The sequence below is a fragment of the Bacillus sp. Root131 genome (assembly GCF_001429475.1).
Classification (GTDB): Bacteria; Bacillota; Bacilli; order Bacillales; family Bacillaceae_G; genus Bacillus_A; species Bacillus_A thuringiensis_S.
Map to the genome: position 1 here is coordinate 27993 of NZ_LMJQ01000003.1, position 57671 is coordinate 85663.

Genomic DNA, 57671 nt, shown 5'->3' on the forward strand with positions numbered 1-57671 from the left:
AAGTGACTATTTGATCGAGTTATTTAATGAAACTTCGAACGTTCGTAAAAGAAATTTAAAAATAAAAATGGATTAGATTGAAGTAATAACAAAAGAGGTTTCTACTCTAAAAGTGAGTTGAAGAAGTTGAATGTCTTTGAAATGATTTACTTTTAATAATCATCATATTCCCGAAAAATTCAGGATATTTCCGGGAGATGTCATACATTATCTATAATGAACCTTAACAGAAACTTTTTATTTGATTTTCAGTGATCCCTTTAATTAATCCTAGTTCACTAATCAAAAATTCATGTGCGTTATCCAACATTTTTTTGTCGCTTGTATTCAGTGCTTTTTCTTTCTTCATACGCATTAAATCACGTACAACTTCAGCACCTTCTTGTATTTCACCCGTTTTTATTTTGTCCGTGTTCACTTTATGCCTTTGTTTCCACGGCAATAATCTATCTGATTCTCCATGCTGGAAAATGTGTATAATGTGTTTTAATGCAAGTATATCAGTAACTGGTCGTATACTCGAACTCAATATTTTTCCCGTAGGAATCATGACTTGCATATTACGGATTGACATTTTTATCACATAATACTGTTGTTTTTTCCCTGAGAATTCTTTTTCTTCTATGGCTTCAATTATACCTGCTCCGTGCATTGGATAAACAATGTTATCGCCAATTTGAAACATATAATCCACCTCCATNCCCTGAGAATTCTTTTTCTTCTATGGCTTCAATTATACCTGCTCCGTGCATTGGATAAACAATGTTATCGCCAATTTGAAACATATAATCCACCTCCATATATGGTAACCTTCTTAACCTTAACATACATTCGATTTTTTATCAAATATTTTATAATATCATAAAATCATTTTTATCGTCAATAACATTTTTAACAAAAATTAAATTAAGTAGAAAACACCCCAAAACAATAGGGAGTGTGTCAGATTTCCCATAAAGGGCATGGGCATTTCCTCGCTTAAATTCTGAAATCTCTACTCATTAACGTAGATCAGCTTTCCCTTGAAAACGACCAAATCGATCCCGTATTTTTTTCAATCTTGTGTGGTATTCCAAAATCTCAATTCTTGCTTTTTCAGCTAAAGGTGCAATTGGTCGTAAGTCTTTTAACCCCCAATAATCAACCACTACATCAAGTACTTGATCAAAATATTGTAGTGGTCCATAATTCGCTTCTTTTGCAATCACAGCCATTCTATTTTCAAAATCAGGCATGACGGCACCTGGCATTTTAAAATTCTTAATCACATTGGCAATATAATAGCAATAATTAGGTTCCAATTCTAAATGTGTTCGAATGACGTCTCGATAAAACGCATATTGAAGAGTTTCCTCTTTTGCAAGACGGCTTAATAATGTAGCAAGATCTCGATCATGCTTACTTGCAATCTTAGCAACATTATTGTAAAATACCACCGTTGCAAGTTCTTGTAGCGTCGTTATACGTCATCGCTTCGATTGGTGTATGAAAATCAGGCTAAAATCCACCCTCAACGACTGACTTTCTTAATTCATGTGATCGTTTAGAGTTCACACTGCGAGTGAGTAGTAAATATATCATAAATTCGAATGTTACTCCTCTTCTGAAGTCTAAGTATGTATAAAATCTGTAATATCAGAAAGAGACCCTTTAAAAGTCTCAGATAGTTAGAGAAAAAAGAGTATAGATATCTACACTCTTTTTTTATTTACATTCCTATATAGAGTATCAAGACAAGTTGTCTTAATGCTCTATATCAAGGGTGTTGCCAAGCCAAACAGACCAAAAACGAGGATTTTGGGAAGAGTTCCCCAGTGGTTGTATATACAGTTTAAAAGTAATTAAAAACAGAAGGATGATTAATAAAGTGGAATTGTTGTAAAAATGGTAGGATATATACTTTGAGGTGTATATTCTATAGAGGGATGATATTGTATGGTTTCATAATAAGGTATAGCGGGATGTTGATAGTATGGCATATGCTGCATTGCATGATATACTGCATGCATTGTTGATTGAGCTCCATGGGTTGTATAGACTGAGCCTATTGCCCTGTTTTTAATACAGTAAGGATTTATCATAATAATTCACCTCAGTTAATAATTAAATAAACATTTATATAATATGTCTAAAAACTAAACCGTGTCACATCAGGATTAAGCAGATTTATAACGATAATGAGATAAACCTATTCATACCAAGCATTATGAATAGGATATACGCTATTAATAATATAGCAAGTTGTTTATTTTAAATACTTTAGAAGCTCTCAAATTGACTTATCAAAATTAAAATATAGGATTTAATTCCAGATTCCCCCCTGAAATCCATAATTGTTTCCGTACCCCTTTTATGCTAAAAAGCCTTCTTTACAAAAGTTACCTTTAGTCTAAGTACATTAACTTAACCAGTGCATAGGATAATTTTATAAAATCGTGAAGGGTTGATAAAAATGTACTATATTCCTTTTATGTATCCATGTCCTTATTATGTTAATGTACCGTATAACTATGGAAGACCGCCTGTCTACTGGACTTTCCCCAATGAGATAGAGTATGCAAACAGATTTGATTCTTTTAGTTTTTCCGACGGTGTTGGAAGTATTTCGTTAACAGATTATGGATCAGAACCATTTGTTGTTAATATAAATGAAGCAACAAAACAAAACAATAAGTATCGTACTGCTTTATGGACAGGTAAACATTTACAAGTTACCTTAATGAGCATCAATATTGGCGAAGATATTGGCTTGGAAATACATCCTAATGTCGATCAATTTTTACGTATTGAACAAGGTCAGGGGATTGTTCAAATGGGCAAGAGTAAAGATAATTTAAACTTTAAAAGAAATGTCTATGATGATTTTGCAATAATGATACCTGCGGGAACATGGCATAATGTAACTAATACAGGTAATATTCCGTTAAAACTTTACTCGATATACGCTCCTCCAAATCATCCATTTGGTACCGTTCATGTTACTAAAGCAGATGCATTGGCTATGGAAGAAAGTTATAGTCATAGCAATAAGAATACAGTTAGTTATTAATCAAGCTTTATTATAAAAAAGAATGCACATTTTAATTTGTGTGCATTCTTTTTTTATTAATCTATACATAAAGACTTTGCAAGAAAATCTAATACAGTTGTGTTCCCAAAAGTAATGATCTTATTTTTTCGAAATTACATCGATATTCAATCTCTACTTCTTCTGACGGTTTCTTATACTTTATAAAAAACCAAAACATGTCACCTACCTCTGCAAGGTTATAGCTGTGTGAAAAAACTTGATTCTTAATATAGAATGTACACGTTTCTTAATAAAGTGATGCTCTTGTGCTACAATGTTATTCAACTATTTGAGTGGCCTTGTTTGGGGTCATAGTAACATATTAAACTTCTAAATTACATCTATACGGTATCAAATCAACATAAGCCAATAACAACTAGTTAATGGCAGGTTAGGCGGCTCTAAAATTACTGCTGTATTATACCCCACAATAAAGCTAGGTGGAATGGTTGCAGAAGCCCACCCTGGAGTGAAAGATTGATTTGCAATTGTATTACCCGAACTAAAAATCGGTGTTTGACCGATAGAACTCGAGTCAATTCCGATAATTCCCTTTCCGGCAGTATTTTGAATACTGTTACCATTAACTTCTATGAATTTAAATATAGTAAAGTCCGCGTTAAACAATAAAACAGGTACATTTCCTTCATTTACTGTTGTATTGTTTAAAAGAAACAAACCAAAATTTGTACCAACAAATTCCTCGATATCTAACAGGTGTCTTAATGTAGCGGGAGATAAGTTGTCTTGTGTATTATTGCTTATTACTAAATTCCCTTGAAGTGTGCCTGAATTAACGGTTATATTGGTTATGATGATAAATCTGCATCTCGTGTTACCTGAGTCAGACACAAAGGTGTTACCGTCAATAATACTTTGCCCTGAAGTAGAGGAAATAATGATATAGAAGTATCCGTTGTTAGGTGAAGCAGCGGGTGCATAGGTAAAATTGCAATTTGTTATTTGGAATTCAGTTGCTTTAATCGCGATACCGAGTTCGCATACTGAAATTTCACAACTATCAACATATATTCCTGTTGCTAACAAATTATTAATTGAAATAACAGACTCTACACTCAAAATAGAAGGGAAATTTTGGATGATTGACATGTCACGAAAAATAACGTTAGATACTGTAACATTAAACATAGAGATTACAGTATTCAAGGTAGTAATGACGGTAGTTGCCCCTATTCCTTGACCCTCAATCGTTATCGATTTATTAACAGTAACAGTGGATGTAATTATAAAAGTCTCAGCGTCAAGTAATAATCTGTCACCATTATTAGCGACAGCTAAAGCTGCATCAATTGTAGTATAAGTCTGGGTTGAACCCACAGGAATTGTGGCACCGGTAGGAGCTGGAATAGCTCTGACCATTGGAGGAACTGGCTGAGAGAGCTTATAATATGTTCTCCCTGTGGATAGGTCAATGTAAATATCTCCTAAATTTCCAATAGCGCATGTTGGATCTCCAACTCCTGTTAAAACCATGGTACCTGTTTCTCCTGTAGGTCCTGTTACTCCTGTAGGTCCTGTTACTCCAGTTGGTCCGGTTTCTCCAGTTGACCCGGTTTCTCCAGTTGGTCCGGTTTCTCCAGTTGGTCCGGTTTCTCCAGTTGGTCCGGTTTCTCCAGTTGGTCCGGTTGGTCCGGTTTCTCCAGTTGGTCCGGTTGGTCCGGTTTCTCCAGTTGGTCCGGTTGGTCCAGTTGGGAAAGTAAAGGAAGGAATGGCTGGAAACGTTGGCCCCACCAAATTAGAATCCAAAGCTCCAACCTGAATCCCTTCCCATTTCCTATGTTCATTTTGATTATCAAACATATTAACACCTCCAAACAGAATATGCTCATTCCTTAGATGCGGAAACCGATTTTACATCTATAGTATTTTATGTGAGGAGATTCGCCAATTTACCTATATTATGAAAAAGCGAAAAATAAAAGGCTCTGTTCGGTCCTGTTGCGAAGCATCTTAAACTAAGTTACAACCTAAAAAACAGACACAAAAAATGAGTGAATATAAAGCAAAATTGTATGGTAAACAAGTTGTTATGTTATCTAAAACATTTGCTTCTAATCAACTATGTACCAATTATGAATACAAAAACAAAGACTTTAAAAATCTAGCAATTCGTGAGAGGTATCACCCTTCTTGTGGCATACATCACGATAACTTAAAGGAAATCAGAAATATTAGCCAACAGCTACTAAAATAATATTTTTTTGAATTGTTTCCCTTTAAATTATCTCATGTCTGATCCCCCTAGATTCTGTTTTTTAGAATGTATCTTCATGTGGCAAACTTTGCAACAAAACCTTTTGTCCACCCTTTATTCTAAAACGTTCTTCAATTGCTATATATTATTTCCCATCCTTTTTAAATTTAACGAGAATTTTAGTGTCTTTAATTTAGCTGGATTAGAACATAGTAATTTAACTACTTTTTTATACAAAATTTTATACTACTACAAAACATCCGTAAGCCTGAAAAACCCCATAATATATAAAAAACTGTATAATACAATAAAAAACAAACCCAATCACAATTATGGTTTATGCTTTTTATTTGCTACCGATAAGTCAGGTTATACTAGCTGGATTTGTATACAATATTCATCATATATTTTATTTGGCAAATGTGGACAAGTGTATTAGCAAAATAACTAGATTTGAATATGAATAATTATAGTAGGGGTACAAACAACGTACAATTATAAAATCCACTCTAAATTGATATAGCATTTTATTACAGCCAAATTGGCTAAATAAAGGCGAACACTTATTGAAACCAAAGTAGTAACAAAAGCGTTTATTTGGGCTACAACCCTTTGCGTAAAAAAATAAAATTTCTAACTAATAATTGTATTAATGTGAATTTGATCGTTGGGACTCCTAGTAAGTTTCGAAATAAAGGAGATGAATTATTTTGAACTCATATTTTCCAAACCCATTTATATTTCCTAAACAGAAGAAAAACTGTCGTAGAATTTTTCCTGCTTTCCCAGTTACTTTCCCACCTATTGTAAGGGATAGATTTCTTTATGTAGCAAATCAAAACAAAAACATGATAGAAATTTATAATATCTCCAATCCTATATTCCCTGTACATGTAGGAGAATTTAATGGAGAAAATTTAAATATTCCTTCCGGATTGGCTACTACAGGTAACATTCTTTATGTAGCAAATGCTGGCGATAATACTATAGAAATTTATAATATTTCTAATCCTATGGATCCTATACGCATAAGAGGGTTTAATGAAGGAAATTTAAATGCTCCTGCTGTATTAGCTATTACAGGTACTACCCTTTATGTAGCAAATGCCTTCGGCAACAATGTAGAAATTTATGATATTTCTAATCCTATAATTCCTGTACATGCAGGGGCATTTGATGGGACAAATTTAAATTTCCCTAATGGATTGGCTGTTTTTACATTATTCAGCTGGTGAGTTCTGGTTTAATCACACAACTCCTCATAACATTGAATTCCGATAATAAGGTGCTATGCTTACTTCACATATATAGGATATTCCCTATATAAACTCATTAAAAAAGCATTTTATTATGTTTAATAATTGTCTTATTAAATTTCATATTCGTGGTCACTGGATATGCGCATCAATTCACCGGAAACAAACATTCCTTGCAAAGTTTACAAAAAACATAAACAGCTTGGTAAAAAAGAACAACTTTTAGGGATTAACTAGTAATGGTTGAAGTTCATGGTACCTTGAAAAGGCGGAGCTGTTTTGAAGACTTCGCCTTTGTTTATTAAGGGGTATGAATGGTCTTAATAACTTTTATCTTACATGAAGCGTGAAAAAAATTAAAAATTCTGCTAATTTAACAACACGTCTCTTAATATGCCTATTATCCTGTTCTCTAGAATGTATTTTCATGCGGCGAACCTTCCTAAAAACCATAAAATTCCAATTGTATATAATATTTAAATTGTATATGCTACTAAAAATAATTAATAAAACGATATCGGTGTAAAGCCCATAGGATATATACTTTGATGTGTATATCCTGCATGAGGATAATGGTGTATAATTTGATGTTGCACAACAGAATATTGATGATCATGTGGCATATGTTGCATCGCATGATGCACAGCATGCATCGTTGCTTGAGCTCCATGCGTTGCACAGACTGAACCTATTACTCTGTTATTATTACAATACATATTTATCATAACATGTCACCTCAGTTAATAACTAAAATAAATCTTTACATAATATGTCTAAAAGTCAAATAAGGTACTTTAAACAAATGCTAAACTTATTTGAGCATTTTTCTCAGAAACAAATAGACATATATTTCGACTCGAGAGTAATTCTTCAGAAAAAATAATTACCTGTTTATCCTTTAGCAAAACCATTTATGAACATAGCCTAAATAAATTATCCTTTATCTTAATTAAATGAAACCACAGTTCCTTTTTTATTTCGTAATTGCTTAAGTTCTAAATCCATATCATTTATTTTTTTTACAAGTTCGGCACGTTCCAAGCCCAATAATTGATTTTTTTCGGCAAGTCGATGGACCTCAGCTTGCAAGTATTCATTATTTACTTTCAAATTATTAAATTCTATTTGATCTATAATGGATTTATCAATAAAGCTTTCAAGTTCTGACATTCGTTCCTGAGTTTTTCTTTCTTTATTTTTTGATAATAAATCTTGCTTTTCAATATCATCAATGCGTTTTTCAATATATAAACGCAATGTATTCGGATTGTTATAAACGGTACTTTTGGAAATGCTTATTGCCTTACATATCCCACGAATATTTAAGTTTATCGACTTAATTTCTTTAAGCGTTTTGTTAATTCGTTCTTCCATTTCGAAGAAATATTGTTCAATCGTGATAAATTGCTCTCGAGTGCTTTCCTTATAAAGACTTAAATCACCTAAATTAAACTGTTTTAAATATTCCTGGGTTGCAACTATAATGTTTTCGCGCTCCATTTTTTCACTTCCTTTTCGATATCATCAATGCTCTCTACAATACTTTCTAATTCAGGATATTTGTCACAAATCCCTCCAGACCTTATTTCATCTTTTAGTAACATTAACTCGGGATTCAATTTTCGTTCAATATACTTTTTGATACCTTTTAATTCTCTTTCAAGTTCATTACGATACTTTTGGTTTTTCTCGTACAATTTTTCATTATATGCAACGATACTCGCTTTTTCTTGGAATCGCTTTAACGAGAATGGTAATTCTTCTAACGAATGAATCTGAACACCAAGATAATAAGCATCATTAATACTTGATATATATTGATTACGTTCACATAATTTATTGAAGGACTTCGCACATATACCTAATTCTGTATCCGCAATCGGGGTGTCAGTTCTTGAAAGTTTAGATACGATTTCTTCTATATCTGTGAAAATATTCAGTTTGTTTTTTTTCAAAAATTTATTTATTTGATTATACACTTCTTGATATTCTTCAGTTCGAAGTTCTTCTACTATATATTTATCAGAGATGTCATTTATATTTGTGTTCAGTGTCAAACCATCCTTTGTGGACCTCTTTTTCAATGTTTCAATCGCATTTATCTCTATTTTTTTCATCTCGTTAAATCTAATATAATGTTGAGTCATTTCTTCAGTTAAATGGTTCATATGTTGACGAATAAAGTCTAGATGATAACCTTTATTGTATAAAATTGTAGCTAATACAACTCGATATTGATGGAAAGTAACATAGTATATATCTTTATCCATTTCATCATCTGGCACAAACTTTAGCGATTTGTAGTTTCTCTTTCGCGTCACAGAGAATTGACTTACATCGTAATCGATAATTTTATCGAGCTGTAATTGATTTTGATGTCGATAAAAAAATTGCACTAGACGCATACGTAATAAAGTTTTTGACACTTCTATACCCTTATCGTTTACAAATAAATATTGTGTTTTCCTTCTTTCTTTGTATATCTCCGTTAGTGTTCTATATGCTAGCAAAGCATTTTCTGTTATAAAACTTCTAGTCCATTTATATTTTTTTCTTTTACTGTTTTGTAAGTCTTAAAGTTAAGATAATAAAAGACTTCATACTCACCTTTAACCCCTATTTCATCTAATCTACCTATTTCTAAAATTCTGAATTCACCGATACGCATTCCAGTGTCGGCTAATAAAACAATCATACACGCAGCTGCACGTTGAGTAATGAGTAAATCTTCATTTCTTAAATCTTGAATAGCAAGAGAAATTATTTTGTTGTGTATATCCAGCGGAACAAATTTATGTTTCCCTTGTTCTCTCTCAATTTTAATTTTCCTACTGTCATGTTTATTAAGATATTTATAACAATCCGAAAAATTAACATCAGGTACTCTAAGTTCTATCTCCAACAAAAACGTCTTAATAGCCTGTTTTTTATCTGCTAAATTCCGTTCAGATGGTGCATTAGCTAAAAATCCTTTAAGAAAAGAAGCATCAATAAGATTAGGATAGTACATATAATGATTAGATAAATGATAAATGAAATCTCTAACATAATAGAATCTTTTCTTTACAGTTGTAAAACGAAGGTTTCTATTAAATAACTCTCTTAAAATCATATATTTAGCATAATTTTTATATGTTGTATCTAATTGGGTAAAATCATAATGATATGCCCAATTCTCATTTGAAAACCTTTTAAATTCATTAAATTCCCATATATCATTTGTAAAATTTATATTAGGAGTTACAGAAAAATCCACAATTTTTTTTAGATTTAAATTGATAAGTTCTGCTCGTACATTTTTATAAGTTGGTAATTCTTCTAAAGATTTAAGCTTTTGCTCCATCTTGTCCACCCCCAATTTTTTCAAGTAGTTTTACATAATAGGCTGTATATAATTTAAGTTGTGCTTCGATCATACCTCGTTCTTGGCTATTTAATGTACTTTCTTTTAGTGTTTTTAGCATTGTTATGTGTTTCTTAAATAATGGTATTCTATTGGCGGTAGTAGCAAAATGAGGACAAATGAGACATTCGTATTGTTCCTCTTCAATTACACAACCTCTTTGATTACATCCACCAAGTCCATCTTCTACTGGATTAAGATCTTCAACATCTTTTTCTTCCAAGATGTTCCCATATACATCAACTGATGAAACCGTAACTCCTGCAAAAATTTCAGCATATGTTTGAACTTCCGTAGCTTTAAGATAATACTTCTTAGCTGTATGAATACTATTTCCAGACATTTGAACGATCACAGAAGTTGGTATTTTATCATTTATACCTTCGGTATATATATTATTTATAAAAGTAGATCGAAGATCATAAGGACGATATTTACCATCAAGCTGTCCTTCCAATTCTTTTTGATTCTTAGAAAAAACATTCCAAAATTGCCAAGTAAAATCTATGATCCTCCCTTTTACTTGGTCATCTTCTTTCACAAATATATATTTTTTAATATCTGTACTAGCTTGACTATATGCATTTTCCGTGAGACTTATGGCCTTTTCAATAAGATTAATTTTTTCAATTGTTAGAGTCAATTTAATCTTTTGATTACCAGTTCCCTTTGAATAGTATTGAATTACACCAGCTTGCTCATATTTCTCTAAAATACAGTCTCTTTCTAAATTAAATATTTCCCCCAAACGAATTTTAGTAGTAGTGGCCAAATTAAAAATTATATAACAAAGTTCCCCCATAATACTCTGTGACCTTTTTTCTTGAAACTTTTTAGAAAATGAATTGATATCATGTTTAGTCATTGGATTTCCACCATCATAATCTTGAGGTTTTTGCTTAAGCATATCGATTAACAAGATCGGAATTTGATATTTATTTTTATAAAATTTCAAAAAGCTCCTACATGCCTTTACATAAGTATTTACTGTATGTGTATTTGTTTCTTTACCACCTATATAGAAACACCATTGTTCCAGCAAATCCGCATTCACATAAACATTCTCATCAACTTTGTTTAATTGTTTATAGCTAGAGATAAAATTCAAAAATTCAATGAGCGTATAAATATTTCTTGCCATCGTTCTGACCGACATACTAGTTTGTTTCCAAGCATAAGCTTTTAAGTCTTCACGAAGAGACTTATCTTTAATTTGTAAAAAATCAATACCGCACGGCCTATTTTTAGAAGTATTTGCATAACCATCAGAAGGTATTAGTTGCCATCTATTTTCAAACGGTACCTCTTCAAAAGGATTATAATGAATTAACTTATATCCTCTTTCATAGTAAACAGAGAAACAATTTTTCCCTAAAACGTGTTCGTTGTATAGCGTTCCCTCGAAAATATTGTGTTGAATATCTTGCTCTTTTATAACCTTGCAAAGGTATATATAAAATCGAACAAGGTATCGAGAAAGTGTATAACTTTGTTCATGAAATAAAAGAGTTAACTCATTAAGCCTTCGATTTTGATAAAATCGATACTGTTTTTTAAAAACTTCGAACGTAAAATCAGCAATAGAATACGGCTCCTTATTCATCGACATTAAACTATAACGAAACAAGTATAAAAAATACCTTAGTAAAAGAGGTTGTTGTTCTTCACTTTGATAAAACCCTATAAGTAAGGATTTTATTTGATTGTTAGAAATATTTAAGTTAAGTATGTTGGCTTTACTACTCTTATTATCTCTCGTTATCATTTGACCTTCCGGAATAAAGTGCAGCTGGTCTAGTGAACTATCCAGAGGAAAGTTAGTGCTAATTCGATCTAAGAAATACTCTTTTTTTCCTAAGGTGGTCCTTCGTTCTTCCTGAATCAGAAATTCTTTATTTTCCTTTAGTTCATTAAAATCTACCGTATTTAAATGTCTATTTTCTATAGTGTAAAGGTATAAATCGGACAACATTATTCTTGCTATCCTCTTGGTTTTATCACTCCAAGTCTTGTATTCTCGAATACACTTCATACTCACACAATATTGTTTCCAAGAAAAATGCTGGATAGTGTAATTTCTCAATATACTGTATAAGAATCTTTCCAAATTGTAACGAATTGAATTACGAACATATAAAGAAAAACATTGATTTAAATAACTATCCTCAAAAAATTTCCAAAACAAAGATTTAAACTCTTCATTTTTTAGATGATTTTCTACATACTGTTTAAATGTCTTACTTAATTTAATTGGGAATTTATCAAATTTCAATGACTTCGTTGCTGTTGTCATAGCCTTAAACCTCTCTTAGTTAGCTTATCTTGCTTACTAGCAAAAACAATTAAGTCATCTTCTGTTGGATTAAAATATGCGCTCACACTGTTAGTATTTGAATGACGCATAACATAAGCTAACTTAATCTCATCAAAGCCTTCATGTAACACCTTAAACATTGCAAAACCATGACGAAAACGATGGTTAAGATTATCAGTTTTCTTTCCTCTATCAATTTGGATCCCAACTTGTTGAAAAATGTTTTTCATAATCCTATTCCAAGCTCCGCCAGCTATTGGTGTGTAATTTTTACTAAGAAAGACGTATGCATTTCTATCAATATCCATTTCACTAACTTTATCGGCTATATTTTTTTCCAAGTAATTTTTATACGCTTTATCACTCAGGGAAAAAGGAGAAGTAGTTTCATCAATATATTCTTGAATTAAATTAAATGTTTTAGATGAAATATTAATAATTTGAAAACCACCACCCTCTGTATTATAAATCTCATTAGTGTAATTATTGCGTGATATAATCTTCAAACAACCTTTTGCGTATTGCCAAGGCTTATCTGTAAAACGATTCCTTAATATTAATCGGCACCTACCTTTTTGTTTTGTTATATAGTCTCCTTGAATGTCCTCTAAAGTTAAACCTAAAACCTCACCAATTCTAAGCCCATATTCATACATTAATTTGACTATAATCTTCTCTCGAAGTGTATATTTATCCTCAATTAAACTCATCAATTCTGAATATTCGGTGTATTTTATATATTTAGGGACTATAGTTGTTTTAACTTCCTTTAAGTTCATTGAATATTTGTGTACTTCTATTGCATTAGCTTTAGAGTTAAAAGCACTACCACTACCTATAATTTTTTTTATCCCACTTTGTTCTTCAAATACGTTGCCTTTTATCCCTAAATAACGAAAAAATTTTCTATAAACTCCTAAATAAGAATTAACGGTATCATTCTTCCGTACAGTCATAAAATCATACGATATGTATTGTCCAATACCTTGACCGCCTTGTAGAAAAGTTACAAATTTTTTCTTGTCATCCACATCTAAATATCTTATTTCTGTATTAAACAGCTCAATGTATGAATAAAGTAACTTTAAAGCGCGAAGTGCTAATTCTCTTTTGCTAAATCCCTCATTTCCTAGTTCTTCATTTAGGTATTTATAAGTATCAAAATAAACTTTTCCATTTGTACCCATAACCATCATGTATAAAAAATCATTATGTCTTTTGGTGATACCAGCTACCATTACTTCATATAATACATTTCCTCTAATTCTCTTATAACTATTTCCCCAATACCCCTTATATTCAGTGATTCTATCCATATTTCTCCTCCTCTCTAAAACTACCCTATAACTTCCAAAAATAACCTTAATTAACATATTACCATACTGGACATTTTTTAAGATAGGTTAATTTTTTGGGGCAAAAAAAATACACATCACTGTGTTTTTTAATTCCTTTTTAACTTAGTGTAGTGGACAATTTAATAAGGTAGGATAACAGCCCCACCAAATCCCCCAGCCAGCAATCGTATCTGTTACGGTATGACCGATAAGTCCGATTAAGAGTCCTGCCACTGGACCAAATAATGCTCCAAAAACAGTTAATATAGCTAATGCTGGTTTAATAAATGTATTCGGTGCAATAGAAAATCCCCAAAGTCCTAATATCCCGTATAAGGCTGCTCCAATCCCGATTGCTACTACTAACTTTGTTGATAATTTATTCATTACAATTCCCCTGTCATATTGGTCAACTTTTATTATTCTATATTTATTTTAATAATGAATTATGCATCGACACTTCCTTTCTATACAACAAAAAAATGACCTCTTACATAAGAGGTCATTTTCTTTCACGTTCAAGAATCCTCTTATCTTTCAAAAAACACATCGTGTCCTCTGCGGAATTAGCACCTTCCTATAAAATTGCATAGGGGTTGCTGAGGTTTCTTAGGGCCGTTCCCTCCACCTCTCTGGATAAGTATTAATTTGTAATTCGTATTATGGCACTAAAAAGCATAAATTTCAATACTTTTCTAACTATTTTTATTTTTCTTTAAATAGTACATTTAAATCATTGTATTCTTATCGGAATTATGAAATAATAAATTCAAAATCGTTTCGGGAGGAATGCATTATGAAAGTTATTGGTTTAATTGGGGGATTAAGTTGGGAATCTACATCATTATACTATAAACATATTAATACACTTACACTCTCTCAATACGATCAAAATGCGAAGCTAGTTTTATATAGTATGGACTTTGGAGAAGTAACTACTTTATTACAAAACCATCAATATGAAGAAGTAAAAAATGAACTAGTCACGGTTGCAAAGAAGGTTGAAAAATCTGGGGCTGACTGTTTATTAATGTGTTCAAATACTGTACATCTATTTGCCGAAGAAGTAGAACAAGCAATCTCTATCCCGCTTCTTCACATTGGCGATGTAAGTGCTAAAGAAATGGTAAAACAAAATATAAAACGTATCGGACTATTAGGAACAAAACAAACGATGGAGCAAGATTTCTATAAATCACGATTAGCGAAATATAACATTGAGACAATTATCCCAAATGAAGAGGAAAGAACAGTTATCCATCATGTCATATTAGATGAATTAAGTAAAGGGATCATTTCAGAAGCATCTAAAGAAAAGCTATTACAAATTACAAAGTCATTAATTCAAAACGGCGCTGAAGGTATACTATTAGGCTGTACTGAAATACCTTTACTCATCTCCCAAAATGATCTTACTGTTCCCGTTTTTGATACTGCTTTTTTACATGCAAATACTGCTGTGCAATTTGCTGGATAAGAATATACAAGCATAAAGGTACGAACCTCTATGCTTGTATATAGTTACGACTATTTCCCCCGCTATTTACGGGCAGTAAAACCCCCAACGATTAAAGTTTCACTTTATTTAAAAGAGATTCAATAACTGCAATTACTTCTTTTGAACCACCACATTCTAAAAAGCTATCATTAAGTTTTCGTATACCATGCTTATACTTTTCGTTTGAAAGAACATCTGTTACAGCCTCTTTTAAAGTGTGCACATTAACATGTTCTTTCAATAGTCTACGCGCTGCTTCCAGTTCAGTTAATCTTTGCGCTATCATAGGCTGATCTTTATCATGCGGTATTATTACAAATGGGACATTATAATGAATGGCATCGTGTACGCTATTCATGCCGCCATGTGTAATAAAAACATCCGCTTCATTTAATATTTCTGATTGAGGTACGTATGGAGCAATTATAAAATTATCTGGTGCTTTCTTAATTTTAGAAATATCATTTCTATCACCAATTGCCATTACAACTATCCCATCAAAATCTGAAAAAGTATCAATACAAGTATTAAAGAATGGTTCGAGTCCTTCAAGCAGTGTTCCCATTGAAATATAAATAACTTTCTTCTCTTTAAGTGATTCCAGTGGAAACTTTATATTTGTTTTACGCTTTGAAATACTCGGTCCAATAAAAATGTTATTTTCTCCGAACGATTCGCTATTAGGTTGGAAATAACGACTTGTGTATACGAGACAAACATCACCCTTATTATTCATAAATTGAAGATTATTCTTTGGTTTTACTCCAAATTCATGTTCCATCTGGTTTAGTAATTTTTCAGAGATCTCCTCTGGTTGGAATGGTATATCTGCATTTGGATGAAAAGGTAATGTCTTCAAAAACTCTGAAGGAATTAAAAATATAGGCGAGGACACTACACCTGGAACTTGTAAATACTCCTTTACTAACTCTCCCGCACCAAATATATCATAAATTACGAAATCAAAATTTATGCTTTCACTTAATTGTTTCGTAATTTCTAATATATATAAAGAAGTTTGAACATGCACATGAAAGAAAGCATTTAACCCAGATGAGGTTTCAGCATCAATAGAAATCTCCTTTAATAGATCCGGATGTGTATGTACAGTAGCTCCTAAATCTTCAATCCTATCTTTAAAGTTTGCAGTTGTAATATAATGTACGTTATCCCCTCGTTCAGTAAAGGCTTTCACTAAATTTAATGTAGGGTTTACATGTCCCTCTGCTGGAAAATTAACTACTAAAATATTTAGCACTTATTCCTCACTCCTTACATTTCACTGTTTTAATTAAAGCATACTGTTATTTGTACATGTAATCGTCCCCTAATAGTCCTAAAATGCTTGCTACATTATGTTGATAAATAATTTTCAGTCATCAACATAAAAAAAGCATCTACCTATGTAGATGCCTAACCGTGATAAGGAGTGTTCTGTGAGGTTAGAACAAGCTTCTCTGCTTGTCCTATGCTATCAATATATGATTTATTTTATAAAACGTGAATAGTTAATAGAATTATTTTATCCATTTTATATGATCAAATGGATAAAATACCATTTCTACTTTACCTATTATATTTGACTCATCAATAAGTCCAAGTGTATTCCTACTATCTTTACTATGATTACGATTATCCCCTAACACAAATAATTTATGCGTAGGAACTTTTATTTCTCTCAAATTTGAAAAACGATTGGATACTTGTGACATATCTAAATGTATATACGATTCATCACGCTTTTTACCGTTAATAAATACCTCATCCTCTTTTAGTTGTATGTTATCCCCCGATAATCCAATAATTCGTTTCACATAGTAAGTAGGCTCGTCTTCTTTTTTTATAATGACAACATCTCCATGATGAAAAGACGATAAACAGACGTTTACCTTATTAACAAGTATATAATCTTTTTCATTCAAAGTAGGTTGCATCGAAATTCCTTCTACCATACAAAATAAAAATGACTTATTAATAAAAATAACCCCTATTATAATTAAGATGTAGCTACATATGTTCCTCCAATATTTTAGAATAAACGGCTTCATATATACCTCATTTCTAATCTATTCCCAGATAAAAACGCCTCTAGTTCACATGAATGCTAGAGACGTTTCGTCCATTTTAATTCTCTTTAGAGGCATCTGTTTTTGGCGCTTCACCAGTTAATCGCTTATTTTTCAAATCAAAATAAGCATCTAAAACTTCTTTTCCAATATCGGAGTTAATGCCCGATTTATCATTTTCAACCCACGGTACTACAACAGAAAATGCTACTTCTGGATCATCATATGGCGCATATCCAGCTAATGTTAAGTTATAACATTCTCTACGATCGCCTTTCGCATTTCGCCCAATTTCATTTTCTCCACCATATACAGTTTGTGCGGTTCCTGTTTTACCAGCTGGTTTATATGGTGCTTTTTGGAACGCTCTTACTCCCGTTCCATCTCCTTCTTGAAATACTTTTCTAAATCCTTCTTTTACTTGATTAATATATTCTTGTTTCATATCGATTCTATTTAAAACAACGGGTTCTATTGATTGTACTACTTTACCAACCTCATCTTTTTGAACGGTTTGTTCTCTAATCTCTTGAACAATTTGTGGTTTCATTCGATACCCTCCATTTGCGATAGTCGAAATATATTGTGCAAGCTGAAGTGGTGTATATGTATCATATTGTCCAATAGAATAATCTAATAAGAAACCAGGCTGATTATCTTTTCTTCCAATTTGTCCTGCAGTTTCATTCGGTAAATCAATACCAGTTTGTACGCCTAGTCCAAATTGCCTGAAATAATATCTCATTTTATCAAAATATTCTTGTTTAATATCTAGTGAACTATTTTTCACATAATCCACACCAGCAATTTTTAATGCTATATTAAACATATAAACGTTTGAAGAAACTTGTAACGCTCTTAGATCGTCTATATCACCAAAATTTTTCCAAGACTTCTTTTCCTTAGTTCCTTTAAACTTCATAGGTGCATCATAAAAATGTGTTCCAGGAGTTATTGCATTTGTTTCAAACCCTGTTAACACTGTCGCACCTTTAACCGTTGATCCAAGCTCATATGAACTTGTCAGCGTGCCTAAAGCATAATCTTCTACTTCCATTTTCCCATCTTTTTCTACAAGCCTTTTCCCAGCCATTGATAATACTTGGCCATTTTTAGGATTCATCATCACTACGAAAGCACGGTCTAACATTGATTCTGATCCTTTATATTGTTTTAATATTTTTTCTATACTCTCCTCTACTTTTTTTTGCAATTCCATATCTATGGTTAAAGTTAAATTTTTACCGCTTTTTCCTTCCGAAACCGTTTCCGTTCTCATTGTATTGCCTTGTTTATCAGCAATGCTTCTTACTTCTTTTTTCGTACCATGAAGTACATCTTCGTATTGCTGTTCGATATAACTTTTGCCGACCCTATCATTTCGGCTATAATCACGCACTAAATAATAATCTAATCTTTCACGTGGCAATCCTTCATCAGCATTTGAAACGTTACCAAGAACGGAACGGAATAGACCATCATTTACATAGATTCTCTCCCAATCAACTGATGCGTCTACCCCTGGAAGTTTCGCTAAATTTTCACTAATCACCGCATATTCCTGTTCACTAACGTCCTTTTTAATAATTTGAGGTGCCATCTGAAAACCTGAGGTCATTTTACTTTTAATAGCTAACACTTCTATATCTTTAGCCGTTAGTTCTTGAAGATTTTTATCTGTAACGCGCTTCCTTTTTAAATCTTCTATTTTTTTGTCTAGCTCTTTTCCGGTAATATCCTTATCTCGGAACTTATCTATTTCTTTTTTTGATACTAAGTCTTGAGTAAGTTCTGGATTTAATTGCATCCAAAAGTCTTTCTTATCAGTCTCAGTTAACTTATCTATATCTTCTTGCGGCATTTCAATAATGTCTGCAAGTTGTCTTGCTGATTTTAATATTTCTTCTTGTTTTACACCTTTCACCTTTGTATATGTAATCGTACGTAAAGATTTATTATCAACTACTGGATTTCCTTCACGATCAAATATTTTCCCACGTGGTACAGAAAGGCCCACGGTTGCATTTTCTCTCTTCTCTACTTCATTTTTATATGTTTCTCCATCAAAGATTTGCACTTTTCCTAACTGAATAATGATGCCAGAAAATAATAAAAAAACACAAAGGAATAAAATATTTAACCGGAGAGGTACTACTCTACCACTCTTCTTCTCTTGTTTTTTCACCTTGTCATAATCTCCTCCTTACAATATTCCAAATAATAATCACTTTTCTATATTAAAAGTAATGTACAATTTTTATACATTGCTTTGTACAAATATTAATATAATGTTTAAAACTTAATAGAAATTAAAACAAATGTAAAGAAAAGATAAAGTTTACTAAATTAAATATAAAAAATACCCAATAACAAAAAGATTAGCTTTCACTAATCGCTTTGTTATTGGGTATTAATTGATTTAAGAATTACTACTAGTGCGTATTGCTATACATTTATCGTCACAATTAGAAAAAGATTGTTTACTTTGTACTTTCGGTAAGTAAATTGTTACTGTTGTCCCGACACCAACCTCGCTCATGATACTAATTGTCCCTTGATGACTTTCAATAATTTTATAACTTAACATTAATCCAATACCAGTCCCTTTTTCTTTCGTACTATAAAAAGGTTCACCTAATCTCTTAATTCTTTCTTCAGGTATTCCTATTCCTTCATCTATTACATGAATGATGACACCATCATCATTTATTTCTTTTATGTGAATTGAAATTTCCCCACCATTTGGCATAGCTTCGATTGAATTTTGCAAAATATTAATAAATACTTGTTTCAATTGATTTTCCGAGCATTCAATAATTATATCTTTGTCATCCGTAAATAGTTCAACTTGAATATTTGTCATAATTGCTTTTGTATTCATTAACGATACGACATTTTTAAAAATTTGATAAATATTTTTCTTTTCTGTATTTATCTCATCTGTTTTAGCAATTGACAAAAATTCTTGCAGGATCGCTTCTATCCTTTCAATTTCAGAAAGCATAAGATCAAAATATCTTTCTTGATCTTCTTTATTAATTTGGAATAACTGTATAAAACCTTTAATTACAGTTAAGGGATTTCTTACTTCATGAGCTACCCCAGCTGCTAATTGACCAATTGCTGCAAGCGTATCTGATTTGTTTAGCAATTCTTCTGTCTTTTTTCGCTCTTTAATGTCACGTACAATAATCATAATTTTATCATGTAATAATGGTAAGCACCTAGCTTCAAAGAAATCAATACTTCCATTAAGTGTGAGTGGATATTCTACAATTACATTCGTTCCTTTTTCCTTCACTTGATTAATGGCTTCCTGAAACTGCTGTGCTACTGAAGATGGTAATACTTCGTAAAACTTTTTTCCCATAAAAGCTTCTGCGGGTACGTAAAACTTTGTAGGAGATCCTGCTTTGTAATCTATAATTGTGCCATCATCTTCTGTTAAGAAACATAAATCTGGTAAAGCTTTAAATATTAATTCCAGTTCAGATGTTTGTTGTTTTAACTGCTCTTCTATCGCTTTTAAATGTGTAATATCTACACCAACAGCCCAATAACTATATCCTGTTACAGGAAACTGTTCTGATATATTAGACCACATTATTGTTTTGATTTCACCATTTTTACATGTTAAGTGCATTTCCCAATCTCTGAAATTTTTTCCACAAGTTAAAAATTTCTTTTGTATTTGCTGGCGATAACTATGATCAGGATATAATAATTGAAGTGCATTTGGATTTCCAATTATTTCTTCAGCGGTATAACCTGTTACAATTTCACATTCTCGGTTCCACAAAACAAAATCTCCATTATAATCAAGCGCATCGACCATAACAGGCATGTTTTGTAAAATCGTATGTAGTTCCTCCTCTTTCTGAGAAAGCAACGTTGTTTTTTTACTTTGAATTACTTTTATTGCGCCATCTAAAATTAAACTTGAGAGCATTTCAAAGTATTTTTGACAACTGAAAATTTCGCTTTTTTTGGACCATACAACAAAAGATCCTAAATGTTGATTGTATAAGAAAATGGGGATTTCAATCTTTGGAAGTTTACTCTTAATTATCTCATTCATTCCGAATGAAAAAATACACTCTTTTTCAGCATCAAGAAGTTGATGTGATATGTTAGTTAATTTATAAAATTGTTCTGCCATGGTTTCTATTGTACTCACATCAATAAGTTCCATTAGCCGCGAATTCATTCCTTTTTCACCTCAATATGTAAAATTAATACAAATCTAAAATTCATACTTCTCCATTATACGAAGAAAGCTAGTGTAGGTATATAGCTGTAGAATAATTATTCGCACAAATTTTATTTTTCAATTAAAATAAGAAAAGAATGTATATACTGAATATACCTTTAATTAGTAGATATTTCGTTCATTCCTCCTTACATTCACTGAATTTTTCCTTGAGGGTCATACGCGTCACTAATAACGGTATAAAAATGCAACAAGTATAAAATTCATAAAATATTCACAAATTTCATGAAAAATATAAACATTTATTCCAATATATTCTATATAATGAAATGTAATAAGGCTTCTATGAATCTCATAGAATACCTTACCCCTAATAAAAAAGAAAAAAGAATCCCTTTGGATTCTTTTTTCTTTTTTAATTACATTACATATTTATATAAAGCATGTGCCACACCATGTTCTTCATTTGATAACGTTTCGTATTTACAGATTGTTTTTATTTCTTCAACTGCATTACCCATCGCAATTGATATGTTCGCTTTTTCCATCATAGAAACGTCGTTTAGCCCATCACCTATCGCTACAGTGTTTTCAACTGGAATATTAAGATATTCTGCTAAAGTATATAATCCATTCCCTTTTTGAGCATCTCTATGATTAATCTCTAAATTGTGCCAATATGAAGATGTAATTGCTAAATCTGTATTATGAATAAATGTTTCTTTTAGTTTTTTTAATTTCTCAATATCATAAGAAAATGGTAATAGTTTATGCACATGTATATCTGTTTCTACAATTGGCTTACAACTTTCCGCACTATGAAACGCTGTATGCTCAAGATATAATGCTGCGATTGTTTTTAACTCTTTCAAGTCGAAATTTTCTTTTGAATTCTTCACATACTCAATTTCATTACGTACACTCTCTACTCCATAATCCGGTACATACACACCTTTATCAGTATAAAGCTGATAATATAAACCATTCTCTTCAAGATATTCCACAATTTCAAGTGCCTGCATATTTTGAATTGGATATCTCTTCATCATTTTCTTATCTTTATATATAATCGCACCATTTTCCGCAATGATTGGACACTCTAAATCAACTTCTAACAATAATCGTTCAATATCAACAATAGAACGTCCAGTACAAATTGCTACAACATGGCCAGCTTCTTGACATGTTCGAATTGCTTCTGCATTTTCTTTACTAATCATTTTATTCCCCGAAAGAAGAGTTCCATCTAAATCAATTGCGATTAATTTCATTATTTCTTCACCACTTTCTATAAATACACGAGTTCTAATTAATTATTAGGTATCGTTTTCATACAATCCTCGTGAGGTACTTCTTATTTATAATTTATGAAAAGCGTTTCAGGTCAAGAAATAATTAAAAATAAAATCCCAAGCTTTTCTTTTTAAAAAGCTTGGGATTTCAAACTATGAATTATAACTAATGTATTTTGTCTCACACATGTACACATTTTTGTCTTCAGTTGGGATATATACTTTAAACTTTTCTAACCGTTTTCCATAGATATGAATTGTGATAACGCTTTCCTTTTTGCTAATTTCAAGAATATGACAATCCGCAGGTGGAATGACTTTATCGGTTTCTCCTTCTCCCAAATAAAGATTTCCTGTATGTGTTAAATACACAAGTGAATTTCCAAGTTGTTTCGTTTGTATAAAGTTCTGCACCATTATCCTTCCTGAAAAGACGCCTTCTACCCCCCATGTGCCGTCATGATCATGTAAAGGTGTAGATTGTCCATCTTTCCATACGAGAGCTAGTACTTCAAAACGTTTGAGCGGATCCTCATACAATAAATGTCGTGCATATTGAGTCGAATTCGCCTTCTGTTTATCTAACGGAAGCCATGTTTTCTTTTCTAAAAGTTCTTCTAGTAACTTTTCAATGCCACACACTATTTCTTCTTCAAATAAACCGTTTTCCATAAGATCTGTAACACCTTTAATAAACTTTTGAAATGATTTACTTCCATTACAAGTCAACATAGGAATCCTCCTCTACGTTTTATACAACTCCATATTAAGGTAATTACCTGAAACTCACAATTGAGAAACAAAAAACAAGATGCAAATGTATGCACCTTGTTGAGATTTTTATTTGGCTTTCAATCGAATAGGTAAGTATTTTAATGTTTGTTCATTTTCCAATATACATTTTTCTAAACAGAAAGATGGAGATAGCTCTATTTTTTCAAAAGCATTTATAAAGGTAGTTAATGCAATCTCAGCTTCTAAACGTGCAAGTGGTGCTCCTAAGCAAAAGTGAGGACCTTTCCCAAAGGTTAAATGCTTTTCATTTCCTATTCGATGTACATTAAATTGAGAGGGGTGTGAAAATTTTTTCTCATCTAAATTCGCTGCACTAACCCACGCAACAATCATCTGATCCTTTTTCATTAAAGGGCCAAATATATTTGTATCCTCTGTAATCCTCCGGGCCAATGTAACAGGAAAGCGATAGCGTAATACTTCCTCAATCGCTTTTGAAATTAAGCTAGGTTTTTTTCTTAAATCTTCATAAATTCCAGGTGAATCTACTAAAAAGCAATAAAAGCTATTAATAATTAAATTTGTAGTGGTTTCATTCCCAGCCGCTAGTAAACCTAATGAAAAGGTTACAATTTCTTCATCGGTTAATCTTTCTCCTTCATATTCAGCTCGAATTAAATCGGAAATGATATCATCAGTTAAATGATATCTCTTTTCCTGAACGATCGGTAGAAGATATGCCTTGAATTCATTTAATGCTATCCCTTTCTCAGCATCCAGATCATTAAACTTTTCTTTACTATACGGCATAAATAAAATATCAGACCATTCTTTAATTTTTTTACGATCTGTTGTTGGGACTCCTAATAAATCAGAAATAACGGTAACAGGTAAAGGGGCAGCAAACTGTTCAACGATATTAACTTCACTATATTTTTCGATATGCTGTACAAGTTCATCTGCGATAGCCTGTATTCGAGGTTTCCACTGTTCTAGACTTCTTGGAGTAAATGCCTTAGAAACAATGGAACGTGCATTGCGATGTTCTGGTGGATCTGTAGAGTTTATATTTATTCTAGTTTCTAATGGAGGGATTGAGAATTGTCTGCGCTCCCTTCTACTTGAAAATAAGCGATAATCTGATAAAACACGATTTACATCATCATATAAAAAAACATTCCATACATCCTGCTCTTCATCATAATGAACTGGGTGATTATCCCTCATCAAACGATACCATTCATATGGATTCCATAATTCTTCTTTTGTTTTCAGCTTTGAAATTTCATGAACTAAAATAACATTTTCAGGTGAAGCCATAGTTCTTTCCTCCCTTTTCTTTTACAATAAAAGTGATAGGTCGGCAGTTCAAAGTTGTATAAACTATCATATGTTATTTTAACATATACTAAAGGAGATTTTTCATTAGAGGACTTGAGAAATATATAAGGGGGATTTTTATGTACGTTGACATTTTACTACTAGCAGAATTAACGACAGGACCAAAACATGGATATGAAATCAAAAAAAATGTTCAAAATCGTTTAGGTGAGAATTTTGAATTAAATCACAACATGCTTTACCCTGCCCTTCGGCGCTTTGAAAATATGGGTGCTATAACGAAAAAAATACATAAACAAGTCGGAAAACCAAACCGAAATATGTACGATATAACAGAAACAGGAGAAGAAATTTTTTCTGAAATGTTACGAGATTTTCCCGAAAAACTTGCGACAAACAATGCAGAATTCCTTGTTCGTATCGCACTATTTGAAAAACTTGACTATGAGGCTAGAAAAGAGATTTTAACTATACGCCAAAACGTACTACATAATCAGCTTACTGCTATTCAGTCTCTAGAGGTTACCTCATCTTTTATTACTGAAGTCATTGAATTTAGTAAATCACGAATTGAACATGAGTTGACTTGGATTACATCACTTATGAAAAAAATATGAAAAAATAACAAGAAAATTTAAAAACAATGAATGAAAATGATATTTATTATCAATACTATAATTAATAAAAGGGCAACCACGATTTGGCTACCCTTAAACAATTTACACTTCTGGATCGAAAGTTTTGCAATCTGTTTCTTCCGTTGTAGATGCATGTTTACCCTTATGACTTACTACGTAAATTGCCTCTGCACTACATTTATTACCATTCGCCCAAAATTTACAGTTGTTTACTTCACATAAAACGTCTTGTGCCATAGTATCACACCTCCTTGTTCTATTATCATTAACAAAATTCGGAGGTATGATACTCTTTGTCATGCATTTTTTATTACCTTTTTAGTTTTCTTAATGATTCAATATCTCCTCGTACAATCACATCTATATTTTCAGTTATTTTTTCAATGTCAAAATGCCACCATTGAATTTGCAATAATTCTTGAATTGTTTCATTTGAAAATCTCTCTTTTATTTTATTTGCAGGGTTTCCACCAACAATTGTATATGGTGCGACGTCTCTAGTCACAACAGATTTAGCTGCAATGATTGCACCATCCCCTATTTTTATTCCGGGCATAATTGTTGTATCCATACCAATCCAAACGTCATTTCCTATAACTGTATCACCTTTGTAAGGTAAATCAGACAAACTAGGTGTATACTTCTCCCACCCATTTCCAAATATATTAAATGGATATGCCGAAAATCCATCCATCCGATGATTGGCTCCGTTCATAATAAAGTTAACTCCAGATGCAATACAACAAAACTTTCCAATAATAAGGCGATCTCCAAGAAATTCATAATGATGTAATACTCGATTTTCAAATTTTTCTCCATCTTTCGCATCATAATAAGAATACTCACCAACAAGTATATTAGATTTTGTTATTGTATTTTTTATAAATTGAACGTTTTGATTTCCTTCAATAGGGTATTTAATATTTGGATTAGGATTCATTCTGTACAGCACTTCCTTTACCACTTATTTCACTTTCTATCGCTATTACTGGCTTTAAATTGTATATAGGTATAATAAACAATAATCCAATTATAAAAAGTAAAGCCGTCCCTTCATACATCATACTTAATGAAAACATCTCTTTTAATGAGCCAGCTATACTCATCGTTACTACCATTGAACCGGTAAATAGCGGACTTAAAATACCATTTACACGACCTATAAAATCGGTATCGCTATTTTGAATAATAAGCGTATTAATACCAATTTGGATACAAGGAAGAGCTAAACCACTAAAAAGCTGCGCTGTAAGTGTAACCCATAAATTTGTAGAATACCCTATAATGCTAATACCAATTGCTTGACCAAGCATACCGATAATTAACATCTTTTGCGGAGCAACGTTTTTCGCAAATACCATCGCTAATGCCCCGCCAACAATCATTCCCGCACCATTTACTGTTAGTAGCCACTGTAAACTCTCTTTTGATAATCCTAACTGCTCAGTCACAATAAATATACCTAATGGCTGAATTAATCCTATACCTAGTCCTGCAGCCATAAAACAAAGCCCCAGCAAAGTTAATGCTTTTTTCTTTTTGACATACTTAATACCGTCCTTCATCTCCTGCAACAGAGTGATATCTTTCTTTTCTACGTCGTTTTCAAGATCTTTCGGAAGAAATAACAATACAACTGCCGCAAGTACAAACGAGATGCCTGTTATGATGATTGAAATATAAATTCCAAAACTATGAAAGATAAATGTCCCTAGGATTGGTCCTAATACCATAAATATTGCAAATATCGTTTGATATATAGACATTGCTAATTGAATTTGTTCCGTTGATAAATGTTGTTTAAACAACTTCATTCCAGATGGTTGTGAAAACTGTGAAAGGATTGCAGAGATGAGTGTCACAAAAAACACAATTTTCCACGTTCCAAACATAAGCGTAATTAATACAGCGAATACTGAAATGGAACTTAACGTCTCACACCATATCATTGTCTTCTTTGGCTTCCACCTATCAGCAAAAGTACCGCCAATAAATGAAAAAATAAAAATTGGAGCGAATTCAGCAACTGAAATCATCGAAATAGCAAAAGCATCACCTTTTGTCATTTCCATTACATATAGTAATACCGCAAAGTTTCGAACCCATATTCCTATTTGTAAAAATAATGCTGATGCTAAAATCCCTTGAACAAACCGATTTTTTAATACTTGTGATACCCCATTGTTTTGTTTCGTTACTACATTTGTCGACATAAAAAAGCCTCCTATTTCATGTTCTGAACAGGAGGCAGCACAAATCATATAAAAAGACTATATATTCGCAGAGCGAAATACATCCCTTTTCTATAAATGTACAGACTAACCCTATTCAGAAGAATATTTCGTTTTTTAACGAAGATCTCTTACAAATAGAATTAGTTGATCATTGGGATGTCTTCACCCTTCCGTTTCGAATTTAAATAACACATACATACTCTATGTAAATCATTTTCGATGTATGCATGTCTCCTTTTACTATTCTAGAAAGTTAAAGGCAATTCCTCTAAAGAACGCATTAAATAGTTACCTTGCCATTTAATTTCTTCACGATTCCCTTTTATTTGTAGTTCAGGCATTCGATTAAACAAAGTAGTAATAGCAATCTTTGCTTCCAACCTAGCAAGTGGAGCGCCTAAGCAGAAATGGCTCCCATGACCAAAGGCAATATGACGATTATTTTCCCGAGTAATATCGAATACTTCTGGGTTTTCAAATACAGTTTCATCACGGTTTGCAGAAGCTAAGGCAATGACAACCATATCTCCTTTTTCGATTGTTTGGTCGTGAATTTGAAAAGGTTCATCTGCCCATCTTGAAGTTGTAACCTCAACTGGAGAATAATATCGTAGTCCTTCCTCAATAGCGGCATCAATTAATTTTGGATTTTCTTTTAATAACTGTAATTGATCTGGATTTTCGAGGAGCGCTAATACCGTATTTGTTATTAAATTTACCGTTGTCTCGTGTCCCGCCACAATTAGTAACATTATCATTGAATATAGTTCCCGAGCGCTAAGTTTATGCCCTTCACTCTCTGCAAGTATTAAAGCACTCACCAAGTCTTCTTTTGGCTCTTTTCGTTTAATATCAACTAAATATTGAAGATATGTAATAAACTCAGATAGTTGCTTTTCAGTTTCTTTTATTTCTTCTGGTGTTTCTGGGTAAGCAATGACAGCATGAGACCAAATTCTAAATTTCGCTTGATCTTCTTTTGGAATGCCAAGCATTTCACTTATTACAATAATCGGTAAAGGGAACGAATAATCATCAACAAGATTTAATGAACCCTTTCGCTCGACTTCATTTAACAAATCACCTGCAATATCCTGTATTCTTCCTTCCAATTGCGTGATCATCTTCGGTGTAAAAGCTTTTTGTACGAGTGATCGTAAACGATTATGGTTAGGTGGATCTGAATTTAACATATGAGTAGTTAAATAATCACTATTGTCAACAGTAAGAAACACATTCAATGTATCTTGAGAAAATACATTGGCTGGATCTTTTTTTAAGCGACTATCTTTTAAAAGTGGCAAAGCATCTTCATATCTTGTGATAAGCCATTCCGCACCTAGTTCAGTTTTATTCACAAATAAGATAGGTTGCATTTTTCTAGATTCTTTATAAATTTCATACGCATCTTCTTTAAATTGAGCTGAAGCTAAATTAATGCCCTCCTCTATTTTTAGTCCAACCTTGTTTTTCATTGACATTGTATTCCCTCACTCTCATTTGTTTTTGAAAACCAACCCAACATATGCATTATACTCTAATAAAAACGTGAAAATTGTAAATTTTTAACCAAAATCTTACTTCGTATATTGAAAAATAAAAAAGTGAGAGAGTAAAATCGTTTCACTCTCCCACTACTCTTTATGCGAAGCACATAAAATTACTAATTTGTTGATAGCGATAACTTACTTTACGACGACGACCACCTTGCCAAGTGTAACCTGATACTCCGTTTCTTCTCACTTCAGTCGGAAAGAACCATAAGTCCCTTCCGAAAGGACCAGGACGATGTAAACGTAAATAGCCCCATCTTCCTAGACAATTACACATCCATGATTTCATATTGCCCGCTTGAGATGGAGACGCAAAGGTAGACGGTAACGACGGAGCTTGCGACGGCGGTGGTGACGTTGGAGCATCTTCCGCATCATCTGGTCTGTAATCTTCTTGTTCCATATCTCTCGCTTCATCTACAGATTCATACCCGTAGTTTTGTGGATTATAATACATCGCTTGATCATATGGATAATTTTGTTGGTTATACATATTAACAAATCACCTACTTTTCATTCATTACCTTTAACATTTATATGTGATATGCCCTCTCTGGGAAGCTTATGTTATAGCCCAAATTCAACTTAAAAAGCTCGTATTATTAAAAATACGAGCCTTTCAAAAATAGAAGGTGTTTATTATTTCCTTAACTTCACACTATAAAAACGCATTTCATCTAACGAACCTTCAAATTCAAATACTTCTTGTTTAATTAATTGTTTCAAGCGATATTCTAAGAAAGTATCTCCAACCAATTGTTCAACAAGACCAAGTGCTTCACCAATTACTCTAGGAGCTTTGAGGAATTCTCGATCAGCACCCACACTTTTCGCGCATTCAATTATAAATTGATCAAAATAATCTTCTTGTACAGAATATACTTCATTTTCTTTCCACACTCTTAAACATTCTACGCTTCCCGATATTCTATCCCATTCATGTTCAAACTTCATTCGCTTCTCTTCAGTTAAATACGGTAACTTTGCAAAACTTTTTTGGAATAGAGCTAAACTTTCAGGTGGTAATTCTCCAGTTCCACGAATATCATACTCTTGTTTTAATATTTCTCGACTTGCTTCAGATGTATTAATAACTCGAATGTTTTTCTTATCCTTTAATTGTGCCATTACAAAACTTAGGCCTACATGTTCATGTGCATTATCAGCCTTCCAAATTGTAATAGGCGTTTCAACAGGAATAGTATGTAGTTCTTCTATAGTTGCTATAAATCTTGATAAATATTCTTCTTCAAAATAACTATCATAAGCAGTTAAATTATTTATTAACCACTTCTGTCTTGCTAGTTGCCCCCCATTCGTATGCAACTTATATATCGGTCCAATTGAAAAGAATTCAGAAAAAGCAACAACACTCTCTTCAGATAATTCTTCTTGACTTAACATATATGTTAAGCAACCAGCCGTTGAATCATCAAAAGCAATATGTACGTGCGTACTTTCTTTTACATTTCTTTTATAAGTAGGATTACTCGTTAATTGTTTCGGAATATCCATCAAATTTTTAATTGTATCTTCACTATAGTTTTCTTCTAATAAGTTTAACTGTATGAGAATACTTTGAAGTAAATCTTTAACCTCATCCTCGTACATATCCTCTACAGCATTTTTAATTTTATCTATCACACAAATCCCTCTATTCATTTCAAAAATAACGTAGATTATAGTGTATCATTTTAGTATAGTTCTTTAAAGTCAAATCCAGATTGCTAGAGCAATCTGGATTTTCAACAAATACTTTCCTTATATTTTTGAATTGCTAAATATTTTTACTTTGAAAATCCTTGTATCTAAATGTATAATTATATAAAAACAAAAATATAGGAGCTACATTTATGGAGAAAGTACTTACTAATTATAGACATTACTTAAAAAATTGGAGATTTATATTTATTTGCATACTACCTGTTATCGCCTTATTCGTTACTTTCTATGTCATCTTCGAACTACTGTTTCATCAAGATTTCTACTTATCTAACTTAATTTCTGCTATCATATTATTTTTAATATTTACTAATGTTAAAGATAAATTTAAAATTAAAGGCTAAAGAACATTATTTAAAAATAGCCCTTTATTCTTGCATCCTACTATAAAATAAGCCTTGCAGTAAATTTTTACAAAAATAAGAGCACCCTGCAATTGGATGCTCTTATGTGATTAGAGGTTTTTTCTGAGTATTAAGTAGGACACGAAGATCTTGTCCTACTACATAATATATGCTTGTACTTATTATTTCGTGCATATATTAAGCACCATGTTCAGGTACTTAATATATGCATAGTCATTGCTAAAAAAATCTACTCAAATATTCACTATACAATTTCATATTTATAAATTAAAAAACATCCATTGGGGATGTTTTTTATCTAACGATTTTAAGCTTCCATAAACTTAGCCGGTACACCAATTTTTTCAACTACAGAAGATATATTAGTAGGATTAATCATTACATTTTCAATACATACTAATTTATTTTCTAATATCCCATTCTCTGTAGTAATAAGTTCTTCAAACCGATCTAAAGTCATTGAAAATTTGTGTTCACTTCCACCATTCATACTAACTTTTACATACTTCATAGTGTCACCGCCTTTCATAATAATTTACATTTCGACAAGAAGGCGCTTACACCCTTTTTTTATTTACTCTTGGATTTCTCACGTTTACATATATTTTGAAAAAAGAAACTACTATTATTTACTCACAAAATTATTACTAATAAGAAAGATAAAGATAAAAATGCACAAAGTGGAATATATAAACCAGTATCCATTCTAGCGAAGTGCGTATCTTTTTGTCGTTTAAAGATACCAAAATAATTAAACTCACCAATTACTCTAATAGAAAAGACGATCATACAAATCCAGGAACCGACTTGAATAATAACATTAGGAACTGCAAAATGAACAATATTTGCTTGTTGCAACAAAATTATCGCTGCCATACTTAATAATAATGCAATGAACAATGTCATTCCGGCACGAGGTGTAAACGCCTTTTCCCCTGATTTAGTTGGTATAACACTATTTGTCCCCCAATTACCTCCGAAACCCCAATATACATGTAAAAAGCTAACTAAGAATAATATACAAGCAGATATATATGTAATGATAAGCATTTTATCCTCCCCTTATTTTATTTAACTTCTCACCTATAAAATATGCTATCCCCCCCTCATTAGCAACCTTTATTTAATTACATAAAAAAACCGTAATGATTTATCAATATTAAGATAAGTCATTACGGGGTTATTAAACTTCATTATGCATTAAACCTATTTCTTCGGCGTTCCATCCTTGTTTGACCTTGAACTTCATTTTCTTTGTATGGATCTATTTTCTCTGTCATTTTATATGTTGCAACTGGTTCTTCGTACTTATGCTCATGTATCTTTTCTGGAATTTTACTTTTAGATTCTTTCCCACCAAACTTAAATAGTTTCATCTTTAATTTCGGTAATCTCGGAAGACGAATCTTAAATGATAATCTTTTGCGTTTCTTTTTTGGTCCAAGTAGATTTATATTTTCTTTATTATTATCTTTCTCTTTGCGGTGAATGAACATCGCAAGTAATCCTCCTAATACAAGTCCTCCAATTAATAGTAATATATATACATAATGGCTTGTCATTAAACTCGTCATGCGTTCAAGTATGACTAACGACTGTACTTCTTTTATATCCCATAGTAAAGCGGCCCATAATGAGAATAATCCCAAAGTAAGTCCATATGTACGAAAACGAAATAAACATGGAATTAACGCGACACATGCAGCAATTTTCGCATTTGCTATGATTGAGCTTGTTGTAATATCCTGATGCCAAATAACTAACAGTAATGTTATAAATGGCGCATACGCTATCCAGCTGCATATACGTGAATACATCTTTTTAGCAAAATAACTACCGAAACTAGTAAAAAATAAAAGCCCTCCAATATATACAGATTGTTCTAGAGGGATTTGCTTTGTAAGTCCTGCAATTGGAAAGAGGACGCTCAGTAGCATTAAGAGCACATCTAATTTCTTCACCATTCCCCATTCCTTTCAAATTTTTTCAATTAATAAAAATCGCTTTTCCATTTGGTATAGTTTTTGTATTTCTAAAAAACATATTAATCCTGTCTGCACATAAAGTAAATATGTAAACGAAAAGATACTTGACAAATGATATCCTTATTTGCATAAAAAAATGACAAATCCTGATCGATATAACGAGCAGGATTTGTTTACTAGTATTTAAAGTAGAATAATTGAATCTTTCTTTTCTACTTTTACTACATCTACATCCAATTCATCATCAAATTCTTTAAATTCTCTTGCATCTATGTCAGTAATATAACTCTTTATTACTTTTTCCATATGTACGGAATATGTCATGTGTACATTCTTTTTCGAAAGCATTCTAGAATTACAGCACATGTAATGTATCATTTTAGCGATATAATCCCTTTCTAAAGGTTTTACACCTAATGGTAGAATTTCAATTATATATCGCTGAAAAACTTCACTACAATTAAGTGAATATTCACCAGTGCTATAATACATCCCTTTTTGATCTGCATATAAGCCTATTCTATCTAGAGCATCATCACATTCTATTACACCGTAGCTTGGTACATCAAAACCTGTATTTATTCTAATAATATTTAAGTTGGGAACCTTTAATACCTCTGGAACAATATCAGGTAAAATATCTGTATTAATTTCTTTATTTTGTAACTCTTTTATCCAATATTTTCTCAAATTTGCATCTACAATGAAGTAAACTTGTTCATTTTGTTCTTTTGCATATTGTACAATTTCCATTAATGTTTCGAAAACATATTGTTTAAAAAGAGCCCCCATATCATTTCTCTTTGATGGTTGTGATAAAAATGCATTATGTTTATTTATATTTAATAATACGCAATCAATCTTTTGCCACTCTGTATTCCCATATAATTTATATAAAATTTCTTTTCCTTTTATTTTTGAAAGAATAGGTAAGAAATCAAATTTCGATATTCGTTCAATTGATAAATTAACATATGTACAAGGTAAATTTATCTTATTCCAACTACGCTTCAAAAATCCTTTTTGTTCTAATAGACTAAAAACACTATTTACAATTGTTTTACGAGATACACTTTGGCCTATAAATAAATTAATAAATGTTGAAATACGATTTGTTCGTGCAAATCCCTCTCTAATGATTTGTTTTGGATCAATTTTTTCGCGTCCATCACAATTTTTCATTGCGATTAATGCTAATGTCGCATCACTGCGCTCACCCGCGGTAGCATAGACAGCTTTCGTAACATCATCTACAAGATTTGTTTTATATTTTTGACAATATTGCATTTTATATGGATTTTGTAACACCTTTTCAATATTGTATCTCACAATCTTTAATAATACTGGGAAATCTGTATTCAATACATAAGAATTTTCACCAATTTTAGTCAAAACAATTTCGCTATCAAGTAATGCTTGTTCTATTTCCAGCGCTATATTTTCAGACCAAACTTCTAATGTTAATGTCTCTAATCCTTTTGGTGCAAATAAAGGAAATAATTCATTTTTGTTATTTGTTGCTACCTTTTTACATTCTGGAAGTATTGTGAAATAAGAGAATTTACGCTGGAATTCTTTAAATAAATACTCTCTTTCCTTTACTTTTATACCTGGTTCTATTTTAGTACCTTGGACTTTATATATTCTTTCATTGTATGGAAATAACACCCTTTTATTTTCCCCGACAATATAATCTTTCGGATATTGGAGAATATGGTCTAAATCCAAATCTCCACCTATTTGAAAATCATCTTTTAAATTTCTAAATATCTTAATCCATTTCATGCCGGTTGTAGCTTGTTGCATTTTTAGTTTTACAAACCGTATTTTTTTATTATTTGATGCAAACTCTGGGGTAGAAATCAATATCATCCCTCGTTTTCGTCTGAAAAGTAAAGGAATATCTGGATGATTATATTCTTGATAAAATCTCCGAATCCCTATTGAAATATTTAATAATGGAGCGTTCTCACCACCACGGGTTATGCATTCGAATCGATATACATAGGAGAAAAAATCTTGTGTTTTTTCATCTTTTATTGGCCCTGACATCGCCTCACAAATATTTTGTGATCTAAGAGGAGAAAAATAGATTTCTTCTGCATTTGTATTTTCTAAATATATAGGACGCTCACAAAAAATATGTGAGATTAAAGCGGGCACCCACTTAGAATACGTTTCATTATCATGTAGTACTGGCAAATTAGAAATCAAATCGGATTGCCATTCATATTTTGGTGGCTCTACTAATTTATTTGGTTTCCAATCATGAATAATCTCATACCAACTTTGAAAAATATAATTGAGCTGCTCTTGTTTAATAGGTTCTTTTGATACAATCCATGGTGTATTTTCATTTAATACGTACGGATTATGCTGAATAAACAATATATCAGAAAACATATCATACAGTCTTTCATTCAAACGTTTCAACTTACTCGTTAATAAAAACGTCTTATAATGTATCTCTACGATGTCCAGCCATTCAATAGGAAAGTATATAAATGATACCTTTTCATTTAAAAGAGGTTCTACTATATTTTCAAATGTTAACAACCTTAATTTTTTCATAAAATGATTCTTTCCTTTCTTCAGTTGTCTTGATTATCAAAAAGCTAGAACAAAAGTTACTTAATCTAATCCATTTAAACAAAGTATTTAAAAGAAAAGTAAAAACTATCTACATAAAACATTATCAAACCGACTCTTTTAAAAATTAAAAGTAATTATTATCTACAACACCTCTTAGTATTCGTAATTTAATACATTTAAATTATATAATATATATAATATATTGTACTTATCATTTACAATAACTTTACAGAAAAACCAAAAAAGAACACCTTAAATCGGTGCTCTTTTTACAAATATCAAGCGTTATGTAGTTGAACATATAGATAACATGAACCCTCCAAATGAAATTACTCCTAGTAAACCTACTATAAATCCTGTTAAACAAATACAATCAGCAAGACAAATAGAAGACTGCGATAATGGAACGAATGACCTACTTGTACTCGACCCATATTGTTTTATTTTTTCATAATTCATATCTAACATTAAATGTAGACATGTTACACCATCCTCAATAGTATGTAGAGATTCTTTTTCTAATCGCTCCAATAATTTACTATCAAAAGAAACTGATAGAGGATACTGCTTATCTAATTTTATATTTTGATAAATTAGTTGCAAACGAGATAATATATTATTTTTCTTCTTTTCAGATGTTACTGTACATTTCATATTATTAAATTCATTTAATAACAGTGTCAATTCATCTCTTTTTCCGTATAAATCTTTAGCTATTTTTCTCTTTACTTTATACGAATGGAAAATAGATTTTAGTTCAACCATATTCATACACTTCCTAATTACATATTATTTACCCAATTATTTTATAGATAAACAGTACTTTTTAATCTTATTTAAAATACACTCAAGCAACTTATTTTACTATCGATTAACATTACATTAACCTTACACGGTTGTAATAAAATCATTAGCTAGAAGGAAGCAATGCCCAAACTAGACAGATATTTAATGATAAAACCATAAGAAAAAAACAATGATTAGATTTTAAATCTAGTCATTGCTTTATCCATCACATCTTGATTACACCTATATATCTTATTGTTACTCTTTCACTTGAATGATTGAATATATCCATTAATAATGACTATATTCTTTGTCGACACGTACATATATAAAACTAATGTTTTTTAATTGATAAGGTGAAACTTTAATTAGCCCTCATCCATCGGGCTTTTATGGGCAGCCGGCCACCTAACTTCTCTTTGCTCTCGCTGAATTTTTTTAGGGTCTTACTGCCCGGCAAATAGCAGGATAAATGCAATCAATATTCATACGTTATAATAGTACCAGTAGTATCAGTAGTACCACTAAAACCATCAAAACAGTTAGAGCAACCGCCACAACCTCCGCAACCAATACAACCTCCGCAACCAATACAACCGAAGCAACCAATACAACGGAATCCACCACAACGGAATCCGCCACAACGACCTCCGCCACAACCGCCACAACGACCACAACCCCCACAGCGACGAGCAGCATCTTCAATATAGTAATATGGATATTGATTTTGCTGGTCCCAATAGACAATATTTCCAGATCGGTAATCATTAAGGCTTAACGCTTGTATTTCTTGTTGAAACTGATTCATTTTCATAACCTCCGTTTATAAAATACAACCTCATTGATGCTTCCCTATATTTCTGTTCGTTACATCTAAGTAGAAATAGCGCTATAAACTAAGTTCAATACGTACACCAACAAAGTATGACTTATCACTAGATGATGCACCTTGTTCATATACCTATTTTTACTATGGGCTCATTTTTATAAATAGAAATTATAAAATATAAATTCTAGCGTCATATCTTCATACTTACTAAGCTCAATTAATTTCTCAATAATCACGCGGACAAATCCTATATATTTCCATATATCACTTAGATTTTCTTGTACTGTAAATGCCTTTGCTATAACACCTCTAAGTAACCGGTTTCTATGACGGTTAAGAAATTCCTATAAAGAAAAAAGCCCTAATTAGGGCTTTTTATTCTATTTCTCCAGCAAAGCTCTCTATGAAATTTCTAATTGAAAAAAGACACACTTAGATTGATGCGTCTTTTTGTGATGCCTCTTTTGTGAAATCATATAATGCAATTGCGCCTAAAAGAACAAGTATACCTTGAGGAACATCTAGTAAAATAGTTTTCCAAATTTCTGGAATTACCCATTTAATATCTGCTGCTGTTTCAAGATATGTTTGGAAATAGCTGATTGTAAAATTAATTATCCCTAAAAATACAAACAACGATAAACCAAATCGAATTAATTTCTTATTTGTAAACATATAACACCTCTCAAAATTCATTGGATATTCCTGCTTTTGCTTCTTTATATTTCTATATCTCTATATTTGATTTTAACACACAAAGAACTCAAAAAAATACAATATGCAAATTTGCATATTGTATGAACAGCACTTCATGTTAACTTAGAAATTCCTGCAAAGAAAAAACAACTCCGTTACAGCTAACAGCTCGGGTTTCTTTTCTTATTTAACTTCATACCACCAACATTTACGTTCTTTAATTGTAAAATAAATGTGACAGAAGTTTATCCAGTTAATGCGTAGACAATTAAATGAGCTAAATTATCGATATTCTATTTCACCATATCCGTAGCACTAATGACTTTACGCAAATTTGACAAGAAAAAATATATAGATAGGTATGGATCATACCTATCTCTAACATTACTTCTATTCTTTATCCAATTACGTCTTTTACGTCTGTATCCACTGGCCACTTTTCTAATGTATAAGCCATTTCCCAAAATGAATATTCATATTGACTGCTAATAATAAAATGCTGTTTCATACGCTTGCGGTCTGCCTCTGTTACTTTTTCAGCAATAGTATCTAACCGTGTAATTTGTTCTTCAACTAGCGTACGGAACCAATCAGATCCATAAGCAGAAATCCATTCGTTATAAATTGGCTCTTCCGGCTGACATTCTTTTAAACGTTCCCCAATTTCGTAATACAACCAATAGCAAGGTAAAATTGCTGCAATGATATCTCCTAAATGCCCTTCATACGCAGCACGATACATATGTGAAGTATACGCATATGCAGTTGGCGCAGGAATAAAATTATCTTTTTCTTCTTTTGTTATCCCTAGCTTTTTAGCAAAATTCTCATGTAAAGATAACTCGGCCTCATATGTATTTTGAGCATGATGTGCCATACGAGCTGTCGTCTCTAATTCAAGAGCTTTTGCAGCTCCTAAAGTTTGTACTCTAGCAAAATGACTCAAATAATATGAATCTTGAAGCACATAATAGCGAAAACTAGCTAAATCTAACGTTCCTTCACCAAGTTTTTTTACAAAAGGATGGTTAAAACTCGCTTCCCAAATTGAATCTACTTCTTTACGTAATGATGGTGAAAAAGTCATTTAAATCCCTCCAATAATGTATAAAATATAAGTATTTATCCACAATTATTAAAGCTGTAAAATAAAAAAACTTTCTTTACAGGCGTAAAGAAAGTGAAATTGACAGTATTTATTTACTCATTAAATAGCAACGTCTTTCCCACTTCCCTACGCTGGCATTAACCAGATCAGGTACTAAGAGTCTCAAAATCACATTTGATCTCAGCCTATAAAAGGCCCCCCTAGTGGATAAATATTTTGTTTTTATAATGTATTCATCATAGCATACTTCGTGAAACTGTCAAAAGAATTAGTTATATAATCCCCTTAAAACCCTTCTTCTTTTCTAACTTTTAATGATGTTTCAATAATCATATCTAATAGTTTGCTATAACTAATTCCCGCTGCTTCTGCACTTTTTGGCAATAAACTTGATTGTGTCATCCCTGGTAATGTATTAATTTCCATTACATATGGAATTCCATCCTTCACCATCATATCAACTCTTGCATAAACACTACATTTTAATGCTTTATAACAAGCCAGTGACGCTTTATTTACACGTTCATTAATTTCCGCTGGAAGTTCGATAACTTCCTCAACTGTACTAGTATCATCATATTTTGCATTGTAGTCAAAGAACTCGGCTGCATGTCGAATTGAAACTATAGGTAACTGTTTTCCATCCAGAATGGAACATGTAATTTCATCACCTTTTATATACTTCTCAATTACTACTTCAGAATCCCATTCAAATACAGTTTCTAGCATTGAGATCAATTCATTTTTATTGTAAACGATTTTCACCCCGACACTCGATCCGCCAGAGTTTGGTTTTACCACTAATGGAAATCCTAACTTATCTAACTCATCAAGCTTTAGATCCTCCATTTTTGTAAGTTCAATCCAATCTGGTGTTTCTACACCTTCATAACGTAAAATCTTTTTCGAAATATTCTTATCCATACATATACTACTAGATAACATATTACTTCCGCTATAAGGAATCCCTAAACTCTCCAGTGTTCCTTGAACTGTCCCATCTTCTCCATATTTCCCGTGTAATGCGAGCAACGCAAAGTCAATGTCTTTCGCTTTTTCAATTAAATCCATTTTTTCATTTAATGTAATTGGGACTATTTCATACTTATTTTTATCTAAATGAGCAATCATTTCATTCCCTGTCATAATTGAAACTTGTTTTTCAGACGATACCCCGCCCATAATAACACCGATTTTCATTTTCTCAACTCCAAATTTCATTTTTTAATGTATCACCAATTATTTTAATTCCCCGAACTATTTCTTCTTCTTTCAAGCGCGAAAACCCTAATCGGAAAGTGTTCGCCCCTTCTCCATCAGAGTAAAAAACATCTCCAGGTGAAAACGTAACGCCTTTCTCATAACACTTTTGTAAAAGTGTGCGGGCATTCATATGCTCTTCTAGCTCTATAAATAAATGAAGTCCACCATCTCCAGTCATTCTTTTGAAAGGAATGAACTGATTACACGCGCCGACAGCTAACTCATATTTTTTCTTATAAACCGATCTTGCCTTTTTTAAATATTTCTCAAAATATCCCTCATGTAAATATTGAAATAGAACCGCTTGATCTAACGTAGATGTGTGGATTGTTCTTGCTCTTTTTACGCTTTCTAAATAATGAATCAGCTCTTTATCTGCAATAATCCAACCTACACGTAAACCAGGGAAAAGTACCTTTGAAAAGCTACTAATATAAATCACATTATTGCCAGCTCCAGCAAAAGTTAATAAGGGAGCTAAATGTGAACCTGAATAACGTAATTCTTCATTAAATCCGTCCTCTATAATAGGAACCTTATATTTCGAGAATAACCTCATCAATTCCGTTCTTTTCTCTGAACTCGTAACAATACCGGTTGGATTATGATAAGAAGGAATTAAATAAGCAAAATCAAAATCTTTTTCACGTAAGCTTTTTTCAACTTCATTCGTATCAATACCATCCTCATTCATATCAATCCCATGAACTTCAAGTCCATGTAAACGGAACAGCTTTAGTGCAGCGTGGTGAGTTGGATTCTCACAAATGACACGACCGGATTTTTTTGATAAAGAAGAAAGTACAATATCCAATCCTTCTGTAAATCCATTTGTAATTAGAATATCTTTATTCGAAATGTCTACACCTTTCATTTCCATGTAATGAAGTAAATAATTCATTAACGGTTTATATCCCTTTGCATATCCGTAGTTCAATACGATGTCCCCTTCAATGGACATACGAGTAAGAAAAGCTCTTTTGAAGTTTTCAACATCAAATAGCTTCTCATCCGGGGCTATACTATTAAAAACAATCATTCCCTTTTCCCAACGAACACCATGTTTCATTAAATCTAATTCATCCGCTAATGCGGTCACTGTATTAAGTTTATTTTTCCAATCTATTTCAACAGACGAAGTGTTAGATATATCTACCTTCGCAACAAAGTTCCCTTTTCCTTTAACTGCATAAATGAGTCCTTCTTGCTCTAAATCTGCATAAGCAGCAAGTACAGTGTTTCTACTCACACTTAGTAATTCACTTAGTTCCCTTGTTGATGGGATTTTTTGATTCCCGAGCAAGTGCCCTTTCATAATCATCTTCTTCAAATAATCTTTCAATTGAATATAAACGGGACGATCTTTAACAACTTTAAAATCCTTAAACAATTCCTTACCCCCTGCAATCATTTTTGCATATTTATTTCATTCACAAAAGGTCCACGACATATGTATTTTTTATAAAGGGCGGTACGGTCTTACAAGTCTTTTCGATATAAGTTAATTACATCTTTTAAAGCTGCAGCTGCAGCGCCTCGTGGATTAGAAGCCCCACCAATTGTAGTAACTTGTCCCATCGTATCTGTAAAGAACGTAATTCCTTTTTCGGTCCCATTTACTTTTGCTAACGGATGATCTTTTTCTATTTCGCACGGTTCAACATTTAAATTCACATTGCCACCCTCATCCTTATATATTGATGCTATTAATTTAATAATTTTATGTTGTTCCTTAGCATTTTGTATTTGTTGTTTTGTAACGTGCTCGATTCCTTTTATATGTATATCAGTAAGTGTTTTCTCTGTTTCCATTAAGCTGTTTGTCAAAAGTAACAATTTACACGCACTATCTGAACCACTTATATCTAATATAGGGTTTGTCTCAGCAATTCCTTTATTTTGCGCTTCTTTCAGTGCTTCTTCAAATGTCATATCTTCCTCATACATTTTCGTAAGAATATAATTAGTTGTTCCATTTAATATTCCTTCTATTTTTTCAATACTGCAACCGGCTAAACTAAATTGTCCGATATCTAGCGTCGGTAGTGCAGCGGCTGTTGCACCGCTATATCGAATTCGTACATTTACGCCTCTTGCTGCTTCATTTATTTCTCTCCAGTTTGTAACGAGTGCACCTTTTGAAATTGCTACTATATCCATCTGTTTCTCAATCGCTTGTTTCATATATTGTTTCCCTGGATTTCCATCTTTAAGATTTGTAACTGTTGATTCTACCAATACAGTACCACTTATGCTAGTTGTTGCACGTTCCTTCGGATGATACTCTAAATATTTTTCAATTGCAGCGGTACCGCCACCATACATCAATAAATGATGAAGAGATAAGCCGTCTTCATTATGTATTGCAATATTTCTTCCTAATACGCCACTTACAACTAATTGAATCCCATATGTTTCATATATATATGAATACTTTTCATTTAATAATTTTATAAACTCTCTGCCTACTGTTCCGTATCCTGATAATACAACTTGAATCTTCATAATATCCCCCCATATTTTTCTACCAAACCCCTCTTTCAATATAATATAAAGCGCTCTCGAATTCCATCGAGAGCGCTTTATTATTACTTATTTCGGTAAACGTGATAGCTTTTCAGCAATTGTTCTATAAAACTCTTGAATGCTAGAAAAACCTAACGAGTCTGAAACACTTAATCCTACCATGTCGAGATGATCCCAATTCGCTTTCGTTTCGATATGATTCCATTTTCCAACCTGTAATGACTCATGATTATTTACAGCAACATTAGAAATTGGTGCAATCATAGAATTGGTATTTACTACACCATCATTTTGCCACCAAGAAGTATCAACTAACGGACGGTTTTCTTCATATCTCGCATAAGAACCTAAGAAAAATGCATTCCCCATCAACACTTTATTCATCGTTATATGAGGCAAATGTAAACCTGTAATAGGTGCTGCTTGTGATGCATGTCCACTATAAGATAAGTAATAAACATCCGGTTGCGTCTTTACCCAATTATTTAACTCCTTTGCACCATCTGTACTTAAATCCCATTGACTTATATCTTTTGTATTTTTCCAAAGTGAACTATTTAGAATACGATTACTATATTGGAAAAAGGACTCTCCAGCAATCTTCTTTATACCCCATTGATCCAATTTAAAATCATATAAAGATAAATTATTGTTTCCTCCAAAGCTCGCAGCTGTAATGAGTAAATCTTTAACGAACGGCAGCAGAAGACTACCATCCGCAAGTGTTGTACCGTTGTGAGGGGTTGCTAATGTTGTAACACTATGAACATATGATTTTCCGCCTTCAAATAGTGGTGATATTTTGGTGTCTGGGTGATTTTTCGCATAATTCTTTTCTTCAAAACTACCTTCTTTTAATAGCTGTACTAATGTTCTAATCGTTTGTCCACCCATGCTATGCCCAACTAAATGAACTTTATTTGTTTCACTCCAATTCGGCGTAAAACCACTATAAGTTCTGCCAAAACGATTATGTCCATGTTTCTCAGCATGCGAGGCACCATAGTCTACTGTGCCACCGCTAATTTGCGCATACAATTCACATGCACGATCCCAGTTACTAGAAACAGGTCCAACAGCTGCGGTATGTACCGTATAACCATTTCGTTTCAAATCTTCCTGTATATCATGAACACCACCCCAATACTTTACGCCAAGCATTTCTTCTCTACCCCATCCAGCAAATCCATTCACCAATATGATAGGATAATTATTTGGTTGCCTCTCTTCAGCATATGATATTTTCGCTACGAATGAACATAAGGTCACTAATGCGAAAAAACATATTTTTAAAAATAACTTCCCCATACTTTCTCCCCCTAATAAAACGTTTACATTTTTCTTCTAAAAATTAACACAATGTTTTAACAACTTAAACATAATGTAAAGTATTTTATATACGTTGTATATATAGAAAACATATACAATTGTTGATAAATATTAATTCAAGTGAACATTTACTTTTTACAATACAACTTGTAAATCTGTTTATTTGAATTTATAATTAGATATAGTTTCCTCATGTTAAAAAAATTTAAAAACCATAAGAAAACTAATCTCATTGCTTGAAAAGGAGGAAAAAGCATGCAAATCGGATCAAATATTCATACATTATCTCAACCTACTAAAATAACTCCATCTACTCTTGAGCATAATACTATCTCTTCTACTAAACTGGAAAGTAAGAAAGTAAATGATCCTATCAAGTTTGATATTCGTTCATCTGAAAAAGAAATGAAACAGCCTGAGCATAAATTTAATGAATTAGATTTATGGAAGATGTTAAAGGATAAAGGTGTTCCTTTATGGATCATCCTTGAAATGCTACAAAAGGCTCGTAAAGAAAAAGAAGCCCAAAATAATTCAGTTCAAAATTCAAATGCGATTGAGGAAACAAACGAGACTCGATTAAATGAAGTAATGTAAAGCATAATATTTGATTGGTCTACAAACTAAAAAGAGTTCGGGGGTGATAAAGTTTCTATCAACCTCGAACTCTTTTTTTATGATTTTTCTCCAATCGTTACAAACTGGAAAGATACTTTTCCTTCCAAACCTTTAATTAGTTTTTTTACTTTAACATTTTCATTAACCAATGTATTATCTGTCGACATTTTAGGTTTTTCGTCACCTAGAGATTTTTTCAAATGAAGAAGATGCATTTTCATTTCATTTGCCTTTATTTCTTTATACACACTATTTTTTGCTACAATCATATACCATTCCGTTGAATATTTACGATTGTTACCTATCCAGGCATCACTATCGTATGTAACAGGAATCTCTTCCCCTCCTATTTTAATACTTTTCATAGTCTTATCGTCTTCACTTGTAAATAATAGTGACCCTTCTTTTGGGAATTTCGGTAACGTATCTATAATATAATTGGAGCCATTATCTTGTTTTCGAAAAAGTTTTTCTTTAATCAATGCTTGTGCTGTAGATTCATTTAAAATTAAGACATTTCCATTTCCAACTTCCCCTTTTTTCACAGAAAACACTTCATTTTCTTCCGTAATTTCCTGATAACGATTAATAATTGGTGAAATATTATTTTCATCTCCAATAATTAATACACCGTTTGCAGGAAATGAGTTGTCCTTTTTAGAACATGCACTAAAGCTTATTAAAAGTATTATAGTTAACATAAAAATAGTTAATATTCTTTTCATCACGATTCCTTTCATCATACAGTTCATTTTTCCACATACTTTAGTGTAGTCTTACAAGCTAATAAATTCTATTGCTCCATAACCTTATAAAGCTTTTGCAGGTAACGCCAACGGGTTATAAAGAAATATAAAACTTGTATACATATAAATGAAATTAAAATAACGATAGAGCTATTTATGATAGAAAAATCGACTAATTGCTGTAATGCTATATAAGCAACTACAGTATGAATCACTGCAACGAAAATTGGTAAAAAGAACATTAATAATAACTGCCTCGTTACAACTTTTTTCAACTCACCTTTACTTAATCCCATTTTCGAAATCATTTTATATTGCTGTTGGTCGCGATCCAAATCTGTATATAATCGGAAATAAATAAAACTAGCGGCGAATGTAAAGAAGACGATTCCAATTAAAATACTTACCATAAGTAATAAACCATTCTTTTGCTTTGCTTCCAACAAGTTTAATGTTAAAGCTTCAAAGTAGAAATCTCTGTCCCTAAGATTTTTATCGAATATACTCTTTAATTGATTTGAAATCTCTTTCGTTTTTATCCAATCATCTACAACAAATCCGTAAGTACGATATGGAATTTCTTTATTAACTGGGTCACTAGTAAGAGGTATTCCATCATATACCTGATCTTGAACAGCGATATAAATAGTTCTAGAATCATGTGGTAAAACTAAATTTTCTACAGCTTTTTTCACATGAAATGTCTTTGTCCAGTCACCTTGAATGACTTCTATATTCTTTTTATACTCGCCATTTTTAAATTCTTGTTTTTGTGATACGACTCCAGGAATTAATAAAATTTCATCTTCTTTTTCAATTGTTTCTTGTTGATAGCCTAGTGCTTTAGCAAGATCGTTGTATTCACTTAACTTCATTACATTTACGCCATTTTCTGTGTATATATATGAAGATGAAGCCATTCGATACGGAATATTAGCATCAGAAAGGTGTTTTTTTATAATAGAAAGATTTTTATTCAATACTTTGTCATTTTCAAAACTTCCATACAAAAATGTATACGGATTTGTCATCCTTACCAAATCCCTATTTCCAATTGCGGCCGTTGTACCAATTGCTGTAAATGCAACTGCTGAAACAATAGATACTATAAAAAACATCGTTGCATTATCTTTCATACGGTAAATTAATTCAGAAAATGTTAATATATTTGTTCTCTTTAAAAAGAAAGATTCTCTCCTTTTAGCAAGGTGCAGTATATACACGCTACACTGTGTATATAAAAAGTACGTTCCTATAATTACTAGAAGCACACCTATTCCAAGCGTAATAAAATTGGTACTTGGTATGAAGCGAAATACTGAAAAATATCCATACCCTATACTAATTAAAGAAAGTATCGATAATAAAACTGAAGATTTCGGTTCAGGTTTTGGCTTTTCCTCTGCTCGAATAAGTTCCACAAGTTCCGTTACTTTTATCATTTTAAATGTAAATAATGAAACAATTAAAAACAAGAAAAGAAATGTAATAACTGTTAATAATACAGCCTGCACTGGTATATAAAAAGGTAAACCATTATTAATCATTAATACACTTGCACTTATCAATAAGACTAGTTTAGAAAATATGAGTCCAATGAAAATCCCTATACAAATTGAACCAAGTCCAATCAACATATTTTCAATTAATAATAATTTCTTAAGCTGTCTCATTGACATACCTTGCATCATTAAAATACCAAATTCTTTCTTACGCGTTTTTAAAAACGAACTAACTGAATATAGAATGAAGAAAAATGAAAATACAAAAATCAATCCTTGCGAAACTGAAAATCCCAATGTACCAAATGCACTTATTGTTGCACTTGTCGATTTCAACTCACCTTGTAAATCAGGATGAAATAATAAAAGAGCATACGTAAAGAAAATCATAATAGAAAATGCACTACTTAAAAAATGGGCAGCATATGTACGCTTATTGCGAAAAATATTATTAAATGCGAACTGACGAAAAGTCATGCCTTTTCCCTCCTAACAAAGAAAGGACATCCATAATCTTTTGATAAAAAGTTTGCCTACTTTCACCACAATAAATTTCGTTATATAGTTGACCATCTTTAATAAAGATTACTCGGCTGCAAAAGCTCGCTGCATACGGATCATGTGTAACTAACATCATCGTTGCTTTTTCTTCTTTATTTAGAGTATCAAGCATCTCCATTACATCATTTGAAGATTTAGAGTCTAAATTCCCTGTTGGTTCATCTGCAAGTAACAATTGCGGCTTATGAACGATCGCACGAGCAATTGCTGTTCTTTGAGCTTGTCCCCCTGATATTTCAAACGTTCTTTTACTCAATATATCTATAATGTTTAATTTCTGTGCAATCTCTTCCACTCGTTTGTTCATATCTTGCACAGAAACACCATCTAAAGTCATCGGCAATACGATGTTTTCTTTTACAGTAAGTGTGCTAAGAAGATTAAATGATTGGAAAACAAATCCTAATTGTTTTCTGCGGAATAACGCTAATTCTTCTGATGATAATTGGAAAGGATTTGTACCATTAATAAATATTTCTCCCGATGATGGAGAATCAATAGTAGATACCATATTTAATAACGTTGTTTTCCCACTACCTGACGGGCCCATAATTCCTACAAATTCACCTTCTTGAATTGATAAATCAATATCTACTAATGCTTTAAAAGGTACTTTCCCTCTATATACTTTACTAATACTATTTGCCTGCAAAATTTCCATTTATATTCTCCCTTCATTTCCACCGCTCACTATAGAGTGTAAATGAATTGTCTTACAGCTCATATTGATTCATCTTTCATTTATCTTACACGCTTGTAAGATTTCTAAAAAAACTGATAACAAACCTATTTTCAATCTATAAACAAAGCATATCTATCTTATAATATTTGCATATTGGTTTGAATTACAATGCTATTTTCTAATCTTTATTTTATTAATATGAAAAGACCGATTTTTATCGGTCTTTTTACTTTCAAATATTATATTTTAACTGTTGTATGTAGTTAAAGCATATTTGAGTTACCCATTAAATACTATTTCACTTTATAATAACCTCTGCAAAAAAAATGAGTGCTTCGGTTTCATTGCAATCAAAAACGAATTGTAAATATCTGAGGCGGAAATGAATGTGTTTATCCAACATATAAATAATAAAATTGATTTAATATTTCCTGATACAAAGAACGACATCATGGCAGGTACTACTGATAATACAATAATAGGCAAGCTCATAAAGACCCAAAATCTCGTTTTGGATAAGACTGCATTTGTATTTAGCCCAAAAAATCTTTTACTAAATGTTAAGCTAATATCCCCTTTTTTACTTATTACTAAAATGTGTAAACATTCGTGAATGATAAAGATTAAGGTACCTATGCGGGATAAAATGAATATAAAAAAGCTTAGAGTTTTAGCTCTAAGCTTTTTTATGATTTCGTATTAATTCCTTTTACTGCACAATATTTTTTATCCATTCAGATTTACTCAATACATAATGATTATATAGTTGATTTGCTATCTTGTGTTCACTCAAATAAGTAAACCCGCATTTTTTAATAACTTTATTTGATGGTACATTGTTAATTAAAGTAATTGCGTTAAGGACAATTAAATTTGTTTCTTTAAACAAATAGTCAATTAAGCCTTTAGTCGCTTTTGTAGCATAGCCATGATTTTGATGTTTATTTGAGATAGCATACATTATCTCTCTGTTTGGTGAAGGGAGTTCTTCTTTCATGCCTGTGCAGCACCATCCAATGCATTCATTTGTAGCTTCCTTAAATATTCCTAGCTTTAACATATGATTATCTATGTTATTCGTAGTTTTCACTGCCTCAAGAAATGCTTTGTTTGCTGGTATTTCATAATTTGCAATCCAATCCACCCTTTGTTCTTTCGTCGATTTCCAGTCTGGTAAAAACTTTTCTATTTCCGGTTGATTGGCTATTTTATAAATACTTTCTGCATCTTTGACCATAAACCCTTGCAAGTATATATCTCCACAATCTATTCTAAATAACTTAGTTGAACTCTCTTCTCCCATGTTAATTCCCCTTACTTACGTTATAACGCCTTTATCTGCTTCGTAAGTTCTATAAATCGTTCATCAAGTTCTTTATATTCTTTGTCGTTAGAAGTTAAAAAGCTTAATTTCCCTAATACTTCTTGTCTCTCTGTTTCTAACGTTAAACGTAGCTCTTCAATATTATCTCTTGTTTTAGTAGGTTCTTCTAGCTGCTTTTGTATCGTATTGTTTAAAAACACGAGTTTTATGTTAGTTGTTTTCTCTAGAAAATATCGATCGTGAGAAACAATTATTAATGTTCCGTTATACTCAGCTAATGTATTTTCAAGTTGTTCACGTGAAGGTAGATCCAAGTGATTCGTCGGTTCATCTAAAATGAGTACATCTTTTTCATCTAAAATATAAGCCATTAGCTTACATTTTACTCTTTCTCCCATACTCATATGCTCAATCGGCTCTTTCCATTGAGAAGCTTGGAACCCTAAATGTTTCATTAAATTTTGGACTTTTCCTCTTTCTTCAAACGTCTCTTTAAAAAATAAATCTTCTGGCGTTTTGTCCAGTGGCAAATCAAAAACCTCTTGTGTTAAATAACCGATGTTTGCAGATGGTGAAATCCATATTTCTCCTTCAGCAGTTTCCGCTCCCATAATCATCTTCAGTAATGTTGTTTTCCCGCTACCGTTTGGTCCAACAATTGCAACTTTCTCACCGTGCTGAATTGTAAAATTAACGTTTTCAAATAATGCTTTTCCATTAAATTCTTTTTTTAATTGCTTTACTTCTAAAAAGCGTTTTCCTACTTTTTTACTCGCTTGAATAGAGAACTCAATTGAATACTCTTCTTTCACACGTTCTACTTTCGTTTTCTCCAGCTCTTTTTCGAGACGTTTTCTTTTTGACTTCACTTGCGCATCCATTCGTTTCGCTTTTACACGATAAAACTCTTTAAAACTTTCTTGTTTTGTAGACTGCGCGTGTGCCTTTTGTGACCATGAACTTAATTCTTTTATATGTGTTTCTACTTGTTCTATCTTTTTTTGCTGCTTTTCATATTCTCGCTGCTGCGACTTCCTTCTTTGCTCACGTGCTTTCATGTAGCTTGTATAATTACCACTATGGTCAATTAATTTTTTGTCCTCAATTGACCATATTTTTGTTGCGACAACATCTAAAAAATATCGATCATGCGATACAACGATAACTGTACCTTTCATATTTTTTATTTGTTTAATGAGAAATTCCGTACTCATTTCATCTAAATGATTTGTCGGTTCGTCTAATATTAAGACATTAGGATTTTTAGCAAATCCTTTTGCTAATCGAATTTTTAACTTTTCACCACCACTTAAAGTATGAAAATCGTTCGTTGGCACGCCCCATTTCGCAAGCAGTTCTGCTTCTTTTGCAATTACATCGTTACTAATAAAAGATTCTATTTCTTGCTCAACATATGCGGTTGTCATATTCATTTGCTGCCATTCAACAATCCCTTTTGAAGGCTCAATCTTTCCATTTATTAATTGAAGTAACGTTGATTTACCAGCACCGTTTTTACCAATTAATCCGATAACATCCCCTTGTTTTACTGTCACATTCATTTTCTCTAACAACATATTTTCTTTTATTTCAACATAAACATCATTTAATTTTAATAGTTCTTTCATAATACCGATCCCTTTCATTAAGGGAGAATAAAAAAATCCTCCCAAATAAATTTGGCAGGATTAGTCGTTAAAATATTTACACCCAAATAAGCTATTACGCAACATAAATAGCAATACCGTTGTATGGAAATCGGGCAGACTAATCCTATTTTTTAGAAATTGAAATTTATTGAATTTCAACATTTAAAAATAAGATTAGTTAATCATCGTCCACCCATCATTCCTTTCCCTCATTAGTAACCATATTGTACCATAATAGTACTGTATGAGTAAATGCAATTATTTGTGCTGCTAAAAAAGATTGCTTTCTTTTAAGGTCTATTCATTATTTCTTCACTTCATATCGAACAAGTATCAGCCACATTTGTTGTACTACTTGCTTTAGCTTTCCCTAGCAATAAAATTGTAAGCATTCCCTCTTATATAAATTTTATATAAATTCATCATAAATCATATATTATACATACTAAATTTCAGTTCTTATAATAAAGGTATCATTTTTAAGGGGTGGTTCTACAATGGAATTTAGTAAACTAGGAAACAGTGGATTAACAGTAAGTAAAATCGCATACGGGAACTGGATAAACCATGGTGGAAAAGTAAACGAAGATACTGCAAATGATTGTGTAAAAGCCGCACTAGATGTTGGAATTACAACGTTCGATACTGCTGATGTTTATTCGGACACGATAGCTGAGGAAGTACTTGGCCGATCTTTGCAAGGTATACGCCGAGAAAGTATAGAACTATGTACAAAAGTATGCCATCCGACCGGTCCTGGAAAAAATGATCGTGGATTATCAAGAAAACATATTATAGAAAATTGTAATGCATCGTTAAAACGATTACAGACAGACTATATCGATATTTATTATGCACATAGATTTGATATAACAACTCCTCTTGAGGAAACAATGTTAGCTTTCTCAGATCTTGTAAGACAAGGTAAGGTTCTCTATTTAGGCGTAAGCGAATGGACATCAGAACAAATTACCCGTGGTGCAGCACTTGCACGCGAATTGAACATTCCATTTATCGCTAGCCAACCTCAATATTCGATGTTATGGCGAGTTATTGAAACTGATGTGATTCCAACATGTCAACGTGAGGGACTTGGCCAAATCGTATGGTCGCCACTTGCACAAGGTATTCTTACAGGAAAATATCAACCTGGTAAACCATTACCGAATCAATCGCGTGCTAACTCCGATGCTGGAAAACCGTTTTTTGACAAACTCGTGCAACGTTGGATGAGTGATGATGTGCTTACCGCTATCCAGGAAATTAAACCTATCGCACAAGAAATTAACCTTACCTTATCTCAACTCGCAGTTGCTTGGGTATTACAAAATCCAGCTGTTTCTTCTGCAATTATTGGTGCTTCAAATCCGGAACAAATAAGAGAAAATGTAATTGCTTCTAGTGTTAAATTGCAACCTGAAATTATGGATCAGATTGACAGTGTATTAAAAGGTTTCGCTGAGTATGATACTAGTAAAACAGGTTGAATCATGAGTAAGTTTTATCTATAAATAAACACCCCTTGCCAACTTCCCACAGCCCATCCTATAAAGATGGGCTGTGGGAAGTCATATAAACCTCTCTAACAACTGTTAAAAAGTTCTTTAACACGACAGACTTTTCATCCTTCCTCCATCCAGCATATAAATTTATTTCCGGTGTATTTTCTAGAATATCTTTATACATCACTCCTGATTTTTTATAGCTTTCCACCGAGGATGGAACGACAGAAATCCCCATTCCAGCTGCAACTAAGTTTACAATCGTTTGCATTTGAACTGCTTCTTGAACAATATTTAAACTTACCCCATATTTCCAAAAGTAACTAATAATTAAATCATAAAAATTTGTACCGAAATGACGAGGAAATAAAATGAATGGTTCCTCCACTAATGATTTGATTGAAATATTAGGTAACGAAACGAAAGGGTGATTTTCATGCAAAACCAACTTTAAACACTCTTCAGAACAAACTTCAGAAGATAATATTTCATTATTTTGCTCCGAACGAATAAATCCAATATGAATTTGTTTTTCGTAAAGCGCTTTTATTTGTTGGTCTGTTGTCATCTCACGTAATATGAGCTGAATTTTTGGAAAACGTTCTCGAAATGTTTTTAATATGCCTATAACTGTTTCTGTAGAATCGACAAAACCGATGATTAAATGCCCGATTTTCCCTTCATCTGCAAGCTGTGTTTCTTTAATCGTTCTATCTACTTGAAGTAATGTTTGCCTAGCACCTTCTAAAAAGACTTTCCCCGCCTCGGTAAGCTCAACCATCCTTTTTGTCCGGTGAAAAAGTTGAACTCCTAATTCTTCTTCCAATTTTCGAATTTCTTGACTTAAAGGCGGTTGTGCCATCATAAGACGCTCTGCTGCACGACTAAAGTTTAATTCTTCTGCCACCGTTATGAAATATTTCATTTTACGAATATCCATTTCAAGCCTCCTATCATTCGCAACTTCTATAAGATTCTATTTTTATTATAAAAAATGGTTCATGTATGTAGTCTTACATTTATTCTTATTGGGTTCATTTTGCCTCTCTTATCTATAGAATATTTCATTCTCCAATGTTATCAAGGGTACAAAACAAGGCTAAAAAACTTATCTCCAAAGTTCTTTAGCCTTGATTACTTTTTACACATTAAAAAATATTACTCGCACTACCGTACCTTTACCAACTTCTGAATGGATTTCCACACTATGTCCTAATTGTTTTGTAATTTCATATACAAGATATAGCCCCATTCCTGTTGATTCTTTAAAATCTCTACCGTTTTCTCCTGTAAAGAAAGGTTTGAATACTCTTGGTAAATCTTGCTTCGGTATACCTACGCCATTATCAGCAATTTCAAGTATAACGGTATTACCTTCCTTACAAGCTTTCATTTTAATCTTTTCTCTACTACCTGATGAATACTTAATCGCATTCGATAGTATTTGTCCGATTAAAAACTTTAACCATTTCACATCACTTTCTACAGTAATGTCCTTATCAATTTCAAGCTCTGGATATACAAAATTCCGTATAAAGAAACGTTTATGTTCATGTACCGAATCATTCACTATTTTATGTAGTTGTACCCTTTCTACATAAAAATCTTGTGTGAACGCTTCTAATCGTGCGACATATAGAGCCATTTCCAATCCCTTTTTTAATCGGTCTGTTTCCTCATTTATACTTTCAAAACGTGAATCTACTTCATCCTGTGTAATTAATTCTATTACAGATAAAGGTGTTTTCATTTGATGGATCCACTGATTCATAAAGGTTAAATGGTCATTATTTTTTCTCTCTTGTATTTGCAGCTGATTTTGATAATGTCGATATTGCACCTCAAGTAGTTCTTGAAGAGCAGCCGATACAGCTGCAAAATCAGATTTTTGAACAGATTCATCTAAAGATTGCATCGGGTTTGCTAGGCGCTCATAAAAAGAACGATGTGTAAAATAACGAAACACTAAATAACTTCCCATAAAGAAAACACCTAGAAACATTGCGTATAACGCCGTTGTAATATGATTATGCCCATCAAACCAATATACGAGAAATATAGCTAGTAGTTGAATTATGGTAAAGCAAATAACTGGTATATGATCACGTATAAACAACCTTATCATTTTTCTATACCATTATCCCAAGTAATGTGCAATCTATATCCAACACTACGAATCGTTTCAATCGCACCTTCTATATGTAACGTTTGTAACTTTTTACGCACACGTGTTGTATTTACACTTAATGTATTATCATCAACATAAGATTCACTATCCCATAATTTATTAAGTAACACTTCTCTACTCACAACACGCGGATAATTTTTCATTAATGTCTCTAATAAAATAGCTTCGTTTCTCGTTATATCAATTTCGTCGTTTCTAAGTTTCAATACAAGCCTTTCAGGATATAAACAAAGGCCTTGTTGCTCAATCATTCGCTCTTCTAGTTTCGGTGCATAATCTCCATATGCACGTCTTAAATGACTACGAATTTTCGCCACTACAACTTCATAATGAAAAGGCTTCGGAATAAAATCATCGCCACCGTTTTCTAACGCCATAACTTGATCCATCGTACCTTCACGAGCCGAAATGAATAGTATCGGACATGTAGAAACACCGCGAATTTGACGACACCAAAAGTACCCATCAAAACTCGGTAAATTAATATCTAATAAAACTAACTCTGGTTGTTCTTCTAAAAAAATGTCTAATACATTTTGAAAGTCCGATACAATAACTCCTTGATAACCATATTTCGCAACATGTGTTGATAATAGTTCTGCAATTTTCATATCGTCTTCTACAATCATAATTTTGACCATTATTGAACTCCTTTTTAATCCACAATCTCAAATATACTTATATAAAATAAATACTACCTCTTTTCACAAAATCCGTAAATTAAAAAAGGGATGCTTTTATACAAAAGTATCCTTTTTCGTCCCTTATCTATTTAATATGAAATTTACTAAAAGTAAATCCTAGTTTCTCCACATAATCCATTCCTAGTTCCATACGCGCCGTTTTCAGCGGATCAACAACTTGGCAAACTTTTAAATTACCTGCTGCCGATAATAAAAGAGTTGCATCAGCTTTAGACATTTCTAATACTTCATGTAAAAATGTCACCATATTACGTACAGCACGATTTGCTGCATCATCTAACAATTTCTCTGAAGCAATCGTCATCATTTTTTCTTTTTGAATAGCCATTGGTAATGGCCATTGTTTTCCTTTTATCGTTTGAACTGTTACCGTTACCTCACCAGCAACCTCTACACCACTAACACCAATTTCACCATCACCCATTGCTGCGTGTAAATCACCTAATGCTAATAGTGCTCCTGGGACATTAACTGGTAGTAGTAGTGTTGTTCCTTCTTTAATTTCTTTACAGTCCATATTCCCGCCGTGATCATGCGGTGTGCCACATGAAATGCTCTCTTCTTTCGGTGCAGTACCAATTACCCCAATCATTGGATTAATCGGGATTTGTAGTTCACTTGAAAACAAAACATATTCATTATGTATTGGGACAATTTTCACTGTATTTTCATTTAACTCATCACCCATTACACCAAGGTTTGCACCTGTAGTTAAAACGCCCTGCTCTGCAATTTCAATTTTTTCAATCGTTACGACTAATATATCGCCAGGTTCTGCTCCTTTAACATATACAGGTCCAGTCGCTGGATTAATTCGGTTCCAATCTAATTCTTGTAACACAACATCTTCAGAATCGATTTGATTTTCAAAGCAATCATATGTTTCAAATACAAGACTGCTCCCAATTTCTACTTCCATACACGGCTTATTTTCTGGTGACATTGAGTAAATGATATGGTCTTTATGAATTCGATACATAATACCTCTCCCTTTTATATTTATCTACTATTACTAATTAGCTTTTTTTATACAAGCTCCTCTTAAAATTAAATGTTATTTTCATGTAAAAAAGCACGCAGATTGTTTTATAACATACACTCTTTACTATAACAGAAAGGTGGTATCACTATGCCCCTTATTCCATACAACGAAAGTGATGTTGATTTACTAGCTCGATTAATTCGTGCTGAAGCTGAAGGCGAAGGTCGCCAAGGTGAGGAGTTAGTTGGATGCGTTGTAGTAAACCGTGTATTTTGTGATTGCTTAGATTTTAAACAACTCCGTACCGTACGAGACGCTGTATATCAAAGCCCCGGCGGATTTGAAGCAGTACAATATGGATATTTTTATCAACGCGCTCGTGAATCAGAAAAAGAAATCGCACGAAAAGTTTTACAAGGTCAATGGCGCTGGCCTGCACGATGGGCTCTTTGGTATTTCCGTCCAGTTGGAGCTTGTCCGCCTGAATGGTATAATCAGCCATTTGTAGGACAGTTTAAAAGCCATTGTTTTTATGAACCAAGTGGTGATGAATGTCCGAAAATGTATTCACGATAGTAAAATTTGCAACGCAAGTACTTAGAAATTTTGGTACTTGCGTTGCTTTTAACTGTGTTTTAGAAATCTAATAGTGTGATGAAATTTTCTATGCCTACTACATGTATTAATAATGGTATACGAGGACCATTTGATTGATTCATAATGAGCTTATATATAATAGTGAATAATTGTTTTTGATTTTCTTTCATTATTTTTTTATTTTCATGATGACAAATCGCATATAATTGCTCCATTAAGTGAGAGTAATCTTTGTTAGAACGAAGTATATCGC

At 32.3% G+C, this 57671-nt stretch carries 51 protein-coding genes, 8 pseudogenes and 2 riboswitches (1 of these 61 only partly in view); of the genes and pseudogenes, 9 read left to right on the forward strand and 50 right to left on the reverse strand.

Features of this window, described 5'->3' with window-relative positions:
• Positions 1 to 223: 223 nt before the first annotated feature.
• From ASE54_RS14725 to ASE54_RS36925, 4 genes and pseudogenes are all read right to left on the reverse strand, one after another.
• A complete protein-coding gene (locus tag ASE54_RS14725) occupies positions 224 to 685 on the reverse strand; it encodes a CarD family transcriptional regulator (RefSeq protein ID WP_000486309.1) in 462 nt (153 codons plus the stop codon).
• 16 nt (positions 686 to 701) lie between these two features.
• Positions 702 to 785 (reverse strand): annotated as a pseudogene (locus tag ASE54_RS35740) (CarD family transcriptional regulator); the annotation flags it as partial.
• Positions 786 to 1001: 216 nt separating this feature from the next.
• Positions 1002 to 1667 (reverse strand): annotated as a pseudogene (locus ASE54_RS14730) (acyl-ACP desaturase); the annotation flags it as partial.
• 192 nt (positions 1668 to 1859) lie between these two features.
• On the reverse strand, positions 1860 to 2081 hold the full coding sequence (locus ASE54_RS36925; protein ID WP_000609747.1) for a hypothetical protein: 222 nt from the start codon (positions 2079 to 2081) through the stop codon (positions 1860 to 1862).
• A 371-nt stretch (positions 2082 to 2452) separates the two neighbouring features.
• On the opposite strand from ASE54_RS36925, the gene ASE54_RS14740 reads away from it, so the two are divergent.
• The gene (locus tag ASE54_RS14740; protein WP_000291468.1) at positions 2453 to 3049 is read left to right on the forward strand and encodes a cupin domain-containing protein; all 597 of its coding nucleotides are present in this window, start codon (positions 2453 to 2455) and stop codon (positions 3047 to 3049) included.
• A gap of 222 nt (positions 3050 to 3271) precedes the next feature.
• On the opposite strand, the pseudogene ASE54_RS36930 reads toward ASE54_RS14740, so the two are convergent.
• Both ASE54_RS36930 and ASE54_RS37560 read right to left on the reverse strand, forming a co-directional pair.
• Positions 3272 to 3376, reverse strand: a pseudogene (locus ASE54_RS36930) (IS6 family transposase); the annotation flags it as partial.
• Positions 3377 to 4567: 1191 nt separating this feature from the next.
• Positions 4568 to 4891, reverse strand: a pseudogene (locus ASE54_RS37560) (exosporium leader peptide-containing protein); the annotation flags it as partial.
• Positions 4892 to 5066: 175 nt separating this feature from the next.
• On the opposite strand from ASE54_RS37560, the pseudogene ASE54_RS34335 reads away from it, so the two are divergent.
• Positions 5067 to 5285 (forward strand): annotated as a pseudogene (locus ASE54_RS34335) (zinc ribbon domain-containing protein); the annotation flags it as partial.
• Positions 5286 to 5995: 710 nt separating this feature from the next.
• Positions 5996 to 6520 (forward strand): hypothetical protein, encoded by a 525-nt coding sequence (locus tag ASE54_RS14750; protein WP_003258422.1) that lies wholly within the window; start codon positions 5996 to 5998, stop codon positions 6518 to 6520.
• Between the two features lie 524 nt (positions 6521 to 7044).
• Here the strand turns inward: ASE54_RS14750 and ASE54_RS14755 are convergent.
• From ASE54_RS14755 to ASE54_RS14780, 7 genes and pseudogenes are all read right to left on the reverse strand, one after another.
• Positions 7045 to 7266, reverse strand: a complete 222-nt coding sequence (locus ASE54_RS14755) for a hypothetical protein (protein ID WP_000609320.1) — start codon at positions 7264 to 7266, stop codon at positions 7045 to 7047.
• Positions 7267 to 7486: 220 nt separating this feature from the next.
• Entirely contained in the window at positions 7487 to 8041 is a 555-nt protein-coding gene (locus tag ASE54_RS14760; RefSeq protein ID WP_000439123.1) for a hypothetical protein, read from the reverse strand.
• Positions 8020 to 8967, reverse strand: a complete 948-nt coding sequence (locus tag ASE54_RS36940; RefSeq protein WP_000047693.1) for a tyrosine-type recombinase/integrase — start codon at positions 8965 to 8967, stop codon at positions 8020 to 8022. Before ASE54_RS36940 ends, ASE54_RS14760 begins: the two co-directional genes overlap by 22 nt.
• Before the next feature lie 95 nt (positions 8968 to 9062).
• Positions 9063 to 9884: a hypothetical protein gene (locus ASE54_RS36945; protein ID WP_000435848.1), complete on the reverse strand. Its 822-nt coding sequence runs from the start codon at positions 9882 to 9884 to the stop codon at positions 9063 to 9065.
• Positions 9868 to 12237 carry a site-specific integrase gene (locus ASE54_RS14770; RefSeq protein WP_000205477.1) on the reverse strand — a complete coding sequence of 790 codons (2370 nt, stop codon included), beginning with the start codon at positions 12235 to 12237 and terminating at the stop codon, positions 9868 to 9870. Before ASE54_RS14770 ends, ASE54_RS36945 begins: the two co-directional genes overlap by 17 nt.
• A complete protein-coding gene (locus ASE54_RS14775) occupies positions 12234 to 13574 on the reverse strand; it encodes a site-specific integrase (RefSeq protein ID WP_000375122.1) in 1341 nt (446 codons plus the stop codon). The genes ASE54_RS14770 and ASE54_RS14775 overlap by 4 nt, the downstream gene beginning before the upstream one ends.
• Before the next feature lie 180 nt (positions 13575 to 13754).
• Positions 13755 to 13982 (reverse strand): annotated as a pseudogene (locus tag ASE54_RS14780) (ECF-type riboflavin transporter substrate-binding protein); the annotation flags it as partial.
• 140 nt (positions 13983 to 14122) lie between these two features.
• A riboswitch (SAM riboswitch) is annotated at positions 14123 to 14238 on the reverse strand.
• A 153-nt stretch (positions 14239 to 14391) separates the two neighbouring features.
• Here ASE54_RS14780 and ASE54_RS14785 point away from each other — a divergent pair.
• Positions 14392 to 15072 (forward strand): aspartate/glutamate racemase family protein, encoded by a 681-nt coding sequence (locus tag ASE54_RS14785; RefSeq protein ID WP_000864388.1) that lies wholly within the window; start codon positions 14392 to 14394, stop codon positions 15070 to 15072.
• Between the two features lie 91 nt (positions 15073 to 15163).
• On the opposite strand, the gene ASE54_RS14790 is transcribed toward ASE54_RS14785, so the two are convergent.
• From ASE54_RS14790 to ASE54_RS14820, 7 genes are all read right to left on the reverse strand, one after another.
• Entirely contained in the window at positions 15164 to 16351 is a 1188-nt protein-coding gene (locus tag ASE54_RS14790; protein WP_000932151.1) for a macrolide family glycosyltransferase, read from the reverse strand.
• A gap of 259 nt (positions 16352 to 16610) precedes the next feature.
• Complete coding sequence (gene lepB, locus ASE54_RS14795; protein ID WP_002162782.1) at positions 16611 to 17141, reverse strand: signal peptidase I; 531 nt, start codon at positions 17139 to 17141, stop codon at positions 16611 to 16613.
• Between the two features lie 76 nt (positions 17142 to 17217).
• The gene (locus ASE54_RS14800; RefSeq protein WP_000743779.1) at positions 17218 to 19344 is read right to left on the reverse strand and encodes a penicillin-binding protein 2; all 2127 of its coding nucleotides are present in this window, start codon (positions 19342 to 19344) and stop codon (positions 17218 to 17220) included.
• 234 nt (positions 19345 to 19578) lie between these two features.
• Positions 19579 to 21366, reverse strand: a complete 1788-nt coding sequence (locus ASE54_RS14805; protein WP_014895255.1) for a PAS domain-containing sensor histidine kinase — start codon at positions 21364 to 21366, stop codon at positions 19579 to 19581.
• 422 nt (positions 21367 to 21788) lie between these two features.
• Entirely contained in the window at positions 21789 to 22640 is an 852-nt protein-coding gene (locus ASE54_RS14810; RefSeq protein ID WP_000766380.1) for a Cof-type HAD-IIB family hydrolase, read from the reverse strand.
• 174 nt (positions 22641 to 22814) lie between these two features.
• Positions 22815 to 23393, reverse strand: a complete 579-nt coding sequence (locus ASE54_RS14815; RefSeq protein WP_000954439.1) for a cysteine dioxygenase family protein — start codon at positions 23391 to 23393, stop codon at positions 22815 to 22817.
• Between the two features lie 108 nt (positions 23394 to 23501).
• Complete coding sequence (locus ASE54_RS14820) at positions 23502 to 24716, reverse strand: cytochrome P450 (RefSeq protein ID WP_000168007.1); 1215 nt, start codon at positions 24714 to 24716, stop codon at positions 23502 to 23504.
• Between the two features lie 140 nt (positions 24717 to 24856).
• On the opposite strand from ASE54_RS14820, the gene ASE54_RS14825 reads away from it, so the two are divergent.
• Complete coding sequence (locus tag ASE54_RS14825; protein ID WP_000289119.1) at positions 24857 to 25354, forward strand: PadR family transcriptional regulator; 498 nt, start codon at positions 24857 to 24859, stop codon at positions 25352 to 25354.
• 102 nt (positions 25355 to 25456) lie between these two features.
• Here the strand turns inward: ASE54_RS14825 and ASE54_RS34340 are convergent, their stop codons facing one another.
• From ASE54_RS34340 to ASE54_RS14850, 6 genes are all read right to left on the reverse strand, one after another.
• Positions 25457 to 25612: a DUF1540 domain-containing protein gene (locus ASE54_RS34340; protein ID WP_000046095.1), complete on the reverse strand. Its 156-nt coding sequence runs from the start codon at positions 25610 to 25612 to the stop codon at positions 25457 to 25459.
• Between the two features lie 73 nt (positions 25613 to 25685).
• A complete protein-coding gene (locus ASE54_RS14830) occupies positions 25686 to 26315 on the reverse strand; it encodes a Vat family streptogramin A O-acetyltransferase (protein ID WP_001069210.1) in 630 nt (209 codons plus the stop codon).
• Positions 26305 to 27588 carry an MFS transporter gene (locus ASE54_RS14835; RefSeq protein ID WP_000106404.1) on the reverse strand — a complete coding sequence of 428 codons (1284 nt, stop codon included), beginning with the start codon at positions 27586 to 27588 and terminating at the stop codon, positions 26305 to 26307. Before ASE54_RS14835 ends, ASE54_RS14830 begins: the two co-directional genes overlap by 11 nt.
• A gap of 266 nt (positions 27589 to 27854) precedes the next feature.
• Positions 27855 to 29090 carry a cytochrome P450 gene (gene cypA, locus ASE54_RS14840; protein ID WP_000062094.1) on the reverse strand — a complete coding sequence of 412 codons (1236 nt, stop codon included), beginning with the start codon at positions 29088 to 29090 and terminating at the stop codon, positions 27855 to 27857.
• A gap of 160 nt (positions 29091 to 29250) precedes the next feature.
• Complete coding sequence (locus tag ASE54_RS14845; RefSeq protein ID WP_000282691.1) at positions 29251 to 29655, reverse strand: hypothetical protein; 405 nt, start codon at positions 29653 to 29655, stop codon at positions 29251 to 29253.
• A gap of 146 nt (positions 29656 to 29801) precedes the next feature.
• Complete coding sequence (locus tag ASE54_RS14850) at positions 29802 to 30806, reverse strand: DUF1835 domain-containing protein (protein ID WP_000565700.1); 1005 nt, start codon at positions 30804 to 30806, stop codon at positions 29802 to 29804.
• Positions 30807 to 31015: 209 nt separating this feature from the next.
• Here ASE54_RS14850 and ASE54_RS14855 point away from each other — a divergent pair, with 209 nt between their 5' ends.
• Positions 31016 to 31228, forward strand: coding sequence for a hypothetical protein (locus ASE54_RS14855; protein ID WP_000416836.1), 213 nt, complete (start codon positions 31016 to 31018; stop codon positions 31226 to 31228).
• Positions 31229 to 31556: 328 nt separating this feature from the next.
• On the opposite strand, the gene ASE54_RS14860 is transcribed toward ASE54_RS14855, so the two are convergent.
• From ASE54_RS14860 to ASE54_RS14915, 13 genes and pseudogenes are all read right to left on the reverse strand, one after another.
• Entirely contained in the window at positions 31557 to 31760 is a 204-nt protein-coding gene (locus ASE54_RS14860; RefSeq protein WP_000878369.1) for a hypothetical protein, read from the reverse strand.
• A gap of 122 nt (positions 31761 to 31882) precedes the next feature.
• Positions 31883 to 32299, reverse strand: coding sequence for a DUF3995 domain-containing protein (locus ASE54_RS14865; RefSeq protein WP_000905578.1), 417 nt, complete (start codon positions 32297 to 32299; stop codon positions 31883 to 31885).
• 143 nt (positions 32300 to 32442) lie between these two features.
• On the reverse strand, positions 32443 to 33210 hold the full coding sequence (locus tag ASE54_RS14870; protein ID WP_014894749.1) for a DUF3959 family protein: 768 nt from the start codon (positions 33208 to 33210) through the stop codon (positions 32443 to 32445).
• Between the two features lie 207 nt (positions 33211 to 33417).
• Positions 33418 to 35805 (reverse strand): RNaseH domain-containing protein, encoded by a 2388-nt coding sequence (locus ASE54_RS14875; RefSeq protein ID WP_000736200.1) that lies wholly within the window; start codon positions 35803 to 35805, stop codon positions 33418 to 33420.
• A gap of 306 nt (positions 35806 to 36111) precedes the next feature.
• Complete coding sequence (locus tag ASE54_RS14880; protein ID WP_002082715.1) at positions 36112 to 36597, reverse strand: hypothetical protein; 486 nt, start codon at positions 36595 to 36597, stop codon at positions 36112 to 36114.
• Between the two features lie 209 nt (positions 36598 to 36806).
• Positions 36807 to 36941: pseudogene (locus ASE54_RS35745) on the reverse strand (site-specific integrase); the annotation flags it as partial.
• Between the two features lie 149 nt (positions 36942 to 37090).
• Positions 37091 to 37420 (reverse strand): heterocycloanthracin/sonorensin family bacteriocin, encoded by a 330-nt coding sequence (locus ASE54_RS14885; protein ID WP_001071351.1) that lies wholly within the window; start codon positions 37418 to 37420, stop codon positions 37091 to 37093.
• Between the two features lie 453 nt (positions 37421 to 37873).
• Positions 37874 to 38137, reverse strand: a complete 264-nt coding sequence (locus ASE54_RS14890; RefSeq protein ID WP_002082716.1) for a DUF3937 domain-containing protein — start codon at positions 38135 to 38137, stop codon at positions 37874 to 37876.
• Between the two features lie 397 nt (positions 38138 to 38534).
• Positions 38535 to 39224 carry a thiaminase II gene (gene tenA, locus ASE54_RS14895; protein ID WP_000144484.1) on the reverse strand — a complete coding sequence of 230 codons (690 nt, stop codon included), beginning with the start codon at positions 39222 to 39224 and terminating at the stop codon, positions 38535 to 38537.
• A 127-nt stretch (positions 39225 to 39351) separates the two neighbouring features.
• Positions 39352 to 39457, reverse strand: a riboswitch (TPP riboswitch).
• Between the two features lie 73 nt (positions 39458 to 39530).
• The gene (locus ASE54_RS14900) at positions 39531 to 40445 is read right to left on the reverse strand and encodes a D-alanine--D-alanine ligase (protein ID WP_002082718.1); all 915 of its coding nucleotides are present in this window, start codon (positions 40443 to 40445) and stop codon (positions 39531 to 39533) included.
• A gap of 4 nt (positions 40446 to 40449) precedes the next feature.
• Positions 40450 to 41898 carry a PLP-dependent aminotransferase family protein gene (locus ASE54_RS14905; RefSeq protein ID WP_000471637.1) on the reverse strand — a complete coding sequence of 483 codons (1449 nt, stop codon included), beginning with the start codon at positions 41896 to 41898 and terminating at the stop codon, positions 40450 to 40452.
• An 89-nt stretch (positions 41899 to 41987) separates the two neighbouring features.
• A complete protein-coding gene (locus ASE54_RS14910) occupies positions 41988 to 43013 on the reverse strand; it encodes a homoserine dehydrogenase (protein ID WP_000701766.1) in 1026 nt (341 codons plus the stop codon).
• An 87-nt stretch (positions 43014 to 43100) separates the two neighbouring features.
• Entirely contained in the window at positions 43101 to 44342 is a 1242-nt protein-coding gene (locus ASE54_RS14915; protein WP_000517058.1) for a hypothetical protein, read from the reverse strand.
• 276 nt (positions 44343 to 44618) lie between these two features.
• On the opposite strand from ASE54_RS14915, the gene ASE54_RS14920 reads away from it, so the two are divergent.
• A complete protein-coding gene (locus ASE54_RS14920) occupies positions 44619 to 44960 on the forward strand; it encodes a DUF3914 domain-containing protein (RefSeq protein WP_001165517.1) in 342 nt (113 codons plus the stop codon).
• A gap of 77 nt (positions 44961 to 45037) precedes the next feature.
• Here ASE54_RS14920 and ASE54_RS14925 read toward each other — a convergent pair whose 3' ends face one another.
• The 6 genes and pseudogenes from ASE54_RS14925 to abc-f form a co-directional block, all read right to left on the reverse strand.
• Entirely contained in the window at positions 45038 to 45721 is a 684-nt protein-coding gene (locus tag ASE54_RS14925) for a lipoprotein BA_5634 family protein (protein WP_231130553.1), read from the reverse strand.
• Positions 45722 to 45774: 53 nt separating this feature from the next.
• A complete protein-coding gene (locus ASE54_RS14930; RefSeq protein WP_000144145.1) occupies positions 45775 to 47706 on the reverse strand; it encodes an ABC transporter permease in 1932 nt (643 codons plus the stop codon).
• Positions 47681 to 48451 carry an ABC transporter ATP-binding protein gene (locus tag ASE54_RS14935; protein ID WP_000404444.1) on the reverse strand — a complete coding sequence of 257 codons (771 nt, stop codon included), beginning with the start codon at positions 48449 to 48451 and terminating at the stop codon, positions 47681 to 47683. Before ASE54_RS14935 ends, ASE54_RS14930 begins: the two co-directional genes overlap by 26 nt.
• 314 nt (positions 48452 to 48765) lie before the next feature.
• A pseudogene (locus tag ASE54_RS34350) lies at positions 48766 to 49126 on the reverse strand (DUF3267 domain-containing protein); the annotation flags it as partial.
• A gap of 55 nt (positions 49127 to 49181) precedes the next feature.
• Entirely contained in the window at positions 49182 to 49775 is a 594-nt protein-coding gene (locus ASE54_RS14945) for a GNAT family N-acetyltransferase (protein WP_000503550.1), read from the reverse strand.
• 20 nt (positions 49776 to 49795) lie between these two features.
• The gene (gene abc-f / locus ASE54_RS14950; RefSeq protein ID WP_002082721.1) at positions 49796 to 51424 is read right to left on the reverse strand and encodes a ribosomal protection-like ABC-F family protein; all 1629 of its coding nucleotides are present in this window, start codon (positions 51422 to 51424) and stop codon (positions 49796 to 49798) included.
• 518 nt (positions 51425 to 51942) lie between these two features.
• Here abc-f and ASE54_RS14955 point away from each other — a divergent pair.
• On the forward strand, positions 51943 to 52932 hold the full coding sequence (locus tag ASE54_RS14955; protein WP_000395976.1) for an aldo/keto reductase family protein: 990 nt from the start codon (positions 51943 to 51945) through the stop codon (positions 52930 to 52932).
• Positions 52933 to 52990: 58 nt separating this feature from the next.
• Here ASE54_RS14955 and ASE54_RS14960 read toward each other — a convergent pair whose 3' ends face one another.
• The 4 genes from ASE54_RS14960 to ASE54_RS14975 form a co-directional block, all read right to left on the reverse strand.
• Positions 52991 to 53887, reverse strand: coding sequence for a LysR substrate-binding domain-containing protein (locus ASE54_RS14960; RefSeq protein WP_000354655.1), 897 nt, complete (start codon positions 53885 to 53887; stop codon positions 52991 to 52993).
• Positions 53888 to 54088: 201 nt separating this feature from the next.
• Positions 54089 to 55072 carry a sensor histidine kinase gene (locus ASE54_RS14965; RefSeq protein ID WP_002082724.1) on the reverse strand — a complete coding sequence of 328 codons (984 nt, stop codon included), beginning with the start codon at positions 55070 to 55072 and terminating at the stop codon, positions 54089 to 54091.
• Positions 55069 to 55776 carry a response regulator transcription factor gene (locus ASE54_RS14970; protein WP_000238992.1) on the reverse strand — a complete coding sequence of 236 codons (708 nt, stop codon included), beginning with the start codon at positions 55774 to 55776 and terminating at the stop codon, positions 55069 to 55071. The genes ASE54_RS14965 and ASE54_RS14970 overlap by 4 nt, the downstream gene beginning before the upstream one ends.
• Before the next feature lie 127 nt (positions 55777 to 55903).
• Complete coding sequence (locus ASE54_RS14975) at positions 55904 to 56818, reverse strand: acetamidase/formamidase family protein (RefSeq protein ID WP_000285671.1); 915 nt, start codon at positions 56816 to 56818, stop codon at positions 55904 to 55906.
• Between the two features lie 150 nt (positions 56819 to 56968).
• Here ASE54_RS14975 and ASE54_RS14980 point away from each other — a divergent pair, with 150 nt between their 5' ends.
• A complete protein-coding gene (locus ASE54_RS14980) occupies positions 56969 to 57397 on the forward strand; it encodes a cell wall hydrolase (protein ID WP_001128402.1) in 429 nt (142 codons plus the stop codon).
• A gap of 59 nt (positions 57398 to 57456) precedes the next feature.
• On the opposite strand, the gene lysS is transcribed toward ASE54_RS14980, so the two are convergent.
• Positions 57457 to 57671, reverse strand: the final stretch of a protein-coding gene (lysS, locus tag ASE54_RS14985) for a lysine--tRNA ligase (protein ID WP_003263699.1). It continues 1339 nt past the right edge of the window; only the last 215 of its 1554 coding nucleotides appear in the window; its start codon lies off the right edge, out of view — the gene reads right to left on this strand; its stop codon occupies positions 57457 to 57459.

Excerpts from the sequence above, each read along its gene's own strand:
- ASE54_RS14725 (WP_000486309.1), bottom strand. The coding sequence starts at position 685 with ATGTTTCAAATTGGCGATAACATTGTTTATCCAATGCACGGAGCAGGT.
- ASE54_RS36925 (WP_000609747.1), bottom strand. The coding sequence starts at position 2,081 with ATGATAAATCCTTACTGTATTAAAAACAGGGCAATAGGCTCAGTCTAT.
- ASE54_RS14740 (WP_000291468.1), top strand. The coding sequence starts at position 2,453 with ATGTACTATATTCCTTTTATGTATCCATGTCCTTATTATGTTAATGTA.
- ASE54_RS14755 (WP_000609320.1), bottom strand. The coding sequence starts at position 7,266 with ATGATAAATATGTATTGTAATAATAACAGAGTAATAGGTTCAGTCTGT.
- ASE54_RS14760 (WP_000439123.1), bottom strand. The coding sequence starts at position 8,041 with ATGGAGCGCGAAAACATTATAGTTGCAACCCAGGAATATTTAAAACAG.
- ASE54_RS36945 (WP_000435848.1), bottom strand. The coding sequence starts at position 9,884 with ATGGAGCAAAAGCTTAAATCTTTAGAAGAATTACCAACTTATAAAAAT.
- ASE54_RS14770 (WP_000205477.1), bottom strand. The coding sequence starts at position 12,237 with ATGACAACAGCAACGAAGTCATTGAAATTTGATAAATTCCCAATTAAA.
- ASE54_RS14775 (WP_000375122.1), bottom strand. The coding sequence starts at position 13,574 with ATGGATAGAATCACTGAATATAAGGGGTATTGGGGAAATAGTTATAAG.
- ASE54_RS14785 (WP_000864388.1), top strand. The coding sequence starts at position 14,392 with ATGAAAGTTATTGGTTTAATTGGGGGATTAAGTTGGGAATCTACATCA.
- lepB (WP_002162782.1), bottom strand. The coding sequence starts at position 17,141 with ATGAAGCCGTTTATTCTAAAATATTGGAGGAACATATGTAGCTACATC.
- ASE54_RS14805 (WP_014895255.1), bottom strand. The coding sequence starts at position 21,366 with ATGAATTCGCGGCTAATGGAACTTATTGATGTGAGTACAATAGAAACC.
- ASE54_RS14810 (WP_000766380.1), bottom strand. The coding sequence starts at position 22,640 with ATGAAATTAATCGCAATTGATTTAGATGGAACTCTTCTTTCGGGGAAT.
- ASE54_RS14815 (WP_000954439.1), bottom strand. The coding sequence starts at position 23,393 with ATGTTGACTTGTAATGGAAGTAAATCATTTCAAAAGTTTATTAAAGGT.
- ASE54_RS14820 (WP_000168007.1), bottom strand. The coding sequence starts at position 24,716 with ATGGCTTCACCTGAAAATGTTATTTTAGTTCATGAAATTTCAAAGCTG.
- ASE54_RS14825 (WP_000289119.1), top strand. The coding sequence starts at position 24,857 with ATGTACGTTGACATTTTACTACTAGCAGAATTAACGACAGGACCAAAA.
- ASE54_RS34340 (WP_000046095.1), bottom strand. The coding sequence starts at position 25,612 with ATGGCACAAGACGTTTTATGTGAAGTAAACAACTGTAAATTTTGGGCG.
- ASE54_RS14830 (WP_001069210.1), bottom strand. The coding sequence starts at position 26,315 with ATGAATCCTAATCCAAATATTAAATACCCTATTGAAGGAAATCAAAAC.
- ASE54_RS14835 (WP_000106404.1), bottom strand. The coding sequence starts at position 27,588 with ATGTCGACAAATGTAGTAACGAAACAAAACAATGGGGTATCACAAGTA.
- cypA (WP_000062094.1), bottom strand. The coding sequence starts at position 29,090 with ATGTCAATGAAAAACAAGGTTGGACTAAAAATAGAGGAGGGCATTAAT.
- ASE54_RS14845 (WP_000282691.1), bottom strand. The coding sequence starts at position 29,655 with ATGTATAACCAACAAAATTATCCATATGATCAAGCGATGTATTATAAT.
- ASE54_RS14855 (WP_000416836.1), top strand. The coding sequence starts at position 31,016 with ATGGAGAAAGTACTTACTAATTATAGACATTACTTAAAAAATTGGAGA.
- ASE54_RS14860 (WP_000878369.1), bottom strand. The coding sequence starts at position 31,760 with ATGAAGTATGTAAAAGTTAGTATGAATGGTGGAAGTGAACACAAATTT.
- ASE54_RS14865 (WP_000905578.1), bottom strand. The coding sequence starts at position 32,299 with ATGCTTATCATTACATATATATCTGCTTGTATATTATTCTTAGTTAGC.
- ASE54_RS14875 (WP_000736200.1), bottom strand. The coding sequence starts at position 35,805 with ATGAAAAAATTAAGGTTGTTAACATTTGAAAATATAGTAGAACCTCTT.
- ASE54_RS14880 (WP_002082715.1), bottom strand. The coding sequence starts at position 36,597 with ATGAATATGGTTGAACTAAAATCTATTTTCCATTCGTATAAAGTAAAG.
- ASE54_RS14885 (WP_001071351.1), bottom strand. The coding sequence starts at position 37,420 with ATGAATCAGTTTCAACAAGAAATACAAGCGTTAAGCCTTAATGATTAC.
- ASE54_RS14890 (WP_002082716.1), bottom strand. The coding sequence starts at position 38,137 with ATGAATTTTGAGAGGTGTTATATGTTTACAAATAAGAAATTAATTCGA.
- tenA (WP_000144484.1), bottom strand. The coding sequence starts at position 39,224 with ATGACTTTTTCACCATCATTACGTAAAGAAGTAGATTCAATTTGGGAA.
- ASE54_RS14900 (WP_002082718.1), bottom strand. The coding sequence starts at position 40,445 with ATGAAAATCGGTGTTATTATGGGCGGGGTATCGTCTGAAAAACAAGTT.
- ASE54_RS14910 (WP_000701766.1), bottom strand. The coding sequence starts at position 43,013 with ATGAAGATTCAAGTTGTATTATCAGGATACGGAACAGTAGGCAGAGAG.
- ASE54_RS14915 (WP_000517058.1), bottom strand. The coding sequence starts at position 44,342 with ATGGGGAAGTTATTTTTAAAAATATGTTTTTTCGCATTAGTGACCTTA.
- ASE54_RS14920 (WP_001165517.1), top strand. The coding sequence starts at position 44,619 with ATGCAAATCGGATCAAATATTCATACATTATCTCAACCTACTAAAATA.
- ASE54_RS14925 (WP_231130553.1), bottom strand. The coding sequence starts at position 45,721 with ATGAAAGGAATCGTGATGAAAAGAATATTAACTATTTTTATGTTAACT.
- ASE54_RS14930 (WP_000144145.1), bottom strand. The coding sequence starts at position 47,706 with ATGACTTTTCGTCAGTTCGCATTTAATAATATTTTTCGCAATAAGCGT.
- ASE54_RS14935 (WP_000404444.1), bottom strand. The coding sequence starts at position 48,451 with ATGGAAATTTTGCAGGCAAATAGTATTAGTAAAGTATATAGAGGGAAA.
- ASE54_RS14945 (WP_000503550.1), bottom strand. The coding sequence starts at position 49,775 with ATGGGAGAAGAGAGTTCAACTAAGTTATTTAGAATAGATTGTGGAGAT.
- abc-f (WP_002082721.1), bottom strand. The coding sequence starts at position 51,424 with ATGAAAGAACTATTAAAATTAAATGATGTTTATGTTGAAATAAAAGAA.
- ASE54_RS14955 (WP_000395976.1), top strand. The coding sequence starts at position 51,943 with ATGGAATTTAGTAAACTAGGAAACAGTGGATTAACAGTAAGTAAAATC.
- ASE54_RS14960 (WP_000354655.1), bottom strand. The coding sequence starts at position 53,887 with ATGGATATTCGTAAAATGAAATATTTCATAACGGTGGCAGAAGAATTA.
- ASE54_RS14965 (WP_002082724.1), bottom strand. The coding sequence starts at position 55,072 with ATGATAAGGTTGTTTATACGTGATCATATACCAGTTATTTGCTTTACC.
- ASE54_RS14970 (WP_000238992.1), bottom strand. The coding sequence starts at position 55,776 with ATGGTCAAAATTATGATTGTAGAAGACGATATGAAAATTGCAGAACTA.
- ASE54_RS14975 (WP_000285671.1), bottom strand. The coding sequence starts at position 56,818 with ATGTATCGAATTCATAAAGACCATATCATTTACTCAATGTCACCAGAA.
- ASE54_RS14980 (WP_001128402.1), top strand. The coding sequence starts at position 56,969 with ATGCCCCTTATTCCATACAACGAAAGTGATGTTGATTTACTAGCTCGA.